The organism is Rhizobium herbae, assembly GCF_019511375.1.
In the GTDB taxonomy this organism is placed as follows: domain Bacteria; phylum Pseudomonadota; class Alphaproteobacteria; order Rhizobiales; family Rhizobiaceae; genus Pararhizobium; species Pararhizobium herbae_A.
Genome location: NZ_JAEUAO010000002.1, coordinates 1 through 57,245, shown reverse-complemented (window position 1 = coordinate 57,245; position 57,245 = coordinate 1). Strand labels below are relative to the sequence as shown.

Here is a 57,245-nt window from a genome sequence, read left to right as displayed (position 1 = left end):
GCGCCCGCTGGTCGCTCGCATAGTCGATCAGCGTCCAGTCGGTTTCGTGTCCAACCGCAGAGATCAGCGGGATTTGCGAATTGGCTGCGGCACGCACCACGGCTTCGTCGTTGAAGGTCCAGAGGTCTTCGAGACTGCCGCCGCCGCGGGCGACGATCAGCAGGTCCGGCCGGGCGATCGGGCCATCCGCGGCAAAGGCGTTGAAACCCTCGATCGCCGCGGCCACCTCGTTGCCCGAGCCGTCGCCTTGAACTCGCACCGGCCAGACGATGACATGAACCGGGAAACGATCTGAAATCCGGTGCAGGATGTCACGGATAACGGCGCCGGTCGGCGAGGTCACGACGCCGATGATGCGCGGCATATAAGGCAGGGGTCGTTTTCGTGCCTGATCGAAAAGTCCCTCGGCTCCAAGCTTGCGCTTGCGCTCTTCGATCAACGCCATCAGCGCGCCGGCGCCGGCCGGCTCGAGCGTCTCGATGACAATCTGGTATTTCGACGAACCGGGGAAGGTCGTCACCTTGCCGGTGGCGATCACCTCCATGCCTTCTTCGGGCCGGAATTTCAGCCGGCTCATCGTGCCTTTCCAGATCACCGCATCGATCCGCGCCTTGTCGTCCTTCAGAGAAAAATACGCGTGACCCGAGGAATGCGGCCCGCGATAGCCGGAGATTTCGCCGCGCACTCGCACTTGATCAAAGGCTTGCTCGACCGTGCGCTTGATCGAGCCGGACAACTCGGAGACCGAATATTCGGTGAGGTTGGTGGGCGAATCGGAATCGAAGAAAGAGCTCATGGCCTATTTTGCCGCGCCCAACCGTCGATGACCAGCCGTTGCCGGCGCCCTCAACAGTCCTTTCAGTTTCCCCGTTTGTCCCCGGCGCTGAAAGCCGTGCGCATCATGGCACCAACGTCAATCGTAACCGAGGAACAAGCCCATGCCCGACCGATTTTCCAGCTATATTCTTTCCCCCACCAGTCCGGCAACGCACGGATTTATTGTCACCCCCAGCGACACGATCGACCTGCCCGAGATGACGCGGGCGATCTATGTCGGCTCTGGCGGTGTGCTCGCGGTGCGACTTCTGTCGGGCCAGACCGTCACCTTCGCCGGCGTCTCGGCCGGGAGCATCCTGCCGCTGCGCGCCGATCGCGTGCTGGCAACCGGCACGACCGCCGGCAGCATCGTTGGGCTCGTCTGATGGTGTCGCTCGGCCTCAATTCAGGCCTTGGTCTGGCCGGCACAGGCAGCGCATGGTTTGCCGGCGCAGCTTTTACCGCTGCCGATGCCAACGACGGGGTTGCCAGGCTGGCGGCCTTCATCGCCGATTTCCGCAGGGATCGCCATGCCATGACCACAGTGGCTGCAGCAAGCATCGCCGCAGCCACCTTGGACGCCCTTGTTTCGCCCCAATCAGTTGCGTTTTCGGAGCTGTTCGTGTTCACCCGCGGATCGGCCGCGGAATACATCGATGCGGCAGGAGTGGCCCAGCAGGCGGCGGCGGACGTCCCGCGCTTTGACCACCGCAACGGTTATCGCCAACTGCTGCTGGAAGGTCCCGCGACCAATCTTTTCCTCAATGCGTTCACACCCGAGACGCAGACGGTCGCCGTCACCAACGCAGCGCAATACACCGTTTCCTGTCGGGGCGCTGGCTCGCTGAACCTCTCAGGCGCGGCGACTGGCACGGTGACGCAAGCCGCGCCGGTGACCTTCACCGCGACGTCGACAAGCCTGACACTGACGGTCAACGGCGCATTGAGCCGGGTGCAGCTGGAAACCGGGGCGGCGGCCACCTCGTTCGTCCAGACGGCGGCCACCCCAGCAGCGCGAAGCGCCGATAGTTGCCGTCTGTCGCCGGTCGGCGAAGCCTTGATTCAGAGGGGCGCAGCCACCCTTCTCCTGAAGGGACAGGGGATCTCCGGTTCTCTAGGACGTCTTGCCGGCATCGGCACGGGTGACGAGATCATGCGCCTCAACACGGCTCAGACCAACGTGATTGCCGGCAGTTCGTTGTCGATTGCGAGCGTGACCGTGCCCTTGCCCGCCTTCGGCGTCTGTCTCGCTTGGAGCGCCGCCGGCCGGTCAGGCAGCTACAATGGCGGGACAATCGCAACCGATGCGACGGTACCGGCAGCAGCGGGTCAGGTCTTCCTCGGGCGGAATCAGGCGGGCCTGTTTGCCGCCGGCCGTTACGACAGCCTGACGGTCTGGCCCTTTCGAGCGTCCAACGCGGCGATCCAGGCAAAGGCGTTAGCCTATTCCTGACCCAAGCACCGGCCATAGATTTCCCGCAAACGTACTTTATGCTGGCCGTCTGGGAGCTGTTTGGCGACCGGTTCGTCAAGAGCAATCGGAGGGTTAAAGCCACTTTTAGCGAGCCTTGGGCAGATTATTGCGCTATGCTCATCATCGGGAGGGGTCGGATGATAGTCTTGACCACATTTGCAATCGGACTTTCGACGGCGGGTTTGCGATCTGTGCCTTGCTATGCTCTGGCCGGTTGCCTGATCATCGCGGCCTTCGTTCTTGCGGCCCTCTTTTCAGCCGGCGCCGTCTCCCTGATTGCGCTCGTTCTTGCGTTACTTGCTTACAATGCGGGGATCGCCGCACCGGTCTTCGCCGCGTTCATTCTTGCACGAAGAAGGCAGGCATAGGCCAAGACCACGACTATGTGAGCAACCCGCAGCTTTCTGCAGCGGGCGGGTATTTCCCGTTCAGACAGGCTCCCATCCATCCTTTTCGCTGGCGCGGTAGATGGCATCAATCAGCTTCTGGTTGTTCACAGAGCTTTCCAACGTCACCACTTCTTCCGTCTCCCCCGTTGCGGCGCGAGAAAAGGCCTCGACTTCGAGCTTGTACTGGCGCGCATCCTGAAAGCGGAAGTGTTGAGATTGCGAGTGGTTCTGGTTTGTGAGTTCCAGTTCTTCGGCACCGTAGCGATCGGCGTTGAACGGCGACTTGACCTCTATGAAGCCTTTATCGCCGTGGAACACCATCACCTGGCGAGCGGCAAGCTGGGTGGAAATGTAGAAGCTCAACTCGAAATCGCCGAAATCAGCCCTGACGCTAGAATAGATGTCGGTGCCGAATTCCGGATCGCGATCGGTGCTCGCCTGAACGCGGATCGGTTCCTTGCCCGTGACGAAACGCGTCGTGATCGTCGGATAGACCCCGATGTCGGGCAGGCCGCCGCCGCCCAGTTCCGGCTTGTTGCGCATATTGGTGGCATCGCGATTATAGTAGGTGAAGGCGCCCTGAACGTGTCGCAACCTGCCGATCGCGCCTTCCTGCAGGAGCGAACGAACCTTGTGCCAGACAGGGCTGTAGGTCACCATGAAGGCTTCCGAGATCAGCACCTTGTTGCGGTCGCGCGCCGCGATCACGGCGTCGATTTCCGATGCCTTCAAGGACATCGGCTTTTCGCAGAGCACATGTTTTCCGGCATCGGCCGCCTTGATCGTCCATTCGATGTGCTGTGAGGTCGGCAGCGGAATGTAGACCGCATCGATGAGGTCGGAAGCCAGCATTTCCTGGTAGGAGCCGAAAGTGTGGGGCACCGAGAAACGCTCCGCCATCGCGCGTGCCTTGGAGAGATCGCGGCTGGCGATCGCCGCGACCACGCAGTTCTCAGCGTCCTGGATGGCGGGAACAACGAGCTCGCGGCCGATCTTGGCCGTGGACAGAATACCGAAACGCAACATGACCTATCCTCAATGTTTCGGCGGCACAGTAACCGGGCGACAGGTGCCGTTCAAGCTGGCTGCGCGGGAATAAAGTCGCCGCGGGGCATGTAAAAACGCCGTACCTCGCCTATGTCATCCATGGGGCAGACTTCGGAGCCTCCCAAGCGAAACCCCTTACCAGCCTGGAGCGACTTCATGGAAAAGCGAACCCTCGGCCGCACCGGCCTGTCCATCGCGCCGCTGGTCTTCGGTGGCAATGTCTTCGGCTGGACCGCGGATGAAAAGACCTCCTTCCAATTGCTCGACGCCTTTTTCGCCGCAGGCTTCAATGCCGTCGATACTGCCGATGCCTATTCAACCTGGGTTCCGGGCCATAGCGGCGGCGAATCCGAGACGATTATCGGCAAATGGCTGAAGCAGTCGGGCCGATCGCGGGACGAGGCCGTGATTGTCACCAAGGTCGGCTCCGAGATGGGGCCGGATCGCAAGGGGCTTTCGGCAAGATGGATCCTGCTGGCCGTCGAGGATTCCCTTCGTCGGCTGCAGACCGATCATATCGACGTCTATCTGTCGCACTGGCCCGATCCGGAAACGCCCTATGAGGAAACGCTTAGGGCCTATGAGAGCCTTCTTCAGCAGGGCAAGGTTCGCCATATCGGAGCCTCCAATCTGAACGCGGAGCAGCTGCGCGCCGCACTCGATGTTGCGAAACAGCAGAGCCTGCCGCGCTACGAGGTGCTGCAGCCGGAATATAATCTCTATGACCGCGCTTCCTTCGATGGTGCGCTGCGCAATCTCTGCATCGCCGAGGAGATCGGCGTGATCACCTATTTCGGCCTTGCGAGGGGTTTTCTTTCGGGGAAGTATCGTTCGCACAGGGATATGGAAGGCTCGGCGCGCGGCAGCGGCATCGGCAAATATCTGGACGGCCGTGGCATGCGGATCCTGGGCGCGCTGGACGAGGTAGCGGCGGAGACCGGCAACACCCAGGCAGAGATCGCGCTGGCCTGGATCATGGCGCGCAGGGGCGTCACGGCACCGATTTCCAGCGCGACGAACCTGACCCAGCTCGAAAGCCTGGTCAAGGCGGCTTCGATCCGCCTTTCCAATGAAGCCTGCCAGCTGCTAAACGAGGCCAGCGAATAGAAAGACCCGGGAGGAAGAAGGCATGACGGTTGAGATACGCGACGCGGCACCCGGCGACGAAGCGGACTGGCGCAGGCTCTGGGCGAGTTATGTCGCGTTTTACCGGGTGGCAGTATCCCCGGACGTGACGACAACGACCTGGGGCCGGATCATCGATCCTGCAACGCCGCTGTTCATGCGTGTCGCGGTGCTGGACGGCCACGTCGTCGGCTTTGCCATCTGCCTCTTGCATGAGGCGACCTGGGTGAAGGAGCCGGTCTGTTATCTGGAAGACCTTTTCCTCGATGAGGCGGCGCGCGGAAAGGGCATCGGCAAGGCGCTGCTCGACGATCTCGTCGACAAGGCCAAGGCAAACGGCTGGGCCCGCCTTTACTGGCATACCGACGAAGGCAATCAGACGGCACGGCGGCTCTATGACAGATATACAGAGGCCGATGGCCATGTTCGCTACCGGATGAGCTTTCAAGCGTTCAGGGACGGAAAGCCCTGATACAACACGGCATGGCTGCCGGAATGATTCCCCATGCCTTCCTTCGTCAGCAGGCCAGCCGGCGCGGCATAGCTGCGGATGCGGCGTGCCGGCCGCTCGTGCCACTGGATGTTCAACGCCCAGAGTTTCGGAAAGAAGCAGAGCGACGCGTAGGGCAGGTTGTCGTGGATCCACCAGGCGAGCGACTGCCAGCCGCCGAGTTCTGCGCGTCGGTCCCAGACCCAGGGAACGACAATGCAGGCCGTCGCCCCCATGCAGCCGTCGGCGTCGCGCATGTCCCAGATGTGATCGGCGGCACTGGCTGCATTGGTCGAGCAGTTCAGCTTGTTGCGATTGCCGAATTCATTGATCGAGCGGGACCGATAGCCGGACCGGATATGCAGCCGCCCGAAGGTCCGCTGCAGCGGCTCCAGCAATTCTTCGCAGAGCTTCGTGCCGGCAGCAATCGCCAGTTCCGGATCGTCGGGGATGTTCGGCATGCCATAGAAATCGGCGATCTCGGAATACAGGAAGTCTCTGAGAAAGAAATTCTCCGACAGGCGCACGCGGCCCAGATCCTCGAGCGCCCTCATGGAACCCGGCTTTTTCATGCAACTTCTCCCCTTTTCCGGGAGACTATGCCGGCGCCGGTTTACGTTCCACCCGTTTTCATTCAGCGAACGTGCGAGGCCGTGTCTCCGAGCCGCGTGGCGGGCAAGCGCTATTCGGATGCCTCGCTTGCATCGACGAACCGGCAGGGGCGTCAAGGGCTTCGCCCCTTCCCCTCGATGCGTTCTGCGCGATGACCTTCGGTTCGTTCTTGTTCCCTTGGGCCGTCGTGGTAGGATCGCACGGCACGCTACAGCGCCGCGCGTCAAACGTGACGCGCAAAGGATGCTGCAGTAGGGAGGTGCTCCGTATGTCGGACGAACAGGCAATTGGCACAGTCGTTCATCTCTATGTCGATGGAATGGCGTTTTGCAACGAAGCGGCACTGCGCAAGGCCTTCCATCCAGATGCCAAGATCATCGGCAATTATCAGGGTGCCGTCGAATGGATGTCCCGCGACGAATTCATCGCCGCCATCCTCGCCGAACCGCCGGCCACGCCCGGAACCCAGCCACTGCTGGATATCGAGATTACCGACATCGAGGGCGACGCTGCCTTCGTCAAGGTGACCGACGAGTTTGCCGGAATGCGCTTCACCGATTATCTGTCCTTTCTGAAGATCGGCGGGCACTGGGTGATCGTCAACAAGCTCTATCATCTGCACGGGTAGCTGGGGAAAGTAGATCCCCAGCGGCCGATAGCCACGCCCGGAAAGTTCGCCGTGGGTTTGCTTCATGTTTTACTTGGCCGGGGCGCTGGAAAGTGCCCGAGGAGAATGACCGGGGAGAGCCCCTAGCTGCAAGCCATGGGAGAGGCATGATAAGCATAGGCTCGCCCGGGCGGGCCGCAAAAGGGAGAAGAACCCCTCTTGCGGCTAGGTTCAGGCTCGCAGAACCCCGCCCGTGCTCTTCGTCACATTGGCGATGATCTTGCCAGTCAGGGCTTCGAAATCCTCGTCCGTCAGCGTCCGCTCGGCCGGCTGGATGACGACCTCGATCGCTACCGACTTCTTGCCGTCGCCGAGCGAGGCGCCTTCGAACACGTCGAAGACGTTGACGCCGGCGACCAGCTTACGGTCGGCGCTCGACGCCGCCTTAAGGATCGCGCCCGCTTCCACGGTCTTGTCGACGACGAAGGCGAAATCGCGCCTGACGGCCTGGAAGGGTGAAAGCTCCAGCGCCGGCTTGGTGCGGGTGGCCTTCTTCTTCGGCTCGGGCATGGCATCGACATAGACTTCGAAGCCCGCGAGAGCGCCGGAAACGTCGAGTGCTTCCAGCACCTTCGGATGGAACTCGCCGAAATAGCCCAGAACGATCTTCGGGCCGAGCTTGATCGTGCCGGAACGGCCCGGGTGATACCAGGACGGGCCGCCTGCCTCGAACTGGACATTGCCCATCGGCACGCCGCAGGCCTCGAGCACGGCAATGGCGTCGGCCTTGGCGTCGAACACATCGACCGGCTTGCCGCCACCCTTTGCCGCATTCGACCACGAGCGGCCGGCGCCGGCGAGCGATGCCGTTCCGCGGCGCAAGCCGCCGGCGACGCGGCGCTGGCCGGCCGGCGTATCGTTCTCATAGGTGCCGGAAACCTCGAAGATCGCCACGTCGCCGAAGCCCTTGTCGGCATTGCGCTGGGCGGCGGTCAAAAGGCCCGGCAGCAGCGAAGGCCGCATGTCGGACATGTCGGCGGCGATCGGGTTAGCCAGCGACAGCGCCGGGGCGCCGCCGCCGAACAGTTCGGCCTGCGCCTTGGAGATGAACGACCAGGTGACCGCCTCCAGCATGCCGCGGGCGGCAAGCGCCCGCTTGGCCTGACGCGTGCGGATCTGCAGCGTGGTCAGGATCTTGCCGTTGACGGTGCCGAGGCTTTCGATTGGCTCCGGCTTGATATTGTCGACGCCGTGGATGCGCATGACCTCCTCGACGAGGTCTGCCTTGCCATCGACGTCCGGCCGCCAGGAGGGAACCGAAACCGAGACCTGTTCCCCGGAACCCTCGACACCGAAGCCGAGCCCCTTGAGGATCGCGACGCTTTCTTCGGAGCTGACCTCGAGACCCGTCAGGCGCTTGACCTCGGAAACCGGGAAATCGATGATCTTCGGCGTGTAGCCGGCATAGCCGACCACGTCGGTCTTTGCCGCCATGCCGCCGCAGATGTCGAGAACCAGCTGCGTGGCGCGCTCGAGACCGGGAACCATATATTCCGGATCGACGCCGCGCTCGAAACGGTAGCGCGCATCGCTGATGATACCCAGCGTGCGGCCGGTCTTGGCGATGTTCATCGGGTCCCAGAGCGCCGTTTCGATCAACACGTCGGTCGTGTTCTCGTCACAGCCGGAATGTTCGCCTCCCATGATGCCGCCGATCGATTCGATGCCGTCTTCATCGGCAATGACGACGTTGGCCGGCGACAGCGCGTATTCGCGCGTGTCGAGCGCCAGGACCTTCTCGCCCTCCCGGGCGCGGCGAACGGTGAGGTTGCCCGTCACCTTGGCGGCGTCGAAGACGTGCAGCGGCCGGCCCTGGTCGAAGGTCATGTAGTTGGTGACGTCGACCAGCGCATTGATGGGCCTCAGACCAATGGCAATAAGCCGCTGCTGCATCCATTTCGGGCTCGGGCCGTTGCTGACGCCGCGCACCAGGCGTAGCGCAAAGCCGGGGCAGAGATGGGTGTCCTCGCCGAGATCGAGCTTCACCTTGGTGGTCGTCTCGCCTTCCACCCTGAAGGAGGGGGCCTTTGGAGACTTCAGCGTACCGAGGCCGGACGCGGCCAGATCGCGGGCGATGCCGTGGACGCTGGTGCAGTCCGGACGATTCGGCGTCAGGTTGATTTCGATCACCGGATCGTCGAGCCCGGCATAGGCCGCGAAGCTGGTTCCAACCGGCGCGTCCTCGGGGAGGTCGATGATACCGTCGTGACTGTCGGAGATCTGCAGCTCCTTTTCCGAGCACATCATGCCGCGGCTCTCGACGCCACGGATATTGCCGACGGACAGCGTCACGTCGATACCTGGCACGTAGTTGCCGGGTGCGGCAAAGGCGCCGACGAGGCCGGCGCGGGCATTCGGCGCACCGCAGACGACCTGCACGGGCGCGCCGGCGCCGGTATCGACCATCAGCACCTTCAGCTTGTCGGCCTGCGGATGCTTTTCGGCCGAAATGACCCTGGCGATGACGAAGGGCTTGAAAGCAGCCTTGTCGTCGACATCCTCGACCTCCAGCCCGATCGCCGTCAGGCGCTCGCAGATCTGTTCAAGGGCGGCATCGGTTTCCAGATGCTCTTTCAGCCAGGAGAGGGTGAATTTCATGGGTCTCGTCTCAGGTTAGGCTATCGATACGAGCGCTTTAATGTCGTCGATAGATAGATTGGTTTTTTCGAAGCAGTCGTCGCGCACAGCTCGCATAATCTCACACGCTCAACCCGCCGAACAGCGTCGGCATGTCGAGCGGGCGGAAGCCGTAGTGGCTCATCCAGCGCACGTCGGCATCGAAGAAGTTTCTCAGGTCCGGCATGCCGTATTTCAGCATGGCGATGCGGTCCAGGCCCATGCCCCAGGCGAAACCCTGGTAGACGTCGGGATCGAGGCCGCCGGCGCGCAGGACGTTCGGGTGCACCATGCCGCAGCCGAGGATTTCCATCCAGTCGGTGCCTTCGCCGAACTTGACGATCGGGCCGGAGGAGCGGTCGCACTGGATGTCGACCTCGAAGGACGGCTCGGTGAAGGGGAAGAAGGACGGGCGGAAACGCATCGTCACATCGTCCACCTCGAAGAAGGCCTTGCAGAATTCTTCGAGAATCCAGCGCATGTTGGCGACGTTCGACTTGGTGTCGACGACGAGACCCTCGACCTGGTGGAACATCGGCGAGTGCGTTGCGTCACTGTCCTGCCGGTAGGTCTTGCCGGGGATGATGATGCGGATCGGCGGCTTTTGCGCTTCCATGGTGCGCACCTGCACCGGCGAGGTGTGCGTGCGCAGCACCTTGCGCTCGCCGTTCTCATCCGGATTGAAGAAGAACGTGTCGTGCATCTCGCGCGCCGGATGGCCTTCGGGGAAGTTCAGCGCGGTGAAGTTATAATAGTCGGTCTCGATATCCGGACCTTCGGCGATCGAGAAACCCATATCGGCGAAGATCGCGGTGATCTCGTCGATGATCTGGCTGATCGGATGGATCCGGCCGCGCTCGGCCGGCGACGAGCGCACCGGCAGGCTGATATCGACGGTTTCGCGCGCAAGGCGTTCGGCGATCGCCGCGTCCTTCAGCGCCGACTTGCGGGCGGCGATGGCTTCGAAGACGTCGGTCTTCAGGGCGTTGATTGCAGCACCGCGTGTCTGGCGCTCTTCCGGCGACATGGTGCCCAGCGTCTTCAGGAGCTCGGAGATCGAGCCCTTCTTGCCGAGTGCGTTGACACGCACGGCCTCGATGGCCGCCTCGTCACCTGCACCCGTCACCTCGCTCAGCAGCTTTTCTTTCAGTGCTTGCAGATCGGACATGGTTCATTTCCCGTGATCGGTCAAAGAAAAACCCGCGCCAGCCGTACCAGCGCGGGTTTCCCAATTAAAATAGCAAAGGCTTGGGAAGCGCTGGTCTTAACGAACCGCGCTTTCAAACTCGTTGGTGGTGCCTGCGTCCTTGAGGTATTCGAGCGCCTTCTTGGCGGCAGCGACGAGCGCGCCGAATGCTTCCGTCTCATGGATTGCCATGTCGGACAGAACCTTGCGGTCGACTTCGATGCCAGCCTTGGAGAGGCCGTCGATGAAGCGGCCATAGGTCAGGCCATGCTCGCGGACGGCAGCGTTGATGCGCTGGATCCAGAGAGCGCGGAAGTTGCGCTTGTTGACCTTGCGGTCGCGATAAGCGTACTGCTTCGAACGGTCCACGGCTGCCTTGGCGGCGCGGATGGTGTTCTTGCGGCGGCCGTAGAAGCCCTTGGCTGCCTTGAGTGTCTTCTTGTGCTTGGCGTGAGCTGCTACGCCGCGTTTTACACGTGCCATGTCATGATCTCCTTAAAATCCAAAAGTGCCAGACGTCTTAGAGACCGTTGGGCAGGTAGTTCTTGATGACCTTCTTGCCATCAGGCTCTGCAAGCACCATGGTGCCACGCGCATCGCGAATGAACTTGTTGGACCGCTTGATCATGCCGTGGCGCTTGCCTGCGGCAGCCGCTACGACCTTGCCGGTTGCGGTGATCTTGAACCGCTTCTTGGCAGAGGATTTCGTCTTCATCTTGGGCATTTTGCTACTCCATTTTTCTTGATTTCGAGATCGACTGACGAGGTCGTCTCCAGCGTAAAGAACGGCCACGGCATGCCCTGCCGGACCGTTCGGACGGGGGCTTGTAACCGAAGCGCCCGCAAAGTGCAATGGCATTGAGGAAAACGCGCCGATATTTCCGCATTGCCGGCTCCTGATATGAAAAAGCCGCCTGTTCGGCGGCTTTCATCAGGAGCAAGCCTGGAAACGCGGCGCTTACTTCGGCGCCAGCACCATCATCATCTGACGGCCTTCGAGCTTGGGCTCGGCTTCGACCTTGGCGATCGCAGTGGTGTCTTCCTTGACCTGGAGCAGGAGCTTCAAGCCAAGTTCCTGGTGCGCCATTTCGCGGCCGCGGAACTTCAGGGTCACCTTGACCTTGTCGCCTTCTTCGAAGAAGCGGTTCATCGCTCTCATCTTCACGTCGTAATCGTGCGTGTCGATGTTCGGACGCATCTTGATCTCCTTGATCTCGATGATCTTCTGCTTCTTGCGTGCCTCGGCTGCCTTTTTCTGCGTTGCGTATTTCAGCTTGCCCAGATCAAGGATCTTGCACACCGGCGGTTCAGCGTTCGGTGAAATCTCCACCAGGTCGAGGCCGGCCTCCTCTGCCATGCGCAATGCCTGATCTGTGGGGATGCTGCCGTGGTTGACACCTTCGGCGTCGATGAGCTGAACCCGGGGAACCCGGATTTCCTTGTTAGAGCGGGGCCCGTCTTTTGTCGGGGCGTCCGTTTTGAACGGTCTGCGAATGGTCGTACTCTCCTCGAGCTGTTAAATGGAATGCATGACGGTAGCGCGATTTCCCGGCAAAATGCCGTTCAACTGCCGATGGACCGTCATGTGGAAATTGCTGCCGGAAAGTCAATACCACAGCTTTTTGTAGAAATCACCACCTGTCAGGCATTCGGAGAATCTGTTTTAGAACGAAAAACAGCGAGAAACGCTCAAAAAAAGGAAAAGACGCGATGTCATTGCCAAACGCAGACGCTGAGCCTGACTATCTCGATGTCGGCAGCGGCGCGGATAAGCGCCGGATTGCCATGCGCGTCCTGCCCGCGGCGCACGGCAAATCGCTGCCGGCATTCGTCTGGCTCGGGGGATACCGGTCTGACATGGCCGGCACCAAGGCAGTCGAGCTCGAACGGCACGCCGAAAAGACCGGCGCCGCCTGCATCCGCTTCGATTATTCCGGTCACGGCGTTTCCGGCGGCACGTTTGCGCACGGAACCATTTCGCGGTGGCTGGAAGAAAGCCTTGCGGTACTGGATCACGTCAATCCCAAGCGCATGGTGCTGATCGGCTCGTCGATGGGCGGCTGGATCGCGCTTCGGCTGATCGCGGAACTGCGCGCCCGCGGGCAGGGTGGCCGCGTCGCCGGCCTCGTGCTGATCGCGCCGGCGCCGGATTTCACCAGTGAACTCATCGAGCCGAACCTGACGGATGCCGAGCGTGCATCCCTTGCCGAACGCGGCTATTTCGAGGAGCCGACGCCCTACGGCCCGGACCCGAACATATACACCGCAAGACTGATCGAGGACGGACGCGACAACCGCGTGCTGCACGGTATCATCGAGACCGGTTGCCCGGTGCATATCCTGCAGGGCATGCGCGATCCGGACGTGCCGTATGGCCATGCGTTGAAGCTGATGGAGCACCTGCCGTCCGACGATGTCGTGATGACATTGATCCGCGACGGCGATCACCGCCTGTCGCGGCCGGAGGACATCGAGCGCATGCTGGCCGCCGTCGACGGTATGGTAACGGCTTGAAAACGTGCGGTAATTCATCTGCGATGCCGGTTCGCCCCGCATTTTAACCATATCCAGCAATCCCCGATTCTGCAGATTGACTTCGTTTCGGCCGCGCTGTTAACTCTTTGTTAACGATTAGAGCAGCTCGCGATGGGGATCGATTGCGAAAGCTGACGTGAGATTTTCAGATTTTCGGCTTTTCGCGGGGATTCTTCAGAACTGTTTCAGGAGAAAGCCGCGCCACAGGGGACGTGTATGGCGCAGTTGACTGGGGTTAGGAAAATGGTCGTGGCAATCGCGGCTGTTTTCGCATCGGCAGGCGCGGCAATTCCGGCGCCATCGGCAACAGCCCTCTCGATGCAGACGGGCGCCATCACCTCCCAGCCCATCGGCCATTACGAGTTCTGCCAGTCCCATCGTGTAGAATGCGAGATCAAGTCCAGGTCTTCGACCGCGCCGCGCGTCACCGATTTCGGCTGGTCGATCATCCGCGAGGTCAATCTTGCCGTCAATCGCCAAATCACCCCCGTGACCGACATGGACCTCTACGGCAAGGACGAGGTCTGGGCCAATCCGACGACGGCGGGCGACTGCGAGGACTTCGTGCTGTTGAAGCGAAAGCGGCTGATGGAGAAGGGCTTTTCGCCGTCCGATCTGCTGATCACCGTCGTCCGCAAGCCGGACGGCGAGGGCCACGCGGTTCTGACCGTGCGCACGGCCCAGGGCGATTTCATCCTCGACAATCTCGAAAACGAGGTAAAACTCTGGACGAAGACACCCTACCGCTTTTTGAAGCGTCAGGCCTCCTTCAACACCGGTCGCTGGGTTACCATCGAAAACGGCGCGGAAGTGCTGGTCGGCTCGGTCGGGAACTGACAAGCTGATTTCCAGTTCAAGAGAAGGGCGCCGGATGCGCCGCCCCTTCTCTTTGTCACCCGGTATCACGCATTCCCGATCAGCACCCCCGCCGCCAGCACAAGGCTGCCGCCGATCACCACCTGGACGGCGGCGCGCAGGAAGGGGGTTTCCATATATTTGTTCTGGATGAAGGCGATCGCCCAGAGTTCCACGAAGACGACGATCCCGGCGATGATCGTTGCCGTCCAGAAATGCGGAATGAGATAGGGCAGCGCGTGTCCGAGCCCGCCGAGCGCCGTCATGATGCCACAGGAAAGGCCGCGCTTGAGCGGCGAGCCGCGCCCCGAAAGCTTGCCGTCGTCATGCGCCGCCTCGGTGAAGCCCATCGATATGCCGGCGCCGACGGAGGCCGAAAGGCCGACCAGGAAGGTCTGCCAGGTATCCTGCGTGGCAAAGGCGGCGGCGAAGATCGGCGCCAGCGTCGAGACCGAGCCGTCCATCAACCCGGCAAGACCCGGCTGCACATAGGTGAGCAAAAACTGGCGATAGGCCGTGTCGTCCTCTTTCCTGCGAACGCCTTCCGGCACATGCTTGTCGGTCAGCATGCGCGCCACGTCCTCATGGCCCTGTTCGGCCAGCGCCAGCTCGCCCAGCAATTGCCGTGTCGCGGCGTCCGAGGTGTTCTTTGCGGCCTCCACGTAGAAATTATAGGCCTGCGTCTCCATCGCCTCGGCCTCGCGGCGCATGGCGTCGAGCGACAGGTTCTGGCGCAGCCAGTCCGGCCGGCGGGTCAGGAAACCGTTGACATGTTCGCGCCGAATGAGCGGTATCCGCTCGCCGAAGCGGCGGCGATGCATGTCGATCAGCATGTTCTTGTGGGTGTTTTCCACCTCGGCCATGTCCTCGAAAATCCTGGCCGAATCCGGGTACCTGTCCTTCAGGATCTGCCCATAGGCCTGGTAGATGCGGCCGTCGTCCTCTTCGGAGGATATGGCGAGCGCCAGAACCTCCTGTTCGGAAAGCGATGACAGGCTGCGTTTGGAGCCGGAAAAAAGACGTGAAAACATGATGCGAAATGCCTAGTTTAGAATTATTCTAAAAATAGTCAGACCTCACGAAAAGGTCAAGGCGAAACGGCCGCGCGAGACTCGACAGCGAGCGCGATAACTTCATACATAGTCAGAGGATGAACGCTTTCCCCAAAGCTCCGACCGCATGAACCCGCTCCTGTCCAGCAAGGATACGCTTCTTGATCGCCTCGGCGTCAAGCTGATCGGCGCCCTGCCCGCGCCGTCAAGCTGCACCTGGAAGCCCGCGTGATGCTCAACGGGCGCAAGACTGTGGTGTTCCGCTAGGCAATCGAGTGGACATCAGCCGGAGCTTCGATGTCGATGGTTGCCGGCCTGAAGCTTGCGAACAACCGCTTCAATCCGTCCCGGCCTTCGGCCGCCAGATCGAACCGGCGGCCGAAGAGAAGCCATTCCGTGCAGAGCCCGCCCACCATCCACCACAATGCTCTGGTCGCCGAGTGCGGCGTCCAGTTTTCATTGAGATGGCCCTCGTTCCGAGCCCTTGCGAAGGCGCTCTCGAGCGAAGCGAGGTGCCTGTCATCGACCTCCTGCTGTCTTTCGAGAACCGGCATGAGGTCCCCGCCATAGCTGCAGCGCAGGAGGATGGTGAAGATACGCTGCCGATGCTCGTCGCTTGCCAGTTCGTCCAGCCAGTCGACCGTCAGCTTTTCGATGAATGCGAGAACACCGGAGGCCGGTTGCTCGATATCGCGCGCAATCATGTCTTCCAGCGGCAGGGACACGGAATTGTAAAGCTCGAGAAAAAGATCGGTCTTGTTGGCGAAATGCCAGTAGATGGCGCCGCGCGTTACGCCGGCCGCCTTGGCGACATCGTCGAGGGTCGCGTTGGAGACGCCTTTCTCATAGAAAACCCGCTCCGCCGCATGGAGGATGCTGTTGCGTGTTTCTTCCGCCTCGGCCTTGGTTCTGCGCATCGCCCCTCCTAAAAAGGGCTCGCCATCGGCGAGCCCTTATCATCATCATTCGCCCGGTGCTGCCACTGTCTCGGCTTTCTGCGTTGCCGGCTTTGCCTTCGTCCGCCCGAAGATCTTCATCACGAAGACGAAGAAGATCGGGACGAAGAAGATGGCCAGAACCGTCGCCGAAATCATGCCGCCCATGACGCCGGTGCCGATGGCGCGCTGGCTGCCCGAGCTAGCCCCGGTGGCGATCGCCAGCGGCAGAACGCCAAGCGTGAAGGCAAGCGAGGTCATCAGGATCGGCCGGAAGCGCAGGTGCGATGCCTCGATCGTTGCTTCCAGCAGCGATCTGCCGGCCTGTATCTGCTCCTTGGCGAACTCGATGATCAGGATCGCATTCTTCGCCGAAAGGCCGATGATCGCGATCAGGCCCACCTTGAAGTAGACGTCGTTCGACATGTCGCGCAGGGTGACGGCCAGAACCGCGCCGATGACGCCAAGCGGCACCACCATGATCACCGAGACGGGGATCGACCAGCTTTCGTAGAGCGCGGCCAGGCAGAGAAACACCAGGAGGCAGGACAGCGCGATCAGGATCGGCGCCTGAGAACCGGACTGGATCTCCTGCAGCGACTGGCCGGTCCATTCATAGCCGAAACCGGCCGGGAGCTGCTTGACGAGGTTCTGCATCTCGGCAATGGCGTCACCCGACGAATAGCCGGGCTTCGTATCGCCGCTGATGCGCACGGCCGGATAGCCGTTATAGCCCACGGTCTGCGTCGGCGCCTTCACCCATTCGACGGTTGCGAAGGAGGAGATCGGCACCATGCCGCCATTCGAGTTGCGAACATTGAGATTGAGCAGATCGGCCGTCTGCATGCGCTTGTTCTCGTCCGCCTGCACCGTCACGCGCTGCATGCGGCCGGCATTCGGGAAGTCGTTGACATAGGTCGAGCCGAGATTGGTGGAGATCGTCGCGTTGATATCGGCGAAGGTCACGCCGAAGGTGTTGGCCTTTTCGCGGTCGATGATCACGTTTGCCTGCGCTGCGTCCGGCATGCCCTCGAAACGCACTCCGGCGACGACCGGGCTCTGCGCCGCAAGACCAAGCAACTGATCGCGCGCCTGTGCAAGGGCCGCCTCTCCGAGACCGCCACGATCCTGCAGGCGGAAGGAGAAGCCACCCGTCGTGCCGAGCCCCTGGATCGGCGGCGGCGACAGCGCAAAGCTGATCGCATCCTTGATCTGGCTCATCGCCATGCTGGCGCGGCCGGCGATCGCCTGGGCCGCGTTTTCCGGACCGCGCTCCGCCCAGTCCTTGAGTGTCACGAAGGCAAGCGCCGCATTCTGGCCTGCGCCGAAGAACGAGAAGCCGTTGATCGCGACGATGCGATCGACGCCCTGTTCCTTGCTGAAGATATCCTCGGCTTGCTTGATTACCTCGTCGGTGCGATGTCCGGTCGCTTCGGACGGCAGCTGCATCATGACGATGACATAGCCCTGGTCCTCATCCGGCAGGAAGGAGGACGGCAATTTGAGGAACAGGTAGCCGAGCCCGGCCAGCACCGCCAGATAGATGATCATGAAGCGACCGGTTCGGCGGGTGAGCCATGACACGGAACTGCTGTAGCGATGGGACGTGCGCTCGAACAGCCTGTTGAACCAGCCAAAGAACCCAGTCTTCGCATGGTGATGCCCCTTCGGCACCTGCTTCAGGAAGCTGGCGCAAAGCGCCGGTGTCAGCGACAGGGCAAGCAGCGCCGAAAACAGGATCGACACCACCATTGTCAGCGAGAACTGACGATAGATCACACCGACAGCGCCGGGGAAGAAGGCCATCGGGATGAACACCGAAGCCAGAACCAGCGTGATGCCGATGACGGCGCCGGTGATCTGCTTCATCGCCTTGCGGGTCGCTTCGCGCGGCGACAACCCCTCTTCCGACATGATGCGCTCGACATTTTCAACGACGATGATCGCATCATCGACGAGAATACCGATCGCCAGCACCATTCCGAACATGGTGAGCACGTTGATCGAGAAGCCCATGAAATACATGACGGCACAGGTGCCGAGCAGGGCCACGGGAACGACGATCGTCGGTATGATCGTATAGCGGATGTTTTGCAGGAACAGGAACATCACCAGAAAGACGAGGCCGACTGCTTCAAGCAGGGTGTGCAGCACCTTCTCGATCGACACCTTGACGAAGGGCGAAGTGTCGTAGGGGATCGAGTATTCCAGCCCCTGCGGGAAATAGCCCGAAAGCTCGTCCATGCGCGCCTTGATCGCCGCCGACGTTGCCATGGCATTGCCGGTCGGCGAGAGCTGTACGCCAATGGCAGCAGAAGGCTTGCCGTTCAGACGGGTGGTGAAGGAATAGCTTTCCCCGCCGACCTCGATCCGCGCCACGTCGCGCAGGCGCACGGCCGATCCATCCGGATTGGCGCGAAGAACGATGGCGCCGAACTCCTCCGGCGACGACAACTGGCCCTTGATGATCACGGGCGCTGCGATCTGCTGGGTGATCGGGTTCGGCTGCGCGCCGATCGAACCGGCCGCGACCTGCGCGTTCTGTGCGCCGATCGCCGTCGTCACGTCTGCCGCCGTCAGGTTGAGGCCGAGCATCCTGTCGGGATCGAGCCAGACACGCATCGAGCGCTGGGTGGCAAACAGCTGGGCGCGGCCGACGCCGGGCACGCGCTGCACTTCGCTCAGAACGTTGCGGTTCAGGTAATCGCCAAGCCCGATGGCATCCATCGAGCCGTCGGTGGAGGTCAGAGCAATGATCAGAAGGAAGCCGGAACCAGCTTCATCCACCTGCACGCCCTGCTGCTTGACGCTGTCTGGCAGCCGCGCTTCGACGCGGCGGACACGGTTCTGCACATCGACCGCAGCCTGTGCCGGATCCGTGCCTGGCTCGAAGGTAACGTTGATTTCGCTCGATCCTTGATCGCTGGAGGTGGACTCGAAATAAAGAAGCCCGTCGACGCCGTTCAACTCATCCTCGATGAGACGCGTAACGCTTTGATACGTGTCCTGCGACGAGGCGCCGGGATAGGTTGCGGTGATCGAGATCTGCGGCGGCGCCACATCCGGATATTGCGAGATGGGAAGCTGCGGGATGGCGATGGCGCCGGCCACCATGATGAAGATCGCAACCACCCAGGCAAAAATGGGCCTGTCTATGAAGAAGCTTGGCATGGTCCCGCCCTCACTTCTGCTCGGTGGCGGGCTTTGCGCCGTCCGCCTGGGCGGACTGAGCCGCTCCCGCCTCACCGGCAGGCTTGCCGTTCGGGTCCCATTCGGCCGGAACGACCACCGCTCCGGGGCCGATCTTCTGGAAGCCCTCGACAATCACCTTTTCACCAGCCTTCAGGCCTTCCGTCACCATCCAGCGATTGCCGACGGTGCGCCCGAGCGCGATGCTGCGGAATTCCACCTTGTTCTCGCCGTTGACGATATAGACCTGCGACTGGCCGCTATTGCTGCGCTGGACAGCCTGTTGCGGGATGGCGATCGCGTTCTTTTCGACACCCTGCTGGATCTGTACGCGAACGTACATGCCGGGCAGCAGATCGTTGTGCGGATTGGGGAATTCGCCACGCAGCGTCACCTGCCCGGTCGTTTCATCGACGGCGGCCTCCGAGAAGAGCAGCTTGCCCTCCTGCTCGTAGAGCGTGCCGTCGTCGAGGATCAGCTTTACCGCCGCTTCATTTTTCGCCGTAATCAGCTGGCCGTCCTGCAGGGCCTTGCGCAGGCGGATCAGATCGGTCGCCGGCTGTGTGAAGTCGGCATAGACGGGATCCAGCTGCTGGATCGTTGCCAGGTTTTCGGTGCCGTTGGCGCTGACCAGCGCGCCTTCGGTGATCAAGGCGCGGCCGATGCGTCCGCTGATCGGCGCGGTGACGCTTGCATATTGGAGATTGAGCCTGGCGGTCGCGAGACCGGCTTCGGCAACTGCGACGTCAGCATCTGCCTGCGCCAGTTGCGCGATCGCATCGTCGTACTGCTGCAGCGCCGCCGCGCCGGATTTGCGCAGCTGGGTCTGCCGGTCAGCGGCCTGCCTGGCCTGAAGTTGCACGGCCCTGGCGCGTGCCAGGGTCGCCTCGGCGCTGTCGACCTGGACCTGGAAGGGGGCCGGGTCGATCTTGTAAAGTACCTCGCCTTCCCTGACCATCGAGCCCTGCTGGAACACGCGATCGACGATAATGCCGCTGACGCGCGGACGGACCTCGGCGATCCGGGTTGCGGCGATTCGGCCCGGAAGCTCGTTGGTGATCGGCAGTTCTTCGGTCTTCGTTGTCACGACCGCCACCTGGGAGGGGGGAAACGCCGGAGCAGCCTCCTCGTCCTGTTTCTGGCATCCGGCAAGCAAAGCAAGTGCTGCCACGGCCGCTGTCGAGATCAATCGATTCATCCGCATCGTCGGTTCCAAGCAAAAGTCCGGCGCGACCAGCTTCCCCGCAAGAGGGAAGCGGCAGCGGCCGGAAGTTTAAAAAATATCAATGAGACACGGCTCACCGGACACGTGCCGAGGCCATATCAACTATACAAACAAGTGTGTATGTTAGAATCAGAACGAGCGCAAGCCGATGATGCGACGCACAGATAAACGTGATCGAGCGATGGACTGGGTCACCGCTCGATCAAAATCGCTCTCTGGAGATCAGCGTTGAACGCGATCGTCGGCGCCAAACCGATGCATCAGCGCCTTGTCCGGCGTTGCGTAGACGACGTCATCGACATCGTAGCGGTGCTCGCCAAAGAGCCGCACCGTCAGGAGGCCGGTATCCTCGGTCTCCAGATAGAGGATGGTATCGGCGCCAAGGTGTTCGACATGGATGACCTTGCCTTTCCAGTCGCCGCCATTGCGCGACAGGGTGATATGTTCAGGCCTTATGCCGATGGTCTTTGCCTGGCTGTCGCCGAGCCTGCCCGCCTCGATGAAGTTCATCTGCGGCGATCCGATGAAACCGGCAACGAAGACGTTTGCCGGCTTGTTGTAGAGCTCCATCGGCGACCCGATCTGCTCGATCTGGCCCGCATTGAGCACGACGATCTTGTCGGCGAGCGTCATGGCTTCGACCTGGTCGTGCGTCACATAGATCATCGTCGCCTTAAGGCTGCGGTGAAGCCTGGCGATCTCGAGGCGCGTGTTGACGCGCAGCGCCGCATCGAGGTTCGACAGCGGCTCGTCGAACAGGAAGAGCTTCGGTTCGCGCACGATGGCGCGGCCGATGGCGACGCGCTGGCGCTGGCCACCGGACAATTCGGCCGGACGGCGGGCGAGATAGGGGTCCAGCGACAGCATCGTGGAGGCCTTGCCGACCTTGGCGTCGATCTCGGCCCTCGGGGCGCCCATCTGTTTCAGGCCAAGGCCCATGTTGTCCTTTACCGTCAGGTGCGGATAAAGCGCGTAGGACTGGAACACCATGGCGATGCCGCGTTTGGCGGGTGGCGTGGTGATGACTTCCTTTCCGTCGATCTGGACGCTGCCGGAGGTCGCATCCTCGAGACCGGCGATCACCCGCAGCAGCGTGGACTTGCCGCAGCCGGAGGGACCGACAAAAATGACGAACTCGCCGTCCTTCACCTCAAGATCGATGCCCTTCAGCACCTCATGGGTGCCGAACGCCTTGCGGATGGATTTCAGATTCAAAGATCCCACGTGAGGTGCCTCTTCCTTGTCGCATATGGTTTCGTTCCGCTGCCCGGCACCGGAACGAACATGCTTCGTTACAGCTTGACCGGACGGCCGGTGCGCACGCTTTCATCGGCCGCAAGGCAGATGCGCAGCGACTGGACGGCATCGTCCATGTGTCGTTCCAGATTGATGTTTTCGGTGATGGCCTTCAGCACATAGGCCTGCTCCAGATCGCAGAGTTCCTGGTGCCCGGGTTCTCCGTCCATCGTCAGGTCTTCGTCCTTGTGAAGAAATTTTCCGTCCGGCCCGGTCTCGGCCTTGTGGAGGCGAATGACCGCTGTCTTGGTATGAGTGTCGATGTCGTCGGACTTGGCGTTCGGGTCCATGACAATCGAGACCGAACCGTTCGGGGACATCACGTCCTTCACGAAGAAGGCGGTCTCCGAGATCATGGGCCCCCATCCCGCCTCGTACCAGCCGACCGAGCCATCCTCGTAGATCACCTGCAGGTGGCCGTAATTGTACATGTCAGCCGCGATCTCATTGGAGAGCCGCAGGCCCATGCCGCGCACCTCGACGGCCCTCGCATCGGTGATCTGGCACATGACGTCGATGTAGTGGACGCCGCAATCGACGATCGGCGGGGTCGTGTCCATCAGGGCCTTGTGGGTCGCCCAGGTCGGCCCGCTCGATTGCTGGTTGAGGTTCATGCGGAAGACATAGGGACCGCCCAGCTTACGGGCCTCGGCAATCAGCCGCACCCAGGAGGGGTGATGGCGCAGAATATAGCCGACGATGAGTTTCCTGCCGGCTGCCTTCGCCGCTGCCACCACCCGCTCGGCGTCGGCAACAGTCGTTGCCAGCGGCTTTTCAACAAAGACGTCGCAGCCGGCTTCGAACGCCATCACCGCATAGTCCGCGTGACTGTCGGAATAGGTGCAAATCGAGCAGAGATCGGGCTTCAGCTCTTTCAGTGCCGCTTCGAAGCTCGGATGGATCGTGTAACCCTGGAGTTCAGGCACCAGATCGACCTTCGAGCGGTTGACCAGGCCAACGATCTCAAAGCCGGGATTGTTGTGATAGGCGAGTGCATGGCTGCGGCCCATATTGCCGAGGCCGGCGACGAGGACGTGGATGGGGGCGCTCACTTCACTGCTCCTGCGGTGATGCCGCGGATCAGCTGCCGCGAGAAGATGACGTAGAGGACGAGAACCGGGAAGATCGCCAGCGACAGGGCGGCGAGAACCGCGTTCCAGTTGGTGACGAACTGGCCGATGAAGACTTGCGAGCCGAGCGTGACCGTCTTGGTGGCTTCGCCGGGAGCGAGGATCAGCGGGAACCAGAGATCGTTCCAGATCGGGATCATCGTGAAGACCGCGACCGTTGCCATGGCGGGCTTGACGAGTGGCAGCACCAGGCGGAAGAAGATCGCATATTCCGACAGGCCGTCGATGCGCCCGGCATTCTTGAGATCGTCCGAAACCGTGCGCATGAACTCCGACAGGATGAAGATGGCGAGCGGCAGACCTTGCGCCGTATAGACCAGGATCAGCGCCGTCAGCGTGTTCACCAGACCGGCGGCGACCATGCCCTGCAGGATAGCGACCGTGCCGAGGCGGATCGGGATCATGATGCCGATGGCCAGATAAAGCCCCATCATCGTATTGCCCTTAAAGCGATATTCCGACAGCGCAAAGGCAGCCATCGCGCCGAACAGCAGCACGAAGAAGATCGAGACGACGGTGACGATCAGGCTGTTCTGGAAATAGCCGACGAAATCACCCTGGCTCAGCACCGTCTCATAACCGATCAGGCTGAAGTTGCTTGCCGTCGGTGGTGTGAGCGGCGTGCGGAAGATGGCGTTCCTGTCCTTGAACGAGTTCAGGATGGTCAGCAGTACCGGAAACAAAGCGATTGCCGTATAACCGGCGAGCGCCAGATGCACGAAGCCTGAACGCAGGGGCGAGACGCGGGCTTTTGACATTGGTCTTCTCCCTTAGAACTGGTAGCGGCGGACGCGCCGCTGGATGCCGAAGAGGTAGAGCGACACGCCGGCAAGGATGATCAGGAACATCACCGTGGCGATGGTGGCGCCCATCGAGCGGTCGCCGAGCTGCAGTTGGAAGCCGAAGAAGGTGCGGTAGAGCAACGTGCCGAGAATGTCGGTCGATCCGTCCGGCCCGGCAAGCGCCCCCTGCACGGTGTATATCAGGTCGAAGGCATTGAAGTTGCCGACGAAGGTGAGGATCGACACCATGCCGATCGCCGGCAGCACCAGCGGGAGCTTGATCTTCCAGAACTGGCTCCAGCCGGTGACGCCGTCGCATTCTGCCGCCTCGATCACCTCGTCCGGGATGTTGAGCAGCGCCGCATAGATCAGCATCATCGGGATGCCGATATTCTGCCAGACGGAGATCAGCGATACCGCTATCAACGCCGAGCCGGGTTTGCCGAGCCAGGGCGCGAAAAAGGATTTCAGCCCGACCAGATCCATGAAGAACGGCGTGATGCCCCAGATCGGCGACAGGATCAGCTTCCAGATGAAGCCGACGATGACGAAGGACAACAGCGTCGGCAGGAAGATCGCGGTGCGATAGAAGGTTGCGAGCCTGAGCTTCGGGATCGACAGCATGGCGGCAAGCGCGATGCCAACCGGGTTCTGGACCAGCATGTGGATGGCAAAGAAGATGAAATTGTTCTTCAGTGCCCGCCAGAAATCCGCCGCCCAGCGCTCCTCGCCGAACAGCATCTGGAAATTGGCCAAGCCGACGAAGGTCGACTGGCCGTCGACGGTGTTGAACAGCGACAAGCGCAGCGTTTCCACCAGCGGCAGGATCATCACGGTCGAATAGATGATGAAGGCCGGCAGCAGGAAAACCAGGATATGCCAGCGCTTCGGCCGTGCCAGTGTTTGGATGCTGTCCTCAGACATTGTGGCGCTGCTCATGGCTCTGCCGCTCCGACCCGTTTTTCCTCGACAGCCGCGGTATGCGGCAAGGCGCTGCGCCGCCGGTCCCCGCCGCGCATGCCTGAACCAGCGGAAAGCCGCCGGTGGGATGTGGTTTCAGATTACACGATTTTGCGCTCAATGCGCCGGCGCCTGCATACCTCCCCCTTGAGGGGGGAGGTCGCGCGGAGCGCGCGGGTGGGGATGATCCATTGCTCGATGCAAGAGGTCGCCCCACCCCGGCACTGCGTGCCGACCCCCCTCAACGGGAGGGTGAGTTCCTTACTTCGCCGGCTTGTACCAGCTGTCGAGACCCTTCTGCAGTTTCTCGGCGGCAGCTTCCGGCGTCTCGGTGCCGTTGATGACGTTTGCCGATGCAACCCAGGTCTCGTTTTCAAGATTCGGCGTGCCGCGCGACAGGATCTGGTAGGTCGAGCGGATTGTCGGCTTGCACTTTTCACGCCAGGAAACGAATTCCTGGGCGAGCGGATCGTTCATCTTCACCGGCGTCGAATTCAGGCTGAAGAAGCCCGGCAGCGAATTGGCGTAGATATCGGCGAATTCCGGCGAGGCAACCCAGCTGAGGAACTTCTTGGCCTCTTCCGGATGCGCACTCTTGGCATTGAGGCCGACACCGATGTCGTTGTGGTCGGAAATGTAGCAAGTGTCGCCCGCAGACTTGACCGGCGGCGGGAAGGCGCCCATCTTGAACTGCGCCTGCGTGTTGAACAGGCCGATTTCCCACGAACCGGCCGGATAGATGGCGGCGCGACCGAGCGTGAAGAGATTCTGGCTGTCCGGATAGGTCTGGGCCTCGAAGCCGTCGCCGAGATAGTCCTTCCACTTGGCAAGAACCTTGAACGGCTCAACCCAGGGCGCGTCGGTGAGCTTCTGCTCGCCCTTGATCAGGGCAGCGCGGCCTTCTTCACCCTTCCAATAGGTCGGGCCGATATTCTGATAGCCCATGGTTGCGGCTTCCCAGAGATCCTTCGTGCCCATGGCCAGCGGGATATAGGTGCCGTCGGCCTTGATCTTGTCGAGGGCGGCAAAGAATTCGGCTTCCGTCGTCGGGACGGCGATACCGAGCGTGTCGAAGGCGTCCTTGTTGTAGATGAAGCCGTGGATGACCGAGGCCATCGGCACGCAGAAGGTGGTCTTGCCGTCGTCGGTCGTCCAGGCGGACTTGGCAACCGGTGTGAAGTTCTCCATGCCCGGGAGATCGTTCAGGCTCGCTAGGTGGCCCTTCTCAAACACTGCGAGCGAGGGGTCGAACGGACGGCAGGTAATGAGGTCGCCCGCCGAACCGGCGTCGAGCTTGGCGTTCAGGGCCGCGTTGTATTCAGTCGGCGCGGTCGGCGCGAACTTCACCTTGATGCCCGGATTTTTTGCTTCAAAAGCCGGGATCAGCTTTTCCTGCCAGATGGTCAGGTCGTCATTGCGCCAGCTTTCGATCGTCAGCGTGACGTCTTCTGCATTCGCCAGCCCGGCGGAGCCGAGGATGCTGGATGCCAGCAGCAAGCCTTTCAAAGTCGTGCGGGTCATTACGTTCTCCCTTTTATATGCGCCGGCATGGCGCGGTTTTGGAACCCTTGAAATCAATGTGCCGCGACGATTGACAAAGCGCGGCGCAAGTTTTGACCGGCCTCAGTAAGCGCGGCCTCTGCCGCCGCCACATCCCTTGCCCCAGCAGCAAGAAGGATGGCGATCTTTACCGAGCCCGATGACGTGGTGAGGTAGCGGCCCGCTTCCGGCGCGCCGATACCAGCGATATCGGAGACGATACGAACGGCGCGGCCGCGCAGCTTGGCATTGTCGGCTTTCAGATTGACCATGTGTCCATCGTAGACATGGCCGAGATGGATGCCGACAAGGGTCGAAAACATGTTGAAGGCGATCTTCTGTGCCGTGGCCGCCCCCATGCGGGTCGATCCGGAAATCACCTCGGGCGGTGTCTGCAACAGGACGGCGACGTCGGCACCTTCAAAGAGCGCCGCGCCCGGATTGTTCGCCATTGCGACGACACGCGCCCCGCGCTGCCGCGCTTCGTCGGCCGCAGCCAGTGCATAGGGCGTCGAACCGCTGGCGGACACGGCAATCAGGCAATCGCCGTGACCAATGCCGGCATCGCGCACATCCTTGCGCGCCAGATCCATGTCGTCTTCGTAACCGCCCGCGAGATCGGTCAGGCTCGCGGCACCGCCGGCCAGCAGGACAACGACCTTGTCGCTGGCGATTCCATAGGTCCCGGGCAATTCCAGCGCATCGGTCATGGCCATCAGACCCGAACTGCCGGCGCCGGCATAGGCAAGGCGGCCACCGCCGGAAAGCACGTCGGCGGCGATCTGCGCAGCAAGGGCAAGCGGCTCGATTGCGGCATCGACCGCCCTGGCCGCGGCCTGCTGGCCGGACGCAAGCACACGAAGCGCCAGGGCCGGATGCATCACATCCAATCCCACCGATTTGTCATGACGCTCTTCGGTCTTCACTAACGGCATGCGCTCAATCTCCCTCTTCACAAATTAATGCCAAAAAAATACCAATTGTCTAGGGAAAATTAACGTTCGGGTGAAGAAAATTTTCGACGCGTGAAATAACATCATTGTTTCAATGACTTGAATGATAATTCCAATTAAAGACCAAATCCCCCTTGGTTAATGGTATTTTTTTGGTATCCTTCTTCTTGGAGGTATCCATGCCACACTACATTCTTGGAATCGACGGCGGGGGCACGAGCTGCCGCGCGGCCGTAGCGGACGCCAAAGGGCGCATCCTCGGGCGCGGCAAGAGCGGCGCTGCCAACATTCTGACCGATCCCGACAATGCCCTGATCCATATTGTCGGCGCAGCCACGGCCGCGTTCGAGGAGGCGAACATCGCACCCTCGGAGATCGGCTCAGCCTCTGCACTCCTCGGGCTTGCCGGCAGTAATGTCGGCGACGCCGTGCACTATGTGCAGGGGCGACTGCCGTTTGCGAAGGCCGATATCGAATCCGACGGGCTGATCGCGCTCCAGGGCGCGCTCGGCGACAGCGACGGCGCCGTCGCCATCCTCGGCACAGGCTCGATCTATATCGCCCGGCAGGGAAGCGACGTCCGCTATATCGGCGGATGGGGTTTCCAGATCGGCGATCTCGGCAGCGGCGCGCGTCTGGGCCATGCCCTGCTGCAGGAAAGCCTGCTGGCTTTCGACCATATCCACCCTTCCTCGCCCCTGACCGATGCCGTGATGGCGGAATTCAACTCCGATCCGCGCGACGTGGTGGAGTTCGCGCGTGTTGCACGGCCGGGCGAATTCGGGCGTTTTGCGCCAAAGGTCTTCGCGTTCGCGGAACACAACGACCCGGTGGCGATCACGCTGCTGCGGGCATCGGCGCAAACGATCGACGAGGCGCTCGACGTGGTTGTGGCGCGCGGCAGCCGCAGGCTCTGCCTGCTCGGCGGACTGGCACCGCTTTATCGCCCCTGGCTGGCGAAGCGGCACCAGCCCCTGTTCGTGGAGCCGGAAGCCGACGCGCTCACCGGCTCGGTGGCGCTCGCCGCCAAGCGTTTTGCGGCTGATGCGAGGGAAAGGGCATGACCGAGCATCTCGAGGCAATACTGCCGCTGGACGGCCTGCAGGGCGGAGGCTCCGGCCCGTTGTATCTGAAACTGCGGCAATCGCTTGAAGAGGCGATCCTATCGGGCAAGCTCAATCACGGTGACGCACTGCCGCCGGAACGCGACCTGGCCGACTATGCCAATATCAGCCGGGTGACGGTGCGCAAGGCGGTCGACGATCTGGTCAAGGACGGGTTGCTGGTGCGCCGGCACGGTTCGGGTACATTCGTGGTCAAGCCGGTGAACCGTGTGCAGCAGTCGCTCTCACGGCTGACCTCCTTTACCGAGGACATGGCCCGACGCGGGCTGACAACGACGGCGCAGTGGATCGAGCGCGGGCTGTTTCACCCGTCGCCCGATGAAATGATGGTGCTCGGCCTTGCCGCCGATTCGCTCGTCGCGCGTCTCGGCCGCCTGCGCATCGCCGACGACATGCCGCTCGCCATCGAGCGGGCGAGCATTTCCGCCGAATTCCTCCCCGACCCAATCCGGATCGGGGCATCGCTCTATGCCGAGCTTGACAAGACCAAGTCGCGGCCGGTGCGCGCGGTGCAGCGGATTTCCGCCTGCAGCCTGAAGGATCCGGACGCGGCAATGCTCGGCGTACCGGTTGGATCGGCGAGCCTGTCGATCGAGCGTATTTCCTATCTCGCCTCCGGCCGCGTCGTGGAGTTCACCCGCTCGCTCTACCGGGGCGACGCCTACGACTTCGTGGCGGAACTGACCCTGCCGGAATCGTAACGACGGCCAAAGAAGAAAGACACGACCATGCAGACCAACATGCGGCGCGAAATCGACGAGATTCCCGAAGCGGCGGCCCGCCTTCTGGACCAGTCCGGAGGCGCGATCAAACAGGCCGGCGCGGCGTTGCGCGACAAGGATCCGGCCTTCCTCGTCACCATTGCCCGCGGCTCTTCCGACCATGCCGCTCTGTTCCTGAAATATGCGATCGAGCTTTTGACCGGCCGCCCCGTAGCCTCCCTTGGGCCCTCGCTCGCATCAATCTACGGCGCGAAGATGCAGCTGTCCGGCGCCGCTTCGATAGCGATTTCGCAATCCGGGAAGAGCCCGGACATCGTCGCGATGGCTGACGCCGCCACCAGGGCCGGCGCGGTGACGATTGCGCTTACCAACACCCTGCCCTCGCCGATCTCGCAAGCCAGCACCCATCCGCTCGATATCCTCGCCGGCCCGGAAATCGCCGTGGCCGCGACCAAATCCTACGTCAACTCGATTGTCGCCGGGCTTGCCGTCCTCGGCGAATGGACCGGCGACCAGGCCCTTCAGCGCGCTGTCGCCGATCTACCGGCACAATTTGCCAAGGCCGTGAAGCTTGACTGGCAGCTACTGGCCGATGAACTGGGCGACGCGGAGTCGCTATTCGTGCTCGGCCGCGGGCCTGGCCTTGCGATTGCCAGCGAGGCGGCGCTGAAATTCAAGGAAACCTCCGGCATGCATGCCGAAGCCTACTCGGCGGCGGAAGTGCTGCACGGGCCGGTGGCACTGGTCGGGAAGCGTTTTCCGGTCATCGGCCTTGCCGCGCGCGACGCCGCGGAAGGCTCGGTCACCGACATTCTCGATGGTCTGAGCGTGAAGGGCGCGCTTGCCTTCGTCACGTCCTCCAACGCCAAGGCAGCGAAGATGCTGCCCTTCGTCGAGACCGGCCATCCGATCACCGACGCGCTGATGCTGATCCTCCCCTTCTACGGTTTCGTCGAATCCTGGTCGCGATCGCGCGGCCTCAACCCTGACGCGCCCGTCGCCCTCAAGAAGGTAACGGAGACACGATGAGCGCACAGAAAGCAATCACCGGGGCCCGGATTTTCGACGGCCTTCTGTGGCACGACGGTCAGTCGCTGCTGCTGGACGGCGGGACCGTGACCGGTATTTTGCCGGAGAGCGACCTGCCTGCCGGCACGGAAACGACCGCTGCCCAGGGGCAACTGCTGGTCCCCGGATTCATCGACCTGCAGGTCAATGGCGGCGGCGGCGTGATGCTGAACGATCGCCAGGACGTCGATGCCATCCGCACCATCTGCGCCGCCCACGCGCAATTCGGCACGACTGCGCTTTTGCCGACACTGATCACCGATACGTTCGGGGTCCGCGCACGCACGATCGAAGGCGGACGGCAGGCAAAAGCTGAAGCGGTACCCGGTTTCCTCGGGCTTCATCTGGAGGGACCGCATCTTTCCGTTGCCCGCAAGGGCGCCCATGACCCGGCTCTCATCCGTCCGATGGAGCAGGCGGATCTCGATGCCATGCTCGCCTGCGCCGGCGCTTTCGACGCGATGATGGTGACCGTGGCGCCGGAAAATACAACGGCGGCCCAGGTGAAGGCACTGGCGGAAGCCGGCATCATTGTCAGCCTTGGCCATACGGACGCGGGCTATAGGACCGTGGTGGACTACGCCGCCGCCGGCGCGCGCACCGTCACCCATCTGTTCAACGCCATGAGTCCGCTCGGCCACCGCGAGCCCGGCGTCGTCGGCGGCGCCCTCGACACCGGCAGTCTCCATGCCGGGATCATCGCCGATGGTTTTCATGTCGATCCGGTGTCGATGGGCGTGGCGCTGCGCGCCAAGACCGGGCCGGGGCGGATTTTCATCGTCACCGACGCCATGTCGACAATCGGCTCCGACCAGACCAGTTTCCTGCTCAACGGCCGCGAGATCTTTCGCAAGGATGGGCGCCTGACGCTGGCCGACGGGACGCTTGCCGGCGCGGATATCGATATGCTGTCGTCGCTGCGCTTTGCCCATGAAAAGCTGAACCTGCCGCTCGACGAAGCGATCCGCATGGCATCTGCCTATCCCGCTGATGCCGTGGGCATTGCCGCGCGCAAGGGCCGGCTGATGCCCGGCCTCGACGCCGACTTCGTTGTGCTGACGGAGGGGCTGGACATGGTTTCCACCTGGATCGGCGGCAAACCCGTTTTCAAGGCATAAGTCGGGCGGTTGTCAGGGCGTGGCGGTCAGCCGCGCCTTGAGCTTGCGCACGATACCTGCATCCGTCCGCTTGGCGCTCGGCGCGACAAAACCGAGCGATACCAGCCGCGGATCATGAGCCGGCTGATCGACCGAGCAGGACGAGTGAACCTCACCAACTGCAAGCCGTGACAGCAGTGCGTCGATCGTATCCAAGGTCACGCCCGACCCCGGCATGATGGATATGCGCCCATCGGCTGCCGTAATGATCGATTCCAGGGCGTCGACACCCTCCGATGCCTTTTTCGCTCCGCCCGACGTGAGGATTCGCTCGAAGCCGAGATCGACCGCGATTTCCACCGCCTCGCCAAAGTCCGGCACCAGATCGAAGGCGCGGTGCAGCGTCAGGCCCAGCCCGACAGCATGCTCAACCAAGAGCCGCAATGTGGCCACATCCAAACCACCTTCTCGACCGCTTACCCCCAGGACAACGCCGGCAAGACCTGCGGCGCGCACTGCATCGATCTCCGCGCGCATGACGCTGATATCGTCGGCATGGAAGACGAAATCGCCGGGACGCGGCCGGATCATCGCATAGACCGGAATTTCGAGTTTGGCTGCGATGCTCATCAAACCCGGCGAGGGCGTCAGGCCACCGACCGACAGCGCCGAGCACAGTTCAATGCGATCGGCGCCACCTTCGACAGCTGCCGCGAGGCCTGCCGCATCCTCCACGCAGACTTCCAGAAGAATGTCCGTCATTGTGCTTCTCCGCCGAGGCCAAGGATGGCGGCACCAATCAGACCCGGCTCGATGCGGCATTCACCCGGCACGACCAGAGGCCGATCGAATTTCCGCAGGATGCGCGAGCGCACGGTCCTGTCAATCGCCGCAATGAGCGGAGCCACGTTTGAAAGGCCGCCGCCAACCGGAACGATCGTCGCGCCGGTAATGTTGACCGTCAGTGCCAGCGGCGAACTGACGAGATCGACCAGCACATCGATGGTCCGGGCAGCGTCGGCATCGCCCTGCTGCCAGAGCGTCGTTACCTCCTCGCTCGTCAGCGTCCTGTCATGCAGCGTCTGGTGCAGGCGCTCCATGCCGCGGGCGCCACCGATCGTATCGACGCAGCCGCGCTGGCCGCAACCGCAATCGAAGGCGGGAATGGCAATCGGCGGCGTGCCGGCCATCGAGGCGACCGCCGGGCCGTGGCCCCATTCGCCGGCAAATCCACCGTCCTCATTGATCAACCTGCCATCCACCACAAGACCGCCACCCACTCCAGTGCCGAGGATGACGCCGAGCACGATCCGGTGGCCGAGGCCGGCACCCGCACCGGCCTCCGCCAGCGCGAAACAATCGGCATCATTGGCGACGAGCACGGGCATGTCTAGGAACGCGGACAGGTCGGCAGAAAGCGTGCGGCCGTCGATGCAGGGAATATTGGCGCATTTGATCGCCTTGGTTTCCGGATCGACGACGCCGGTGATCGATATGGCGATGCGGTCGGGCTTGTCGCCCGCCTCGCCGATGACATCGCCAATCGTCGAGGCAAACGCGTCGAAATCATCAAGCGGCGTCGCGCGGCGGCCGAGCGGTACTATTCGTTCCGCCGAATGTGCAACTGCACCTTTGATGGCCGAACCGCCGATGTCGAAGCAGACGATCATGCGTCACCGCGGATGACAGCTTCGGCCGAAAGCGCCGCAGCCAGAAGCTGTTCGTCCTCGTTCCGCTGGCCGGAAAGCAGGAAGCCGACCGGCATGCCGGCATCGCCCGTGCCGCAGGGAACGGAGACGCCGCAGCCATCGAGAAAATTGCCGATCGAGGTGTTGCGCAGCGTTTTGCCGTTGACCTTGAAAAACAGGTCGTCATCGGCAAGCAGCGGCGCGATCGGCTGTGCCACATGCGGCAGGGTCGGATGCGCCATCAGTTCGCCGGCTTCGAGATTGTCGGCCAGGGCCGCGATCAACCTTTGGCGGGCGTCGAGGATCGCGACGTAGTCCGTCATGCTGATCCTTTCGCCGAGCCGGGTGCGCGCGACCACGCGCTGGTCCATCCGTTCGGCATCGGCGCCCTGCAGGCGCTCCCTGTGAAGCGCATAGGCCTCGGCCGTCACCAGGGCGCCATGACGCGCCATCAGCGCAAAGATCTCGGCAAAGATCGGGAAGGCGCGCCGTGTGATCCATGCTCCCGCCCTTTCAAGACGGGAAATCGCCGCTTCGAATGCGGTGACCACGCCTGGTTCGGCATCATCGAAAACGACGGTTTCGGGAATGACCAGCTTCAGGTCGCTGACGTCGGTGCGGCCAATGTCGGGCGCCGCACGGCCGCGCATCGCCGCGTCCACCCATACGACGTCCTGCACCGTGCGGCAGAGCGGCCCAAGCGAATCGAGGCTCTTAGCCAGAGGATAGACGCCCTGCATCGAATAGCGGCCGCGCGTTGCCTTGTAGCCAACGATGCCGTTCAGGGCTGCGGGAATACGGATGGAACCACCGGTATCCGTACCGATCGCAACAGGCACCAGACCCGCAGCCACCGCCACCCCGGAACCCGCGGACGAGCCGCCCGGAATGCGCGGCACGTCGCCGGAGGCGGCATTGTGGGGAGTGCCGTAGTGCGGATTGATGCCGAGACCTGAAAAGGCGAACTCGCTCAGATTGGTGCGTCCGACACTGACCATGCCGGCCTCGGTGAGCGCCTTGACGACAGCGGCATCATCCTCTGCCGGAGGGCTGTCGGCCAGCACGGCGGAACCGGCCGTCGTCACCGCGCCCTTCGTGTCGAACAGGTCCTTCCAGGCGACAGGAATGCCATCGAGAAGACCGCGCGACCGGCCCGAACGAATGCGTTCTCCCGAAGCCTTCGCCTCCGCCAGCGCCCGCTCTTCCAGCAAAGCGGTGAAAATCGCCTGATCCTGATAGCCGGCTATTCTTTCCAGCGTCACCTTTGCCAGTTGCACCGGATCGAGGTTACCCGCCTGCAGCAGGACGGAAAGGCCCGCGACCGATATGTTTCCGTCCAATCCATCCATCGTCATATCTCCGCAATTGCTTCATGCAGCATCATATCGGTGTGACCAGTTGAATGGCAGCGCATTCCGCTTCGTTCACACATGATTTTCGCCGTGACCTTGCCCGGTGGTGTGAGCCCTCCTACATGCCCAAGGCGGCGAAGAAGCCGTATGACCACGGAGACGATAGATGATATTCGACGCGGCGCGGCTTTCCTTTGCCAATCTCTTTGCGCCGGAAACGCGTTCGGTTTTCTGGAAGGTCCTGGGCCTGACGCTGCTGGCGCTTGTCGGATTGTGGCTGGCGTTGCGCGAACTCTTCATCTACCTCGCCCTGCCATGGCTCGACGGACTTATCCCCGGCACAGCCGCTTGGGAAGGGTGGCTCGCCTTCGTCATCGGCATATTCGCAAGCCTCGGCATCGCGCTGGCTCTGGCGCTGCTTCTGGCGCCGGTCACGGCGCTGATCGCCGGCTTCTTTCTCGACGACGTGGCGGAGGTTGTCGAGAAGCGTGACTATGCACAGGAACCGGCGGGCCGTCCGCTGCCGCTGCGCGAAGCGATTGCGGGAACCATCAACTTCCTTGGCGTCATCATCGCCGGCAATATCGTCGCCCTGTTCCTGCTGCTGATCCCCGGCATCAACCTGATCGCGTTCTTCTTGGTCAACGGCTATCTGCTCGGCCGGGAATTCTTCGAATTCGCGGCCATGCGCCACCGCCCGCCCGCCGAGGCCCGGCTGTTTCGCGCCAAGCATGCAGGCACTGTCTTTATGGCAGGCCTCATTCTCGCAGCCTTCCTGGCCGTGCCCCTTCTCAATCTGCTGACGCCTCTCTTTGCGGCCGGGATGATGGTGCATCTTCACAAGAAGCTGTCGCAGCGCGATCCGGCCTTTCGCCAGCAACTGAGCCAGGGCGCAACGCTCTAGTTTTTACAATTCGTCTATATTGACTAATTGTAAAACTCGGTGGATAAGACTGCATGTCTCATCCATTGACGCCTTTCATCCCGGTCTGCGACGCGATCGCCACGCTGTTCTCGCCACATGTGGAAGCCGTTCTGCACGATCTCGACAGCGGACTGATTTTCCATATCGCCAACGCCTTCTCGAAGCGGAGGGCGGGGGACAGCTCGCTCAACGAGGCTGACCTGACATCCTCGCTCGAGGGCGATGTGATCGGACCCTATGGCAAATCCAATTGGGATGGCCGCCGGTTGAAGGCGATCACGGCCGTGCTGCGCGATGCCGAGCAAAGGCCGATCGGGCTGCTCTGCATCAACCATGACATCGAGGCCTTCGCGGGCGCCTTCGACCAGTTGAAATCGATGGTCGACATCGCCGCCCCCATGCCGAAGACCTCGGCACTGATGGCGGAGGACTGGCGCGAGGCGGTCAATTCGGTGATCGGCGACTTCCTTGGCACACGCAGGGCGGCGCTTGCCGGTCTCACGAGCGCTGACATGGATGAGCTGATCGGCATGCTGGACGCCCGCGGTGTCTTTGCCATCCGCAGGGCCGTTCCCTATGTCGCCGAGATCCTGAAGCTGTCGCGGGCGACGATCTACAATCGCCTCGGCGTCATCCGCCGGAAACAGGAAACCGCCAATCGGGGAGAACCGTGGTGATAAAGCCGATGCGTGACTTTGCGCTGGAAACCTACATGTCCAGGTGGGAGTTCGTCGCAAAATACAATATGACCGCCTCCGACGCGGAAAGCATGCGGCTGCCGGAATTGCTTGCCATGGCAAGCGACGAGGATCGGGCCGATTTCGAAAACCTGAGCCTCGGCTATACCGAAACCTTTGGCGCACCCGCACTCCGCCAGCAAATCGCCGTCACCTATGATACGGTCGGCCCTGAAAACCTGATTTGCTTTGCCGGCGCCGAGGAAGGGATCTACGTGGCGATGAAGGTGCTGCTCACCGCGGACGACCACGCTATCGTCATCACGCCGAACTATCAGGCGGCAGAAACCATCCCGCTCAGCATCTGCGCCGTGACCGGCGTGGCGCTCGACATAAGCAATGATTGGGAACTCGACGTCGGCCTTGTCGAAAGAGCACTGCGGCCGAACACCAAACTTATCTCGATCAACTTCCCCAATAACCCGACCGGCAAGATTCTTCCACGCGCGACATTCGATGCACTCATCGGCCTCTGCCGCAAACATGGCATCTGGCTGTTCAGCGACGAGGTCTACCGGCTGATCGAGAAGGACGAAACGCTTCGCCTGCCCCAGGCGGTCGACGTCTACGAGCGCGGCATTTCCCTTAACGTCATGTCGAAAGCCTATGGCCTGCCGGGGCTGCGCATCGGCTGGCTGGCATCCAGGGATCGCGACTTCCTGGTGCGCTGCGAGCGCTACAAGCATTTCCTCTCCATTTGCAATTCCGCGCCATCGGAAATCCTGGCGCGGATCGCGCTGAAAAGCCGCGACCGGATTCTGGCGCGAACGCGGGCGATCGTTCGCAATAACCTCGGTGTGCTGAACGACTTCTTCGCGGAGTTCCCGCACCTGTTCGACTGGCGCGAGCCCGATGGCGGCTGTGTCGCCTTCATCCGCTACAGGGGCGCGGATGGCGTCGAGGAATTCACCAGGCGGGTGGTCGAGGAAGCGGGCGTGTTCTTCCTGCCGTCGAGCGTCTATCGCTCGGACCTGACGCCCGTTCCGGAAAACTGCCTGCGCATCGGCTTCGGCCGCCAGCATGTCCCGGAAGGACTTACCGCCTTGCGCAACTGGCTGCGGCGAACCAACGTCTGAGCACAAGCCGGTTAAATATCAGCCTCGCGCAACCGGTATCCGACGCCGGTCTCGGTGGTAATGTATTGCGGCTGGTCGGGCTCACTTCGATCTTCTGGCGAAGCTGGCGGACATAGACGCGCAGCCGAGGCCCCACGCTCACTATGCCGCCGAACCGCATAAGCGTTCGAGACGCATGACCGGGGAGAGAAATAAAAATCATAGGAATTTAGGAGCGTTGAGGACGTGACGGAGCTTGCCGATGAACGCTTCGCGCCGGCGGCGCCTTGCCCGGCGGCAGCAAGACAGGCCTGGCTTTGATTGTCGTTTGAATAGATCGCAGCTCGTGTGCGTCTTCCAGAGGTTGCAGCCGAGCTGTTTCATGTATCGACAGGCATACACACGGATGTTGTTTTGTGTTTCTTCATTCCTACACCGCTCCTGCAAAGCAATGTTGGCGCGCCCCTCCGGCTTGACTTTTGGGGTGGTCAAATCCAGTGATCATCTGTGCATTTTTTGGGGAACTGCATGAAATACGCATCCGTGGGGGTCGTGTATGCGTTTGGAATGCTCTGTCTCGCTGCGCCCGCAGCATTGGCAGACCCTTTGCCGCGTCCGCTTCCCGCCGCCGGATCGGTCATTGCCCGCAAATCCGGCGAGGAGGTACGTTTCGTCGATGTCTCCAGCTGGCGCTATGTCGACCTCAAGCAGGATCTTTTGACCGGCGACGTGCTGCGCACCAATGCCACCGGCCAGCTGGCCGTCCTGTTTTCCGACCGCACCCAGGTCCGTCTCGGGCGCAACACGTCCCTTCTCGTCAAGCAGATGGGCGGCACGGGCGATACCGGGCTCGAGCTGCAGTCCGGCACGATCTGGGCCCGCGCCGAACGCGGGGGGCAGGGCGTATCCATCGACACCCCTGCCGCGACAGCCGCCATTCGCGGCACCGACTGGACGATGAGCGTCGGCGCCGACGGCAAGACCTCGCTGATCGTGCTCGAAGGGCTGGTCGAACTGTCAAATGCGCAGGGTTCAGTGACGGTCAGCCAAGGGGAAGGCGCTGTCGCGGCGATTGGTCAGGCGCCCTCGAAGATCATCATCGCCAAGCCGAAGGACCGCGAGCAGATGCTGTTCAGCCTGCAGCTGCGGGCCGCCTTCCAGTGGATGCCGGCAACGCCACTGATTGTGCCGCAAATGCGCTCCGAGCGACGCCGTATCGAAATGGAGGAAGCCGGCGCGCGTTCGGCGGCGGATTGGCTGACCCTGTCGGAAATCTATCTCGCGCTCGATGGAAAACAGAAGGCAAATGCTGCGCTAGCAGAGGCACGCGCGAGAGGCCTGCACGGCGCTGAGGTTGCGCGCGCGGATCTTATCGATGCGCTGATCGCCGGCTCCGAGAACCGCTATCAGGATGCGGCGAGGCTGTTCGAAAAAGCCCGGCCAAGGCTTGATGCCAAGCGCCGCGCGATTGCTGCCTATGGCGGCTACTTCGCCCGGTCTCTTGCCGACCCCAACCACATCGAAGAACCGCCCAAGGTCGGCAGCAGCGGTTATGCCGCCATGGCAAAGGCCTGGACCGCCGGCTTCCGCGAGGACCTCCCGGCAGCGATCGCGGTCATCAAGGAGGGCGAGCGCAATACACCCAATGATCCGACGCTGCCCGCCATACGCGCCCAACTCGGCATTCTGCTCGCCGATGAAAAGGAGACTGTCGATGGCTTCGAACGCGCCCTGGCAATCGACCCGGACGATCCCACAGGGCTGGAGGCGCGGGCGAACTACAAACTCTACATCTTGCATGACCGCCAGGGCGCGCTTGACGATCTGAACCGCGCCCTCAAAACCGCACCGGGCTCCAGCACCATCTGGAACACGATTGGCATTGCTCAATCCGACTGGGATGCCAACCGGGAAGCCGAAGCCGCCTTCAAGAAGGCGATCGAGCTCGACCCACTCGATCCCGTCGGCCACGCCAATCTTGCGTTTCTCTATCTCGATGAGATGCGTGTGGCGGAAGCCAAGCGCGAGATCGACGAAGCGCTAAAGGTCGATCCGTCCTTCGATATCGCGCTGGTGGCGCGCGGTCGCTACCACCTGCAGACCGGCGAGATGGACAAGGCCGTGGAAGACCTGTTGGCCGGATCGACCGCCAATCCAGGCTATTCCCAGGCGCAATTGCTGCTGGCCGCCGCCCACTACGAGAAGGGCGATCGCGTGCCGGCGGCCCAGGCCCTCGACAATGCCGAGCGGCTCGATCCCGAAGATCCCATTGTCCCGGTCGTTCGCACCACGATCGCCATCGATGAATATGACTCCGATGCCGCGATCCGAAATGCGCAGGAGATCATGCGGCGCACGCGTGCTCGGGGCGGCGACTACGCACCGCTCGGGGCCAACCAGGAAGCCGGTTCGACGCTCAACGACGCCTTCCGCCTACAGGGGCTCGATGCATGGGGGCAATACTATGGCGACGTGGTGTTCGATCCCTTTACCGGTTCGAGCTATATCGACCAGGCGGTGCGCGGCAGCGTCAATCCGTTTACCAGCGAATACAGCTATGACGGCAAGATCATCGAAAACAGCTTCAATGACACGTCGTTCTCGTCCTACATTCAGGGGCTGCTGATTGAGCCTCATATGCTCGTCAGTCGCGACCGCACCGCCAATCTCGTCCAGAGGCCGTTCGTGGAAGCATCCCTCGGCGGCGGCCTGATTTCAGGCGACGGAGAACTCGGATATGTCGGCGAGGCGGAGCTTCGCAGTTTCAGCAATTCACCCTTTCCCATCAGCGTCTACGGCACTCTGCAGTGGGAAACGATCCCGCAAGGTCGACCGCTGGATGGCATTGTCGGCAACTTTGCAACGGAGACGGAGCTTCTTGCCGGGAATGGCTATCTGACGGCAACGCCGACCCCTGACGACCGGTTCGTTTTCTACACGAATTACGCGAATACAGATCTTTCTCTTGATTCCAGCTTTGAAGTGTTGCCGCCGGCGCCGGACGGGCGTGTCTTGGACGTGTCGGCCACGACGTTCAACGCGGGGGCTGGATGGAGCCACACCATTGCTCACCGGAATGTCGTCAATGCGGGGCTGTTCTATTCGTCCACCAAGGCCCAAACTCAGGACGACGGTATAAGGTTTGGAATTCCGTCCTCGGAAGAAGTCAGCGACGGCGAGACAACAAGCGTCGTTGCTGCCGTTGGTCACATTTATGGCGAAGGCGACCTGACCTTCCGATATGGTCTGGAAGGCGGCGCGCTGAAACAGACAGCGCATTTCACCAGCATAACGATCGCGCCTCCCGTTTCATTTGTTGATGTTTCGTCCAGCGAGACCTCGCCCCTCGGGAGGATCTATGCTTCGACGCTTGCCGAGATAACGCCCTCCCTGAAAGCTGAGGCGTCCCTCTTCGCTACCTATCTGGAAAGCGGAGGCGCCAGCATCGAACGGCTTGAGCCCCGTGTCGGCCTTGCCTGGAGCCCCTTCGAGGGGCAATGGCTGAGGGCCGCCTATTTGCGCGAAGGCGCCGCATCGGACACCCCGACGCTCGCCCCGATCGGCGTGCTCGGCATCCAGTCAAACCAGCTCGGTCTCGCGCTAGACGGCGATGTCGACACCTTCGCGTTTCGCTGGGACGCCGAATGGACCGATCGCTTTTTCACCTCGGTCGATGTCCAGCACCAGGAGTTCGATTCCATAACGGCCACGTTGCCCTACACCGTTGATACGATCGCAATGGATGAGGGGCGGCTGGACAGGGCAAGCCTGACGGCAAACTTCTGGCTTGGGCACGGCTTCGGGCTTTCGGCCACCATCGCCGCCAACGATTCCAGTGGCCGCGGCGCCGCGGTCGGAGACACGTTCGATAGTGCCTTGCCATTCGTTCCCGATACGGCGGGCCGCATTGCCCTGACATGGGTCAACACCAACAATATCCGCGCCACGCTTGCCGCGAATTATACCGGCGACCGCCTGGACAGTTCGGGGATCCGTCTTGAAGACTACTGGACGCTTGACGCCGGGGTGAAATGGGAGTCCTTCGACAAGCGCGTCGAGGTCGATCTCGCCGCATTCAACCTGCTGGATGAGGACTTTGAGCTCCAGTCCGGCGTGCCCGGTTGGGGGCCGACCTTCAAGGGAACGGTGAAAGTGCGCTTCTGATGACGATACTCAAAGCGCATCGCCGGGATACGGGCGGCCCTTCAACCGAGCCAGCCGCCGGGCGCATCCGACGCAGGCGCAACCGGCTCGGCCTGCTCGCCGCCCTCACGGTCATCGTCCTTTCCCTCGCCTCGCTGACCTCGCCCTTCTCGCTCGTCGACCTGCGCAGCTTCGACTATCTCTCGACCTTCGCACCGCCACCGCTGCCGACGGACGGGCCGGTGATCGTGGCGATCGACGAGCCCTCCATGGCGGAGATCGGCAGCCAGTGGCCTTGGCCGCGCGCGCTGCATGCACGGCTGATCGAAGCACTGCGCGGGGCCGGCGCGAAAGCCATCGGCGTCGACATCATCTTTGCCGAACCTTCGGTGGCGCCGGAAAACGACGCCGCCCTTGCTGCGGCGGTGGGCCAGGATGTGGTGCTGGCGGGCGACGAGACGCTGATCGAGACGCCGCAGGCCGATCAATTCGTGCGGACGGAACCGCTGGCCCAGCTTATCGACCGCGGCGCCAAAACCGGGATCGCATCGGTGCAGTTGAGTGGCGACGGTACGCTTCGGAAGGTGCCCGCCTATCCGGACGGCTTTGCCGCACAACTGGCGCAGACCGCCGGACGGCAGACAAAGGCGCGGTCCGGCCCCGCACTGCTCCAGATGTTCGGGCCGGCGCGAACCTATCCGACCGTGTCCTATTACCAGGCGCTCGAGCCCGGCCAGTTCCTGCCGGAGGGCTTCTTTCGAAACCGCGTCGTCATCGTCGGGCTCAGCCTGCAGAACGCACCGACGCTTCAAGCCGGCGGCGCGGATGCGTTTGCGACGCCGTTCACCGTGCATACCGGCCAACTGATCTCCGGCGCCGAAATCCAGGCGACGATCTTCGACAACATAACCAGCGGCCTGTTCATCGAAACGGCCGGGCGAGCGATCGCTATCGCCGCGATTGCCTTTGGTGCCTTGCTGGCGGTCGGCATTGTCTTTCGTTCGACGGGTTGGCCAACGGCGGCCGTCAGCGTCCTGGTGCTGCTCCTTTTTGCGGCCGCGAGCTATGCGCTGCTGCGGCTCGGCCACGTGTTCGTTTCTCCGGTTGGCCCGGTTTTGTCCTATATCTGCGTCGTTGCGGGTCAGACCGGGCTTGATTATGCTGCCGAGCGGCGCAGTCGCCGGGAGATCACGCGCGCCTTTTCGCGCTACCTCTCTCCGGCGCTGGTCGAGCGCCTCGCCAACGATCCCTCGCAATTGAAACTTGGCGGCGAGCGACGGACGCTGACCATTCTTTTCTGCGACGTGCGCGGCTTCACCACGATTTCCGAAACCTTGAAAGACGATCCCGAGCAACTCACGACCCTGATCAACCGGCTGCTCACCCCGCTGTCGGAGATCGTCCTTAAGAGCGGCGGCACGATCGACAAGTTCATCGGCGACTGCCTGATGGCGTTCTGGAACGCACCGCTCGATGATCCCCACCATGCCAGCCATGCAGTGGGTGCCGCGCTGCGCATGCTGGAAGCGATCGAGACACTGAATGCCGAGCTGCGCCGGGAGGCAGAGGGCAAAGGCACAGCGCCGCATGTGCTGAAGATCGGCATCGGCATCAACACCGGCGATTGCGTCGTCGGCAATATGGGCTCGTCGCGCCGCTTCGACTATTCGGTGCTCGGCGATAGTGTCAATCTCGCATCTCGGCTCGAGGGCGAATCGAAGAATTACGGGGTGCCACTGCTCATCGGCGAGCAGACGGCGCGATTAAGCGCGGCTGATTTCACCAGCGTCGAACTCGACAGCATCACCGTCAAGGGCCGCACTGCATTGTCGCCGATCTTCACAATCCTGCAGCCCGCGCCCGCGCCGCAGGCCCTGGAGAACCACAGGCAGATGCTTGCTGCCAAATATGCCGGAACGCTGCGCGCGCAGGATCAGGTGATGGAGCGACTGGAACGGGAGATCCCGCGGCTTGGCGGTTACTACCGTCTGTTGCGATCGCGCCTCACCTGATGAAGGTGACCGAACCTCAGGACTGTGTCGGAACGAACAGGCCCAGCTTTACGGGTTTGAGGACAACATTCGTGTGAATTCGCTTGATCTGCGGATTCTGCGACATGATCTGCGCGGTGATTTCATCATATTGGCCAACGTCCTGCGCCGTAATGATCGCGATAAGGTCCACCGAGCCTGTCACGTAATAGACCTGCTGGATATGGTCCTGCTTATCGACCCAGGTGCGGAATTTCGCCAGCGCATCGTAGTTTTCGCGCTCGATCTCCATGCCCGCGATGAACGTCATCGGATTTCCGGCAACCTTTCGATCAACGAGAGCAATTTCCGCCGAGATGATCCCCTCCTCTCGCATCCGCTTCAGGCGGCGTTGCACGGCGGACGCAGAAAGGCCGATCATTTCGCCGACTGCTTCCGCTTTCATCTGGCAATCGCGCTGCACAATATCGAGGATGTTCCGGTCGAATTGGTCCAGTGGTTCCGTCATCTGCCTCTCGCCTTTTGTGGATAACCCTGAAACCGAAAATGATTCAAGGGAAGGACTGTGCACGGTTTTCGCGTGCAGTGATTTGCCGCAGCCTATCCTAGGTCAGCGCGGCGATTCGTCAAAAATCAAACAATGCGCGCGTCCTTTCCGCGCTTCCGCAGCGCTGAAGGGAAATTAATGAGGTCGTGCCGTTCTGCTCAGCTAAAGGTCGCGTCATGGCGGACGTTCTTGCCGACTCTCCGCACCGGGAAGGCGCTTGCGCGCAAATTCCGCGTTGTGCATACCAATTGCGCGGCAATACCGCGCACGAGCGCTCGATAATATCGGCACAAGCCAACGTAAAAAATGAACCGGGGAACGTGAGGCATGACGAGACTGGCTCCTCCCGCCTTACTCGTGGACGATGTTCACAAGAGTTATGGGATCCACGAGGTCCTGAAAGGCGTATCATTATCGGCCGCGAAGGGCGATGTCATCTCGCTCATCGGATCGTCGGGCTCCGGCAAGAGCACGTTCCTGCGATGCATCAACTTCCTGGAGATTCCGGATCGCGGCCGCTTCGTCTTCAACGGCGAAGACGTCTTGCTCAAGTCCGGCCAAGGCGGGCGCGCGTATCCGGCCAGTTGGCGGCAGATCGAACGGATTCGGACCGGCCTTGCCATGGTGTTCCAAAGCTTCAACCTCTGGCCCCACATGACCGTGCTCGAAAACGTCATCGAGGCCCCGGTTTACGTTCAGAAAATGAACCGCAAGGAGGCGATCGACCGGGCCGAAGGGCTCCTTGCCAAGGTGGGGCTCTACGAGAAGCGCCACGTCTATCCGGCTTTCATGTCGGGCGGCCAGCAGCAGCGCGCATCGATCGCGCGCGCTCTATGCGTCGACCCTGCGGTGATGCTGTTCGACGAACCCACGTCCGCGCTCGATCCGGAACTTGTCGGCGAGGTGCTCAAAGTCATTCGCGATCTGGCGGAAGAGGGACGGACGATGCTGCTCGTCACCCATGAGATGAAGTTCGCCCGCGACGTCTCCAGTCACGTGATGTTCCTGCACCAGGGGCGCGTCGAGGAGGAAGGACCGCCGGCTCAGGTCTTCGGTGCACCGATCAGCGCCCGCTGCCGCGAATTCACGGGCGCGCTCGATAATTGATCATTCACCCGCGCCCAATCAGCCCAAAATCAAAAAGGGGAAATACATGAAATTGTTGTCTATCCTGCTGGCCGGCGCCGCGCTTTCCGTTTCAAGCGCCGCAGCCAATGCCGAAGTCCGCTTCGGCGTCATGAACGAAGCCTATCCGCCCTTCTTCACCAAGGACGCCTCCGGCAAGTGGGTCGGCTGGGAAATCGAGTTGATGGATGCCGTGTGCGCCGAGATGAAGGAGACGTGCTCCATCGTCGACATGTCCTGGGATGGTCTCATTCCCGGTCTTGAGGCGAAAAAGTTTGACGTCATCTGGTCGTCGATGTCGATTACCGACGAGCGCAAGAAGACCATCGACTTCACCGGCAAATACTACAACACGCCGAGCAAGCTGATCGGCGCCAAGGATGGCGAGACCGGCGCATCGCCCGATGACGTCGCCGGCAAGACCATCGGCATCCAGGTTTCGACCATCCAGTCCGACTACTACAAGAAATACTTTGCCGACAAAGCATCGGAAAAAACCTACACGACGCTGGATGAAGCGTTTCAGGACCTTTCCGCGGGCCGGATCGACTATGTCTTCGGCGATTCCATTCCGTTGTCGGAATTCCTGAAATCCGATTTCGGCAAGGACTGCTGCGAGGACAAAGGCAATGTGAAGGACGACGCGGCAATTCTGGGGTCCGGCATTGGCGGCGGATTGCGTAAAGACGATCACGCGCTGCTTGAAAAACTCAATGCCGCCATCGCGGCAGTCCGCGCGAATGGCAAATATGCCGAAATCTCCAAGAAGTACTTCGACTTCGATCCCTATGGCGAATGATTGACGGAAATGGCGCATGGCGGCTTCGTCATGCGCCGTTTCCCGACTGGGGCTGAGCCGAACCGCGCGTGATTTTACGCGACACAGCAAACTGCCGCTCTTTGCAGATGCGCCGCAGCTTCCCGACACCAAGGTACGTCATGTCATCCACCCAATCCATGCTGGAACTGCTGTCGCCCTACCCGCCGGGTTGGGGTGGCGTTCTTCTCAGCGGAGCACTTTCGACCGTTATGATATCGCTGGGAGCCTATCTGGTCGGCATGCTGATCGGTCTTCTCGGGGCAATCGGCAAGTTGAAGGGCAACCGACCGGTTCTCTTCGTTCTCGATGTCTATACGACGGCGGTCCGCGCCATTCCCGAACTGATCCTGATCATCGGTCTCTATTACGCCGGCACTGATGGCCTGAACCGCATTCTGCTTAGCCTTGGCCTTCCAGCCATCGAGGTAAACGGCTTCGTCGCGGCCATTGCAGTGCTCGGTATCGTCCAGGGTGCCTACATGACGGAGGTCCTGCGCGGCGCCATCCTCGCCATTCCGGTCGGCCAGATCGAAGCTGCCAGCGCGTTTGGGATGCGCCCCTTTCTGCGGTTTCGCCGCATCGTGCTGCCGGCGTTGATGCCGAATGCGTTGCCCGGCCTAGCCAATCTCTGGATGTCCGTCACCAAGGACAGTGCGCTGATCGCGGTCGTCGGCTATCAGGAACTGGCGCTCGCCACGCGGCTCGCGGCCGGCAACACCAAGCACTATTTTCTGTTCTTCCTTGCTGCCGCCGCCCTCTATCTCGTCATTACGCTGCTTTCCAACGTCGTTTTCGGCCTGCTGGAGAGCCGCTTCCGGCGCGGACAACCGAAAACCGCATGAGGATTGGCCGGTGAACTTTTCGTGGATTTCCTCCTACTGGCCGCTGCTTGCAGCGGGCGCAGTTCAGACCGTGCTGCTTCTGGTCATTTCAGTCGGCTTCGGCTTCATCCTGGCGATCTGCCTCGCCCTGGCGCAGGTCAGCGGCCCGCGCTGGCTCAAATGGCTTACCCGGGGCTATTGCACCTGCCTGCGTGGAACACCGCTTCTGATTCAGTTGTGGCTGCTCTACTACGGTGTGGGGTCGCTGTTGCCGCTCGTTCCGGGGCTGCGCGGCAGTTTCCTCTGGCCGATCGTACGCGAAGGCTTCTTCTTCGCGGCGTTGAGTTTCACCCTTAACTATGCCGCCTATGAAGCGGAAGTACTGCGCGGCGCGCTCCTGGCGGTCCCCAAGGGTGAACTCGAAGCGGGCCGATCCTTCGGCATGTCCTCCTGGACGCTACTGAGGCGGATCTGGTTGCCGCGCGCCATTCGCATTGCATTGCCGACGATTGCCGGCGAGGTCGTGCTGCAGCTAAAGGCAACGCCGCTCGCCTTCACCGTCACCGTGATGGACCTCTATGCCGTGGCGTACAAGGTGAGGCAGGATACGCTGCTGGTCTACGAGCCGCTGATGGTCGTCACGGTGTTTTACGTCTTACTGACGCTTCTCATTACCCGCGCCTTCAAGCTGCTCGAGGCTCAGGTCCCGGCGCGACGCTAGTATCGCTTCTCCGCGTCGGCGCGCGACAGGCCCGTCTGGTGCCGCTTATCGGCAGATTCCCCTCGATTGAGCGGTCGCAAACATGCTGGCCGGACTAAGTTCCCACACCTCACTGCAATTCAGGAAAGGTCTTCCATGTCCCCGAGCGTACCGTCCTCCCTGGCGGCAGAGGATCGCCCAAACGGCGCGGTTCCGCTGCGTCCATCGTCCGAAGGCAATCATGTGCTGCGCCGCGAAACACTGGCGCTCGATGGCGGTCTAGTCATCGACCCGGCGACGAAGGCCATCGCCCCCAACATCTCGATGTCGGTCAACAACATCCTGACGCCCGGCGACGGGGCCTTTTCGGCTGAAGGCGTCACGGACCTCACCGCCCTGCCCTTTCTCTATGCCCGCTGGACCAATCCGACCGTTCGACAGCTTGAGCAGCGCATGGCGGCACTCGAGGGCGCCGGAGACGCGCTGGCAACCGCAACAGGGGTCGCCGCGATTGCCGCCACGTTCCTGACCTTTCTCAAGAAGGGCGACCATCTGATCGTCAGCGACGTCTGCTACGCCGGCGCCAATGAACTGGCGCGGCGAATATTGCCGGATTACGGCATCGAGGTGACTGCCGTGAACATGTCGCGCCTCGGCGAACTGGCCGCGGCCTTCCGGCCCAACACGCGGCTGGTCCATTGTGAAAGCCCCTGCAACCCGATCCTGCGACTGACCGATCTTGCCAAGGTGGCGACGCTGGCACATCGACATGGCGCCTTGGTTTCGGTCGATTCGACCCTTGCCACACCGGTCGCAACCAGGCCGCTGGCGCTCGGTGTCGATCTGGTCATCCATTCGCTGACCAAGTTCATCAACGGCCATGGCGATGCGCTCGGCGGAATCGTTTGCGGTTGCAAAGACCTGGTCGAAAAAATTCGCTCCCGCGCCGGCGTCTATCTTGGCGCAACGCTGTCGGCGCAGAATGCCTGGCTGGTCATGCGCGGTATCGATACGCTGTTTCCACGGCTGCGGACCGTGTCCGCTTCCGCCCTGCGGATCGCGCGCTTCCTCGGCGATCACCCCCGCGTCAGGTCGGTCACCTATCCCGGGCTCGAAACCCACCCGCAGCACGATCTGGCGAAACGCCAGATGGACGTCTTCGGCGGGCTGCTGACGTTCCAGACTGAAAATCCGCAGATGATGGCGGTCCGTCTCGCCAGCAAGCTTCGGGTCGCGCACTACGCCTTTTCGCTCGGCCACCAGCGCAGCATCGTCGTTCTTCTCGATACGGCCGAAATGATGCACTCCACCTATCGTCTTGAGGGGGCGCAACTGGCGGACTACCGGGCCTTCGCCGGAGACGGCGTGTTCCGGCTCTCCGTCGGCCTGGAATCGGTCGACGACCTTGTCGCGGATCTGGACCAGGCGCTGAGCGCATGATGCCGACAGCAACCGCGCTGCCTCGATGATCGGGCGCTGACCGAACTGTTCTGACTGACAATTGGAGTTCTTACCTGATGAGCAAAACACGCATTTTGGACGGCGGAATGAGCCGGGAACTGATCCGCCTTGGCGCCGAGTTGCGGCAACCGGAATGGTCTGCCCTTGCGCTGATGGAAACCCCGCATATCGTCCGGCAGGTCCATGCGGACTTCATCGATGCCGGTGCGGATGTCATCACCACCAACAGTTATGCGCTGGTGCCGTTCCACATCGGCGAAGAGCGTTTTCGCTCCCGGGGGCCGGCGCTGATAGCGTTGGCAGGGAAGCTTGCACGCGAGGCTGCCGATGCACAAGCGGGCCGCAAGGTCATGGTCGCCGGCTCGCTGCCGCCGATTTTCGGTTCCTACGAACCGGAGCGCTTCGACCCCGCGCGCGCCGGTGAATACCTGAACGTCCTCATCGAGGGACTGGCGCCTCATGTCGATGTTTGGCTGGGGGAAACGCTGAGCTTGATCGCCGAAGCTGATGCCGTGCGCGCCGCCGTTGCTGGGCTCGGCAAGCCATTCTGGATTTCCTTCACACTTGAGGACGGCAATGAGGCCCTCTCGCTTGACGAACCAAGGCTGAGATCCGGCGAAACCGTTGCAGCCGCCGCCGCCTGGGCAGCCGGTTCAGGCGCACAGGCGCTTCTGTTCAACTGCAGCCGGCCCGAGGTCATGAAACGCGCCGTTGAAACCGCATCCGCCGTGTTTCAACGGAAGGGCGTGACCATCGACATTGGCGTCTATGCCAATGCGTTCCAAGCCGAGGAAAGCGAAGGCGGCGCAAACGAAATCCTTCACGGCACACGCGATGACCTGACGGACGACCGCTACTCGCATTTCGCCTGCGAGTGGGTCGAGGCTGGCGCCACCATCGTCGGCGGCTGCTGCGGCATCGGCGCCAAACACATCCACAAGCTTGCGCATAGCCTCAACGGCTAGGAGCCTCTTACCGGCAGGCAAGTCCGGACATGCGCTGTCTTCCGCACTCTTGCCCGTGTCTGCGAGCCATAAGAATGGCCCCGCAAATCCGGCCGCTCCACGGCCGGATGCTCGCCCTGTTGCCATGCTGATTGCGATAGCCCGCTTTGTGAGCGGCCGTTCGCTCTCGCTCGGCCAGACTCGTTTTTTCCGGCCAACCGCCAATTTTTTCTGCGATCGTCGGTGCGCCTAGTTCGCCGTTGCTTTTGTCTATCATTTTTATGGGCAATTATGGTCACGCATTTCCTCGACAGCGAGGATCGGACTTCACCCTTTGGAACGAGGGCACAATGAGCTTGCTTAGCCATTTTGACCGACTGCAAACAATGAGAAACCAGCTGGAGGAAAGGCTCGATCTTGATGAGGCGGGCATTAGTGGTCGCATGGATTACCGGAGGCGGCGCGACCTGCGCGACCGGATAGCCGAGATATCGGAAGAAATATTCGCGTTGGAACAGCGGTCTCGCTGCTCCTTGCAGTACTGACGCTCTCGCAGTCGAGGAAGCCCGGATGACGCCCACCTTAATCTTACCTGGCTTGAATGGATCCGGCGAGGGACATTGGCAGCGGTTCTGGCTCAAGGACGATGCCGAAAGTCGTCTGGTCGAGCAGGATGATTGGCAATCGCCGAAGGTCAAGGTCTGGCTGGAGCGCCTCGAAGAGGTTCTTGTCTGCGAGGGGCCGGCCTACATTGTCGCTCACAGCCTTGGATGCCTGCTCGCTGCCAAATGCGCAGATCGGCCCTCCGCGCGGCTGATCAAAGGTGCGCTGCTCGTTGCACCCTGTGACCTGTCGACCACCGAAAAGCTTCATCCCGGCGCCATTCATTTTGGCCGGATGCCGACCCGGGCACTTCCATTTCCAACTATCACCGTTGGAAGCTTGAACGATATCTACATGCCTCTCGAAACCCTGTCGTTGTATTGCCGCCTCTGGAAGACCGAGGCCAGAAACCTGGGACTGGCCGGGCATATAAACATTGCAAGCGGTTTCGGCAGGTGGACGGGCGGCTACGGATTGCTGTCCTTGTTGAAAAGGAAGGCTAGAACTTACCGCTATTCCGATCGTGCCTCGCTGCAGGACGGCGAGGCATTTTCGGCCAGGCCTTGACGGCTTGACCGTCAGATGGCGACTTGTTCGCCGATCTCGACGACTCGATTCGCAGGGAGGCTGAAATAGGCCGAGGGGTCGATTCCCAATCCCGAAAGCGCGATGTAGAGCTTGTCCTGCCAGCCCGGCAATCCCGAATTCGCCTTGCTGACCAAGGTCCGCCGTCCAAGGTAAAACGATGTCTGCATGATCTCGAACTTGAGGCCGGCTTTCTTGCACAGTGCAAGCGCCTTCGAGACGTTCGGCTCATCCATAAAGCCGAAGTAAACTTCGATCCGCACGAAACGCTCCGACAACTTCGTAATTGTCACGCGATTCGCGTCCGCCACGTAGGGCTGTTCCGTGGTCTTGACCGTCAGGATGATGTTCTTTTCATGGAGCACATGGTTGTGCTTGATGTTGTGCAAGAGGACCGCGGGGGCCTTGTCCCCGACACTGGTCAGGAAAACGGCGGTTCCAGGCACCCGCACGGGCGCATGCTCCGAATCCTTTTCAACCGAGCGAATGAAGGCTTCGAGCGGAATGTCGTGCCGGGCCGTCTTCTCGCGCAGCAGCTCTGATCCGCGCGTCCAGGTCCACATGATCAGCATGATCGCAATCGCCAGCAGAATCGGAACCCAGCCGCCATCGTGGACCTTGAGAAGGTTGGCGCCAAGGAAGACGGTTTCCAGCAGGAGCAGAGGCGCGAGCGTCACCCCGGTCATGATTGCCGACCATCCCCAAACCGAACGGAGGAACTGAAACGCCATCAGGGTCGTGACCACCATCGCGCCGGTGACCGAGATACCGTATGCGGTCGCAAGCGATTCCGAATCACCGAAGGCGAAGATCAGAACCAGCACGCCAACGAACAACAGGGTGTTCACCGCCGGCACGTAAATCTGCCCGGTGTTGGTCTCGGACGTGAATGCAACCAGCAGGCGTGGAAGGAAACCGAGATGCACCGCTTGCCGCGCCAGAGAAAAAGCGCCGGTGATTACGGCTTGGCTGGCGATGATGGTGGCGGCGGTGGCAAGCAGGACGATCGGCAGAAGTGCCCAATCCGGGTACATCAGGTAGAATGGGTCTGTGGCGGCTTCTGGATGCGCCAGCACAAATGCGCCCTGGCCAAGATAGTTCAGGGCCAGCGACGGAAAAACGAGCGTGAACCATGCGACCTGAATCGGCTTTCTGCCGAAATGGCCGAGATCGGCGTAGAGCGCCTCGGCGCCGGTCACGGTGAGGAAAACGGCGCCAAGGACGATGAGGCCGACAAAGCCCGCATGGGTGATGAACCAAACGGCGTTCACCGGGTTGAGGGCCTGGAGAATGGTGAAGTCGTCGCCAATATGCAGGAGACCGCCCCAGGCCATGGCAAGAAACCAAAGCACGGTAATCGGTCCAAAGAAATTTGAAACGGCCGCGGTGCCACGCGACTGAACAGCAAACAAAAGCACCATGATGAGGGCCGAGATCGGCAGCACGTAGCTTTCAAGGGCTGGCGTGACGAGCTTCAGCCCTTCGACGGCAGACATTACCGATAGGGCCGGCGTTATCATTGCGTCGCCGATAAAGAGCGCTGCGCCAATAAGGCCAGCGAAGAACAGCACCGGCATATATCGACCAGTCTTCTTCATCAGCAGCGCCAGCAGCGACAATGTTCCGCCCTCGCCGTCATTGTCGGCCCGCAACAGAAACAGGACGTATTTGAAGGTGACTATAATCGTCAGCGTCCACACCATCAGCGAGATCAGGCCAACGATTTCTGCCTGGGTCACGCCGTCGTGGGAGAAGGGTCTGAGCGCCTCGCGGAAGGCATAGAGCGGGCTGGTGCCGATATCACCATAAACCACCCCGATGGAGCCAAGCAGAAGGACGAGGAATTTCCGTGTACTAGCCGGTTCGACCGTGACATTGTCTGCAGGCGAGCTCATTCGGCCTCCGGGCCCTGATTGCCTCTGCGAGGCGGATGCCTGGATATATGGACGAGAGCCGGCCATGCCGCAACTCCTTTTCGGCAGGTCACCCGACGCCGGCGGCTCGTTTATGACCCTTGGTCTGCTGCGCGACCTGATATTCGCCGTTCGTCAACGACGCCGATCTGACGCCTTAAAAAATCGCGAGCGCTCACGCCTTTCTCAGCGGTTTGCCGCCCGCCCAGGCGAGCAAGCAGTGTTCCTTATTCTCCGTAGGGGATCCAGATATTCTTCACGTCCACGGCGCGGCGAAGGTATAGCGCCCCTTCTGCCGCAGCCCTGTCCAGCCAGTCCGTCGCCTTGCCATTGTCCACGAACGTGCGTTTCAGATTGCCCGAAGACAGCTTCTCCACCATCGCCGAGAGCTCGGCGGAGCCGAAAGCCCAGACCGCATCGACATCATTGTGTGCAGCGAGGGTCCTTGCCAGTTCGATCGCCGAGCCGGTCACGATATTAACGACACCGGCAGGCAGATCCGACGTTTCCAGAATGGAGTAAAAATCGGTCGCCGACAGCGGATAGGGCTCGCTCGGCACAACAACGACACGATTGCCGGTGGCAATCAGCGGCGCAACCAGACTGACAAGGCCGAGCAGTGGCGCTTCCGGCGGGCAAATGACGCCAACCACGCCGAGGGCCTCCGGCATGGCCAGGGCCACACCGCGCAGTGGTGGCTGGTGAACGACGCCTTCATATTTGTCCGCCCAGGCCGCGTAGGTAAAGAGACGCGAAATCGCGGCGTCAACCTCCGCTTTTGCACTGGCTGCAGATGCTCCGGTCATCGCTGTTATCCGTCCGGCAAACTCGTCGGCGCGGCCGCTGAGGTTTTCGGCGATGTAATACAGAATTTGAGCGCGGTTATGGGCGGTAGCATTCGACCAGGCGGTGGCGGCTTGAGCGGCAACCACGGCATTGCGGATGTCCTTGCGGTTGCCCTCGCCGACTTCGCCGATCGCCTTGCCCTTGGGTGAGGTGATCACACGGGAATAATTGCCGTCCGGCCGAGCCTGCTTGCCACCGATGAAGAGCTTTGCCGTCCGGTCAATGGTGGACAGGGTAAAATCGCCGGCAGCCGGCTTTACTGGCGAAGGAGCAGGCGTTGCTGGGCGCGCCTTGCGGCCGATCCAGGCCTTTGGCTTCAGATATTCGTAGCAACCCTCCCGTCCGCCTTCCCGGCCGAAACCGGATTCGCGCTTGCCACCGAAACCGACGGCGGCGTCGAACAGATTGGTAGCGTTCACCCAGACCACGCCTGCTGCGAGCTTCGCAGCAACGTTCAGCGCCAGGCCGATCGTCTCGCTCCACAGGCTCGCGGCGAGGCCGTAGCGCGTGTGATTGGCAAGCTGGATCGCCTCTTCCGGCGTACGGAAAGTCATGGAGACCGCAACCGGCCCGAAGATTTCCTCGCTCGCCACGATCGATGTCGGCTGCACGCCGCTAAGAAGCGTCGGCGGATAGAAGCTGCCGCCCTTCGGCATATCGATCTTGGCTTGATGCAGCGTCGCGCCTTCTGACACTCCCTTTTTCACCAGTGCTTCGATGCGCGTCAATTGCACCGGTGCGATGATCGCACCCATGTCGATGCACTTGTCCAGAGGCTGACCGACCCGCAATGTCTGCATGCGGCGCTTCAGCCGCTCATGAAAAAGGTCGGCAATTCCTTCATGGACCAGAAGTCGCGACCCAGCGCAGCAGACCTGCCCCTGATTGAACCAGATCGCATCGACGACCCCTTCCACGGCGCCGTCAATGTCGGCATCGTCAAAAACGATGAAAGGTGACTTGCCGCCGAGTTCCAAGGTCAGGGACTTACCGCTGCCCGCGGTACGCTCGCGAATGACGCGTCCGACCTCGGTCGATCCGGTAAAGGCAATCTTGTCGATATCCTCATGCCCGACAAGCAGCGCTCCTGTTTCGCCGTCTCCCGTGACGATGTTGAGCACGCCCGGCGGAAGACCCGCCGCGCAAGCGAGTTCGGCAAAGAGAAGCGCCGTCAGTGACGTGTATTCGGCAGGTTTCAGAACGACGGCATTGCCGAGCGCCAGAGCGGGCGCGACTTTCCAGGCCAGCATCAGGAAGGGGAAATTCCACGGAATGATCTGGCCGACGATGCCGACCGGCACATGATCGGCAAATTCCGTGTCCTGGATCTGCGCCCATCCGGCATGATGATAGAAATGGCGGGCTGCCAGCGGCACGTCGAGATCGCGGGTTTCGCGGATCGGTTTGCCATTGTCGATCGCCTCGACCACAGCAATCAGGCGCGCATGACGCTGGATCATCCGGGCAAGCGCATAGAGATGGCGCGCGCGCGCATGGCCCGGCAGCCGCGCCCATGACGCCTGTGCCTTGCGGGCAGCGGCAACCGCGTTGTCCACATCCTCAGCGCCGCCCGTCGCGAGCTTCGCCAGCACCTTGCCGGTGGCTGGTTCGAACGTGTCGAAACTCCTGGCCGACGCGGAAGGCACGAACGCCCCATTGATGAAGTGGCCGAAACCGGAAGCGTGGCGCGCCAGCCATTCGCGAGCTTCCGTATCGGCTTCAGGTGCAGGCCCGTAGGACATTTCGTCGAAATATTTGGCAACGGTCATCGGCTCATCCAATCGGGTGTCTGTTGAGGGCAGAATAGGCACCGGTGACATGGTGCTCCAGCTGCCGCTCGATATCCGCAAGCAGGCTCGATGCCCCGATACGGAAGAGGTCGGGTTCCAGCCACTCGCGGCCCAGTTCGTCCTTCATCAGGAACTGGTAGTTCAACACGTCCTTCGCCGCGGAAATACCGCCGGCCGGCTTGTAGCCGATCTTGATGCCGGTGCGCTCCTGATAGGCGCGGATCGCCCGCAGCATCGTCAATGTCACGGCCAGCGTCGCGTTGACGCCTTCCTTGCCGGTCGATGTCTTGATGAAATCGGCGCCTGCCATCATGCAAACGAGCGAGGCCTTGTTGACATTGCGCAACGTCTTCAGGTCGCCGGTCGCCAGAATTGCCTTGACATGGGCATCGCCGCAGGCGGCGCGATAGTCCCTCATTTCCTCGTAGAGCGCTGTCCAATTGCCGGTCAGCACGTGCTCACGGGTGATGACGATGTCGATTTCCCTGGCGCCGTCGGCAACCGATGCTTCGATTTCCTTGACTTTGAGATGGTGCGGGCTGAGACCGGCCGGAAACCCTGTCGAGACCGCCGCAACCGGAATGCCGGAATCGCCGAGCGCCTCGACGGCGGTGGCAACAAAACGATGGTAGACGCAGACGGCGCCGGTGGTGATCGAACGGCCGCCCATGCCGAGGGAATCCAGAATGTCGGCGCGGATCGGGCTCATCGCCTTGGCGCACAACCGCTTGACACGCTCGGGCGTATCGTCGCCGTTCAGCGTCGTCAGATCGATGCAGGTGACCGCCTTCAGCAGCCAGGCCGCCTGTACGTCCTTCTTGACCGTGCGACGACCGGGCAAGGTCGCGACGCGGCGCTCGGTCGCCGACAGGTTGACGCGTGAATCCAGCACCCAGGAGAGATCCAGCGGCATGCCTGGGTTGCGCACCGGGGCATGGTTCGACAGCATGGGGGAGGCCTCGTCGCCCGCCAACCTGCGCAGCCCGCTTTCTCGTTCCACTTGCTTATCCTCCCCGTGCTGGGCGGTGTTGCGCCATCGGCTTGCTTGTTATTTTCATAACATTATTTGTTACTTTTCCACCGTGCCGAGGCGGCGTCAAGTTTGATTCTTGCCAGCAAATGGAAAAAAGGCAATCACTCCGGGAAGTCTTTGAGTCCATCTTCGGTGATGACCGCGTCGAAGGACTGCAGATCGCTGAAGAAAGCGGGCTTGAGCTTCCCGATCTTGCTGCTGTCGACAAGGAGAATGTTCTTCTGGGCCCGGGACATGGCTTTCCGTTTGATCTCGGCCTCGTGGAAATGCGCGCATGTCGCGCCGCGGCGGCTGTCGACGCCTGCAGCGGAGAGGAAGGCGACATTAATGCCGAGGGCATCAAGCGTTTCCAGACCTGCGGAACCGGAAAAGGACGCCGAGGCCGAATGATAGAGCCCGCCCAGCATGACGAGGCGAACGTTCGGCTTGCGGGTCAGCCGCTCGGCTATGTTGAGGGCGTAACAGATCGCGGTGAGGTGATAGTGATCGGGAAGAAGGTCGACAAGATATGGCACCGTCGTGCCGCAGTCGAAGAAGATCGTGTCGTCGTCGTGGATGTATTCGATAGCGTGGGAGCAAGCTTGCCTCTTTGCCGCGGCGTGACTGTCCGCGGCTCTGGATAGTTCATAGGGATTGTCGCTCTCCACATCCGAGGCAGGCACGATATGGCCGCCGAAAAATGCGAACTGATCGGCGTTGGCGCTCACATCCCGACGAACCGTCATCTCGGAAACGCCGAGTAGCTGGGCAGCCGTCTTGACATGGAGAATGCGGTGCTGTGACAGGGCATCAGACAGCGCCGCAATGCGATGTCCCTTTCGAGGGTTCATTCGATCCTCCCCTTCGCCCTTTTTCCGAGGAATATCGTTTTGATGTGATTTTAACAAGTAGTCATTGCAAAGACCACAATCCTGGAACCGCGCCGCCATTTCTGTCTCGCATCTCACGCCCAGTCTCGTTCCGTGCTATCGCATGATGCAACATTGTCGCCCGTGTTGCTGACCACTCTCCGCAAGGAGCTGCGCTACAGGCCTGACCGATGATGACCAGGGCACAGCCGTTTCACAGCGCAGTCCAAACAAAAAAAGCTCCTCGACGCTTGTGCGGAGGAGCTTTGCGAGAAGCGACTTGAATGGGCAAATATTCAAGTATCGTTGGTTGCGGGGGCAGGATTTGAACCTGCGGCCTTCAGGTTATGAGCCTGACGAGCTACCGGGCTGCTCCACCCCGCGTCAAGCGCATTCGGATTTGCCGAATGTCGCGATCGTGTAACTGCGAAGCT

General features: G+C 61.7%; 50 protein-coding genes, 1 tRNA gene and 1 pseudogene (1 of these 52 running past the window's edge). 24 read left to right on the top strand and 28 right to left on the bottom strand.

The genetic code is table 11. The features are described 5' to 3' along the window. Window positions 1-796: the 5' portion of an exodeoxyribonuclease VII large subunit gene (gene xseA / locus JNB71_RS07475; protein ID WP_220371227.1), read on the bottom strand. It extends 797 nt beyond the left edge of the window; the window shows 796 of its 1,593 coding nt (coding positions 1-796); its start codon is at window positions 794-796; its stop codon lies beyond the left edge, outside the window. 142 nt (window positions 797-938) lie between these two features. On the opposite strand from xseA, the gene JNB71_RS07470 reads away from it, so the two are divergent. Next, the gene (locus JNB71_RS07470; protein WP_220371226.1) at window positions 939-1,202 is read left to right on the top strand and encodes a spike base protein, RCAP_Rcc01079 family; all 264 of its coding nucleotides are present in this window, start codon (window positions 939-941) and stop codon (window positions 1,200-1,202) included. After that, window positions 1,202-2,269, top strand: a complete 1,068-nt coding sequence (locus JNB71_RS07465; protein ID WP_220371225.1) for a hypothetical protein — start codon at window positions 1,202-1,204, stop codon at window positions 2,267-2,269. Before JNB71_RS07470 ends, JNB71_RS07465 begins: the two co-directional genes overlap by 1 nt. Window positions 2,270-2,718: 449 nt before the next feature. Here the strand turns inward: JNB71_RS07465 and JNB71_RS07460 are convergent, their stop codons facing one another. Continuing rightward, on the bottom strand, window positions 2,719-3,705 hold the full coding sequence (locus tag JNB71_RS07460) for a Gfo/Idh/MocA family protein (protein ID WP_220371224.1): 987 nt from the start codon (window positions 3,703-3,705) through the stop codon (window positions 2,719-2,721). Window positions 3,706-3,882: 177 nt separating this feature from the next. Between JNB71_RS07460 and JNB71_RS07455 the strand changes: the two genes are divergently transcribed. Both JNB71_RS07455 and JNB71_RS07450 read left to right on the top strand, forming a co-directional pair. Continuing rightward, window positions 3,883-4,833 carry an aldo/keto reductase gene (locus JNB71_RS07455; protein WP_220371223.1) on the top strand — a complete coding sequence of 317 codons (951 nt, stop codon included), beginning with the start codon at window positions 3,883-3,885 and terminating at the stop codon, window positions 4,831-4,833. Window positions 4,834-4,855: 22 nt separating this feature from the next. Continuing rightward, a complete protein-coding gene (locus tag JNB71_RS07450) occupies window positions 4,856-5,323 on the top strand; it encodes a GNAT family N-acetyltransferase (RefSeq protein WP_220371222.1) in 468 nt (155 codons plus the stop codon). Here JNB71_RS07450 and JNB71_RS07445 read toward each other — a convergent pair. Then, complete coding sequence (locus tag JNB71_RS07445; protein WP_220371221.1) at window positions 5,296-5,913, bottom strand: hypothetical protein; 618 nt, start codon at window positions 5,911-5,913, stop codon at window positions 5,296-5,298. The genes JNB71_RS07450 and JNB71_RS07445 overlap by 28 nt on opposite strands. A 308-nt stretch (window positions 5,914-6,221) precedes the next feature. Between JNB71_RS07445 and JNB71_RS07440 the strand changes: the two genes are divergently transcribed. Further along, window positions 6,222-6,581: a nuclear transport factor 2 family protein gene (locus tag JNB71_RS07440; RefSeq protein WP_220371220.1), complete on the top strand. Its 360-nt coding sequence runs from the start codon at window positions 6,222-6,224 to the stop codon at window positions 6,579-6,581. Window positions 6,582-6,791: 210 nt separating this feature from the next. Here JNB71_RS07440 and pheT read toward each other — a convergent pair whose 3' ends face one another. From pheT to infC, 5 genes are all read right to left on the bottom strand, one after another. Further along, window positions 6,792-9,218, bottom strand: a complete 2,427-nt coding sequence (pheT, locus tag JNB71_RS07435) for a phenylalanine--tRNA ligase subunit beta (RefSeq protein ID WP_220371219.1) — start codon at window positions 9,216-9,218, stop codon at window positions 6,792-6,794. Window positions 9,219-9,318: 100 nt separating this feature from the next. After that, the gene (gene pheS / locus JNB71_RS07430) at window positions 9,319-10,404 is read right to left on the bottom strand and encodes a phenylalanine--tRNA ligase subunit alpha (protein ID WP_220371218.1); all 1,086 of its coding nucleotides are present in this window, start codon (window positions 10,402-10,404) and stop codon (window positions 9,319-9,321) included. A 96-nt stretch (window positions 10,405-10,500) separates the two neighbouring features. After that, the gene (gene rplT / locus JNB71_RS07425; protein ID WP_112853423.1) at window positions 10,501-10,905 is read right to left on the bottom strand and encodes a 50S ribosomal protein L20; all 405 of its coding nucleotides are present in this window, start codon (window positions 10,903-10,905) and stop codon (window positions 10,501-10,503) included. Between the two features lie 37 nt (window positions 10,906-10,942). Next, the gene (gene rpmI / locus JNB71_RS07420; protein ID WP_029620731.1) at window positions 10,943-11,146 is read right to left on the bottom strand and encodes a 50S ribosomal protein L35; all 204 of its coding nucleotides are present in this window, start codon (window positions 11,144-11,146) and stop codon (window positions 10,943-10,945) included. A 234-nt stretch (window positions 11,147-11,380) separates the two neighbouring features. Further along, window positions 11,381-11,917, bottom strand: coding sequence for a translation initiation factor IF-3 (gene infC, locus JNB71_RS07415; protein WP_083925864.1), 537 nt, complete (start codon window positions 11,915-11,917; stop codon window positions 11,381-11,383). Between the two features lie 215 nt (window positions 11,918-12,132). Between infC and JNB71_RS07410 the strand changes: the two genes are divergently transcribed. After that, a complete protein-coding gene (locus JNB71_RS07410) occupies window positions 12,133-12,936 on the top strand; it encodes an alpha/beta hydrolase (RefSeq protein WP_220371217.1) in 804 nt (267 codons plus the stop codon). Window positions 12,937-13,173: 237 nt separating this feature from the next. Next, window positions 13,174-13,794 (top strand): transglutaminase-like cysteine peptidase, encoded by a 621-nt coding sequence (locus tag JNB71_RS07405; protein WP_220371216.1) that lies wholly within the window; start codon window positions 13,174-13,176, stop codon window positions 13,792-13,794. Between the two features lie 65 nt (window positions 13,795-13,859). Here the strand turns inward: JNB71_RS07405 and mbfA are convergent, their stop codons facing one another. The 10 genes from mbfA to JNB71_RS07355 all read right to left on the bottom strand — a co-directional run bounded on the left by mbfA (window position 13,860) and on the right by JNB71_RS07355 (window position 26,855). Next, window positions 13,860-14,843: an iron exporter MbfA gene (gene mbfA / locus JNB71_RS07400; protein WP_220371215.1), complete on the bottom strand. Its 984-nt coding sequence runs from the start codon at window positions 14,841-14,843 to the stop codon at window positions 13,860-13,862. 284 nt (window positions 14,844-15,127) lie between these two features. Beyond that, a complete protein-coding gene (locus JNB71_RS07395; protein WP_220371214.1) occupies window positions 15,128-15,781 on the bottom strand; it encodes a TetR family transcriptional regulator in 654 nt (217 codons plus the stop codon). 45 nt (window positions 15,782-15,826) lie between these two features. Continuing rightward, the gene (locus JNB71_RS07390; protein ID WP_220371213.1) at window positions 15,827-18,970 is read right to left on the bottom strand and encodes an efflux RND transporter permease subunit; all 3,144 of its coding nucleotides are present in this window, start codon (window positions 18,968-18,970) and stop codon (window positions 15,827-15,829) included. A gap of 10 nt (window positions 18,971-18,980) precedes the next feature. Next, window positions 18,981-20,204: an efflux RND transporter periplasmic adaptor subunit gene (locus JNB71_RS07385; RefSeq protein WP_431028363.1), complete on the bottom strand. Its 1,224-nt coding sequence runs from the start codon at window positions 20,202-20,204 to the stop codon at window positions 18,981-18,983. A gap of 231 nt (window positions 20,205-20,435) precedes the next feature. After that, entirely contained in the window at window positions 20,436-21,437 is a 1,002-nt protein-coding gene (locus JNB71_RS07380) for an ABC transporter ATP-binding protein (RefSeq protein WP_220371211.1), read from the bottom strand. A gap of 68 nt (window positions 21,438-21,505) precedes the next feature. Further along, on the bottom strand, window positions 21,506-22,561 hold the full coding sequence (locus JNB71_RS07375) for a Gfo/Idh/MocA family protein (RefSeq protein WP_220371210.1): 1,056 nt from the start codon (window positions 22,559-22,561) through the stop codon (window positions 21,506-21,508). Then, entirely contained in the window at window positions 22,558-23,397 is an 840-nt protein-coding gene (locus JNB71_RS07370) for a carbohydrate ABC transporter permease (protein WP_220371209.1), read from the bottom strand. Before JNB71_RS07370 ends, JNB71_RS07375 begins: the two co-directional genes overlap by 4 nt. Before the next feature lie 12 nt (window positions 23,398-23,409). After that, window positions 23,410-24,360, bottom strand: a complete 951-nt coding sequence (locus tag JNB71_RS07365) for a carbohydrate ABC transporter permease (protein ID WP_220371208.1) — start codon at window positions 24,358-24,360, stop codon at window positions 23,410-23,412. A gap of 282 nt (window positions 24,361-24,642) precedes the next feature. Beyond that, entirely contained in the window at window positions 24,643-25,902 is a 1,260-nt protein-coding gene (locus JNB71_RS07360; RefSeq protein ID WP_220371207.1) for an ABC transporter substrate-binding protein, read from the bottom strand. Window positions 25,903-25,955: 53 nt separating this feature from the next. Continuing rightward, window positions 25,956-26,855 (bottom strand): N-acetylmuramic acid 6-phosphate etherase, encoded by a 900-nt coding sequence (locus tag JNB71_RS07355; RefSeq protein ID WP_220371206.1) that lies wholly within the window; start codon window positions 26,853-26,855, stop codon window positions 25,956-25,958. A 197-nt stretch (window positions 26,856-27,052) separates the two neighbouring features. Between JNB71_RS07355 and JNB71_RS07350 the strand changes: the two genes are divergently transcribed. From JNB71_RS07350 to nagA, 4 genes are read left to right on the top strand one after another with little or no spacing between them, the layout of a single operon-like run. After that, window positions 27,053-27,937, top strand: a complete 885-nt coding sequence (locus JNB71_RS07350) for an N-acetylglucosamine kinase (RefSeq protein ID WP_220371205.1) — start codon at window positions 27,053-27,055, stop codon at window positions 27,935-27,937. Further along, window positions 27,934-28,698 (top strand): GntR family transcriptional regulator, encoded by a 765-nt coding sequence (locus JNB71_RS07345; protein ID WP_220371204.1) that lies wholly within the window; start codon window positions 27,934-27,936, stop codon window positions 28,696-28,698. Before JNB71_RS07350 ends, JNB71_RS07345 begins: the two co-directional genes overlap by 4 nt. 27 nt (window positions 28,699-28,725) lie before the next feature. Beyond that, window positions 28,726-29,748 carry an SIS domain-containing protein gene (locus JNB71_RS07340; protein ID WP_220371203.1) on the top strand — a complete coding sequence of 341 codons (1,023 nt, stop codon included), beginning with the start codon at window positions 28,726-28,728 and terminating at the stop codon, window positions 29,746-29,748. Next, window positions 29,745-30,905: an N-acetylglucosamine-6-phosphate deacetylase gene (gene nagA, locus JNB71_RS07335; protein WP_220371202.1), complete on the top strand. Its 1,161-nt coding sequence runs from the start codon at window positions 29,745-29,747 to the stop codon at window positions 30,903-30,905. The genes JNB71_RS07340 and nagA overlap by 4 nt, the downstream gene beginning before the upstream one ends. A gap of 12 nt (window positions 30,906-30,917) precedes the next feature. On the opposite strand, the gene JNB71_RS07330 is transcribed toward nagA, so the two are convergent. The 3 genes from JNB71_RS07330 to JNB71_RS07320 are packed head-to-tail and all read right to left on the bottom strand — an operon-like array spanning window position 30,918 to window position 33,921. Beyond that, the gene (locus JNB71_RS07330; protein WP_220371201.1) at window positions 30,918-31,646 is read right to left on the bottom strand and encodes a copper homeostasis protein CutC; all 729 of its coding nucleotides are present in this window, start codon (window positions 31,644-31,646) and stop codon (window positions 30,918-30,920) included. Then, entirely contained in the window at window positions 31,643-32,554 is a 912-nt protein-coding gene (locus tag JNB71_RS07325) for an ROK family protein (RefSeq protein WP_220371200.1), read from the bottom strand. Before JNB71_RS07325 ends, JNB71_RS07330 begins: the two co-directional genes overlap by 4 nt. Then, window positions 32,551-33,921 (bottom strand): amidase, encoded by a 1,371-nt coding sequence (locus tag JNB71_RS07320; RefSeq protein WP_220371199.1) that lies wholly within the window; start codon window positions 33,919-33,921, stop codon window positions 32,551-32,553. Before JNB71_RS07320 ends, JNB71_RS07325 begins: the two co-directional genes overlap by 4 nt. A 169-nt stretch (window positions 33,922-34,090) precedes the next feature. On the opposite strand from JNB71_RS07320, the gene JNB71_RS07315 reads away from it, so the two are divergent. From JNB71_RS07315 to JNB71_RS07305, 3 genes are read left to right on the top strand one after another with little or no spacing between them, the layout of a single operon-like run. After that, the gene (locus JNB71_RS07315) at window positions 34,091-34,828 is read left to right on the top strand and encodes a sulfate transporter family protein (RefSeq protein ID WP_220371198.1); all 738 of its coding nucleotides are present in this window, start codon (window positions 34,091-34,093) and stop codon (window positions 34,826-34,828) included. Between the two features lie 53 nt (window positions 34,829-34,881). Further along, on the top strand, window positions 34,882-35,526 hold the full coding sequence (locus JNB71_RS07310) for a helix-turn-helix transcriptional regulator (RefSeq protein WP_220371197.1): 645 nt from the start codon (window positions 34,882-34,884) through the stop codon (window positions 35,524-35,526). Continuing rightward, window positions 35,526-36,662 (top strand): aminotransferase class I/II-fold pyridoxal phosphate-dependent enzyme, encoded by a 1,137-nt coding sequence (locus JNB71_RS07305; RefSeq protein ID WP_431028795.1) that lies wholly within the window; start codon window positions 35,526-35,528, stop codon window positions 36,660-36,662. Before JNB71_RS07310 ends, JNB71_RS07305 begins: the two co-directional genes overlap by 1 nt. Before the next feature lie 11 nt (window positions 36,663-36,673). On the opposite strand, the pseudogene JNB71_RS24400 reads toward JNB71_RS07305, so the two are convergent. Beyond that, window positions 36,674-36,786: pseudogene (locus JNB71_RS24400) on the bottom strand (winged helix-turn-helix domain-containing protein); the annotation flags it as partial. Between the two features lie 383 nt (window positions 36,787-37,169). Here JNB71_RS24400 and JNB71_RS07300 point away from each other — a divergent pair. Further along, window positions 37,170-40,805: a FecR domain-containing protein gene (locus JNB71_RS07300; protein WP_431028354.1), complete on the top strand. Its 3,636-nt coding sequence runs from the start codon at window positions 37,170-37,172 to the stop codon at window positions 40,803-40,805. Beyond that, complete coding sequence (locus JNB71_RS07295) at window positions 40,805-42,796, top strand: CHASE2 domain-containing protein (protein WP_223215801.1); 1,992 nt, start codon at window positions 40,805-40,807, stop codon at window positions 42,794-42,796. The genes JNB71_RS07300 and JNB71_RS07295 overlap by 1 nt, the downstream gene beginning before the upstream one ends. A 16-nt stretch (window positions 42,797-42,812) precedes the next feature. Here JNB71_RS07295 and JNB71_RS07290 read toward each other — a convergent pair whose 3' ends face one another. Next, on the bottom strand, window positions 42,813-43,283 hold the full coding sequence (locus JNB71_RS07290; protein ID WP_220371196.1) for an Lrp/AsnC family transcriptional regulator: 471 nt from the start codon (window positions 43,281-43,283) through the stop codon (window positions 42,813-42,815). 366 nt (window positions 43,284-43,649) lie between these two features. Here JNB71_RS07290 and JNB71_RS07285 point away from each other — a divergent pair, with 366 nt between their 5' ends. From JNB71_RS07285 to JNB71_RS07250, 8 genes are all read left to right on the top strand, one after another. Continuing rightward, window positions 43,650-44,429 (top strand): ABC transporter ATP-binding protein, encoded by a 780-nt coding sequence (locus tag JNB71_RS07285; protein ID WP_220371195.1) that lies wholly within the window; start codon window positions 43,650-43,652, stop codon window positions 44,427-44,429. A gap of 46 nt (window positions 44,430-44,475) precedes the next feature. Next, the gene (locus JNB71_RS07280; RefSeq protein WP_220371194.1) at window positions 44,476-45,246 is read left to right on the top strand and encodes a transporter substrate-binding domain-containing protein; all 771 of its coding nucleotides are present in this window, start codon (window positions 44,476-44,478) and stop codon (window positions 45,244-45,246) included. Window positions 45,247-45,386: 140 nt separating this feature from the next. Further along, complete coding sequence (locus JNB71_RS07275; protein WP_220371193.1) at window positions 45,387-46,109, top strand: ABC transporter permease; 723 nt, start codon at window positions 45,387-45,389, stop codon at window positions 46,107-46,109. A 10-nt stretch (window positions 46,110-46,119) separates the two neighbouring features. Further along, window positions 46,120-46,809 carry an ABC transporter permease gene (locus JNB71_RS07270; protein WP_220371192.1) on the top strand — a complete coding sequence of 230 codons (690 nt, stop codon included), beginning with the start codon at window positions 46,120-46,122 and terminating at the stop codon, window positions 46,807-46,809. Window positions 46,810-46,944: 135 nt separating this feature from the next. Continuing rightward, on the top strand, window positions 46,945-48,228 hold the full coding sequence (locus JNB71_RS07265; protein WP_220371191.1) for a trans-sulfuration enzyme family protein: 1,284 nt from the start codon (window positions 46,945-46,947) through the stop codon (window positions 48,226-48,228). 77 nt (window positions 48,229-48,305) lie between these two features. Beyond that, window positions 48,306-49,214, top strand: coding sequence for a homocysteine S-methyltransferase family protein (locus JNB71_RS07260; protein WP_220371190.1), 909 nt, complete (start codon window positions 48,306-48,308; stop codon window positions 49,212-49,214). Between the two features lie 329 nt (window positions 49,215-49,543). Beyond that, window positions 49,544-49,738 carry a hypothetical protein gene (locus JNB71_RS07255; protein WP_220371189.1) on the top strand — a complete coding sequence of 65 codons (195 nt, stop codon included), beginning with the start codon at window positions 49,544-49,546 and terminating at the stop codon, window positions 49,736-49,738. A 25-nt stretch (window positions 49,739-49,763) separates the two neighbouring features. Then, window positions 49,764-50,363, top strand: a complete 600-nt coding sequence (locus tag JNB71_RS07250; RefSeq protein ID WP_220371188.1) for an RBBP9/YdeN family alpha/beta hydrolase — start codon at window positions 49,764-49,766, stop codon at window positions 50,361-50,363. 11 nt (window positions 50,364-50,374) lie between these two features. On the opposite strand, the gene JNB71_RS07245 is transcribed toward JNB71_RS07250, so the two are convergent. The 5 genes from JNB71_RS07245 to JNB71_RS07225 all read right to left on the bottom strand — a co-directional run bounded on the left by JNB71_RS07245 (window position 50,375) and on the right by JNB71_RS07225 (window position 57,195). Then, window positions 50,375-52,276, bottom strand: coding sequence for a potassium transporter Kup (locus JNB71_RS07245; protein ID WP_220371187.1), 1,902 nt, complete (start codon window positions 52,274-52,276; stop codon window positions 50,375-50,377). Window positions 52,277-52,521: 245 nt separating this feature from the next. Further along, window positions 52,522-54,909, bottom strand: coding sequence for an aldehyde dehydrogenase family protein (locus JNB71_RS07240; protein WP_220371186.1), 2,388 nt, complete (start codon window positions 54,907-54,909; stop codon window positions 52,522-52,524). A 4-nt stretch (window positions 54,910-54,913) separates the two neighbouring features. Then, window positions 54,914-55,879, bottom strand: a complete 966-nt coding sequence (deoC, locus tag JNB71_RS07235; protein ID WP_220372201.1) for a deoxyribose-phosphate aldolase — start codon at window positions 55,877-55,879, stop codon at window positions 54,914-54,916. A gap of 185 nt (window positions 55,880-56,064) precedes the next feature. Further along, window positions 56,065-56,793, bottom strand: coding sequence for a DeoR family transcriptional regulator (locus JNB71_RS07230; RefSeq protein WP_220372200.1), 729 nt, complete (start codon window positions 56,791-56,793; stop codon window positions 56,065-56,067). A 325-nt stretch (window positions 56,794-57,118) separates the two neighbouring features. Further along, window positions 57,119-57,195: transfer RNA gene (locus JNB71_RS07225), tRNA-Met, on the bottom strand. Window positions 57,196-57,245 lie beyond the last annotated feature (50 nt).

Excerpts from the sequence above, each read along its gene's own strand:
- JNB71_RS07470 (WP_220371226.1), top strand. The coding sequence starts at position 939 with ATGCCCGACCGATTTTCCAGCTATATTCTTTCCCCCACCAGTCCGGCA.
- JNB71_RS07465 (WP_220371225.1), top strand. The coding sequence starts at position 1,202 with ATGGTGTCGCTCGGCCTCAATTCAGGCCTTGGTCTGGCCGGCACAGGC.
- JNB71_RS07460 (WP_220371224.1), bottom strand. The coding sequence starts at position 3,705 with ATGTTGCGTTTCGGTATTCTGTCCACGGCCAAGATCGGCCGCGAGCTC.
- JNB71_RS07455 (WP_220371223.1), top strand. The coding sequence starts at position 3,883 with ATGGAAAAGCGAACCCTCGGCCGCACCGGCCTGTCCATCGCGCCGCTG.
- JNB71_RS07450 (WP_220371222.1), top strand. The coding sequence starts at position 4,856 with ATGACGGTTGAGATACGCGACGCGGCACCCGGCGACGAAGCGGACTGG.
- JNB71_RS07445 (WP_220371221.1), bottom strand. The coding sequence starts at position 5,913 with ATGAAAAAGCCGGGTTCCATGAGGGCGCTCGAGGATCTGGGCCGCGTG.
- JNB71_RS07440 (WP_220371220.1), top strand. The coding sequence starts at position 6,222 with ATGTCGGACGAACAGGCAATTGGCACAGTCGTTCATCTCTATGTCGAT.
- pheT (WP_220371219.1), bottom strand. The coding sequence starts at position 9,218 with ATGAAATTCACCCTCTCCTGGCTGAAAGAGCATCTGGAAACCGATGCC.
- pheS (WP_220371218.1), bottom strand. The coding sequence starts at position 10,404 with ATGTCCGATCTGCAAGCACTGAAAGAAAAGCTGCTGAGCGAGGTGACG.
- rplT (WP_112853423.1), bottom strand. The coding sequence starts at position 10,905 with ATGGCACGTGTAAAACGCGGCGTAGCAGCTCACGCCAAGCACAAGAAG.
- rpmI (WP_029620731.1), bottom strand. The coding sequence starts at position 11,146 with ATGCCCAAGATGAAGACGAAATCCTCTGCCAAGAAGCGGTTCAAGATC.
- JNB71_RS07410 (WP_220371217.1), top strand. The coding sequence starts at position 12,133 with ATGTCATTGCCAAACGCAGACGCTGAGCCTGACTATCTCGATGTCGGC.
- JNB71_RS07405 (WP_220371216.1), top strand. The coding sequence starts at position 13,174 with ATGGCGCAGTTGACTGGGGTTAGGAAAATGGTCGTGGCAATCGCGGCT.
- mbfA (WP_220371215.1), bottom strand. The coding sequence starts at position 14,843 with ATGTTTTCACGTCTTTTTTCCGGCTCCAAACGCAGCCTGTCATCGCTT.
- JNB71_RS07395 (WP_220371214.1), bottom strand. The coding sequence starts at position 15,781 with ATGCGCAGAACCAAGGCCGAGGCGGAAGAAACACGCAACAGCATCCTC.
- JNB71_RS07390 (WP_220371213.1), bottom strand. The coding sequence starts at position 18,970 with ATGCCAAGCTTCTTCATAGACAGGCCCATTTTTGCCTGGGTGGTTGCG.
- JNB71_RS07370 (WP_220371209.1), bottom strand. The coding sequence starts at position 23,397 with ATGTCAAAAGCCCGCGTCTCGCCCCTGCGTTCAGGCTTCGTGCATCTG.
- JNB71_RS07365 (WP_220371208.1), bottom strand. The coding sequence starts at position 24,360 with ATGAGCAGCGCCACAATGTCTGAGGACAGCATCCAAACACTGGCACGG.
- JNB71_RS07360 (WP_220371207.1), bottom strand. The coding sequence starts at position 25,902 with ATGACCCGCACGACTTTGAAAGGCTTGCTGCTGGCATCCAGCATCCTC.
- JNB71_RS07355 (WP_220371206.1), bottom strand. The coding sequence starts at position 26,855 with ATGCCGTTAGTGAAGACCGAAGAGCGTCATGACAAATCGGTGGGATTG.
- JNB71_RS07350 (WP_220371205.1), top strand. The coding sequence starts at position 27,053 with ATGCCACACTACATTCTTGGAATCGACGGCGGGGGCACGAGCTGCCGC.
- JNB71_RS07345 (WP_220371204.1), top strand. The coding sequence starts at position 27,934 with ATGACCGAGCATCTCGAGGCAATACTGCCGCTGGACGGCCTGCAGGGC.
- JNB71_RS07340 (WP_220371203.1), top strand. The coding sequence starts at position 28,726 with ATGCAGACCAACATGCGGCGCGAAATCGACGAGATTCCCGAAGCGGCG.
- nagA (WP_220371202.1), top strand. The coding sequence starts at position 29,745 with ATGAGCGCACAGAAAGCAATCACCGGGGCCCGGATTTTCGACGGCCTT.
- JNB71_RS07330 (WP_220371201.1), bottom strand. The coding sequence starts at position 31,646 with ATGACGGACATTCTTCTGGAAGTCTGCGTGGAGGATGCGGCAGGCCTC.
- JNB71_RS07325 (WP_220371200.1), bottom strand. The coding sequence starts at position 32,554 with ATGATCGTCTGCTTCGACATCGGCGGTTCGGCCATCAAAGGTGCAGTT.
- JNB71_RS07320 (WP_220371199.1), bottom strand. The coding sequence starts at position 33,921 with ATGGATGGATTGGACGGAAACATATCGGTCGCGGGCCTTTCCGTCCTG.
- JNB71_RS07315 (WP_220371198.1), top strand. The coding sequence starts at position 34,091 with ATGATATTCGACGCGGCGCGGCTTTCCTTTGCCAATCTCTTTGCGCCG.
- JNB71_RS07310 (WP_220371197.1), top strand. The coding sequence starts at position 34,882 with ATGTCTCATCCATTGACGCCTTTCATCCCGGTCTGCGACGCGATCGCC.
- JNB71_RS07300 (WP_431028354.1), top strand. The coding sequence starts at position 37,170 with ATGAAATACGCATCCGTGGGGGTCGTGTATGCGTTTGGAATGCTCTGT.
- JNB71_RS07295 (WP_223215801.1), top strand. The coding sequence starts at position 40,805 with ATGACGATACTCAAAGCGCATCGCCGGGATACGGGCGGCCCTTCAACC.
- JNB71_RS07290 (WP_220371196.1), bottom strand. The coding sequence starts at position 43,283 with ATGACGGAACCACTGGACCAATTCGACCGGAACATCCTCGATATTGTG.
- JNB71_RS07285 (WP_220371195.1), top strand. The coding sequence starts at position 43,650 with ATGACGAGACTGGCTCCTCCCGCCTTACTCGTGGACGATGTTCACAAG.
- JNB71_RS07280 (WP_220371194.1), top strand. The coding sequence starts at position 44,476 with ATGAAATTGTTGTCTATCCTGCTGGCCGGCGCCGCGCTTTCCGTTTCA.
- JNB71_RS07275 (WP_220371193.1), top strand. The coding sequence starts at position 45,387 with ATGTCATCCACCCAATCCATGCTGGAACTGCTGTCGCCCTACCCGCCG.
- JNB71_RS07265 (WP_220371191.1), top strand. The coding sequence starts at position 46,945 with ATGTCCCCGAGCGTACCGTCCTCCCTGGCGGCAGAGGATCGCCCAAAC.
- JNB71_RS07260 (WP_220371190.1), top strand. The coding sequence starts at position 48,306 with ATGAGCAAAACACGCATTTTGGACGGCGGAATGAGCCGGGAACTGATC.
- JNB71_RS07255 (WP_220371189.1), top strand. The coding sequence starts at position 49,544 with ATGAGCTTGCTTAGCCATTTTGACCGACTGCAAACAATGAGAAACCAG.
- JNB71_RS07250 (WP_220371188.1), top strand. The coding sequence starts at position 49,764 with ATGACGCCCACCTTAATCTTACCTGGCTTGAATGGATCCGGCGAGGGA.
- JNB71_RS07245 (WP_220371187.1), bottom strand. The coding sequence starts at position 52,276 with ATGAGCTCGCCTGCAGACAATGTCACGGTCGAACCGGCTAGTACACGG.
- JNB71_RS07240 (WP_220371186.1), bottom strand. The coding sequence starts at position 54,909 with ATGACCGTTGCCAAATATTTCGACGAAATGTCCTACGGGCCTGCACCT.
- deoC (WP_220372201.1), bottom strand. The coding sequence starts at position 55,879 with ATGCTGTCGAACCATGCCCCGGTGCGCAACCCAGGCATGCCGCTGGAT.
- JNB71_RS07230 (WP_220372200.1), bottom strand. The coding sequence starts at position 56,793 with ATGAACCCTCGAAAGGGACATCGCATTGCGGCGCTGTCTGATGCCCTG.